Here is a 42,637-nt window from a genome sequence, read left to right on the forward strand (position 1 = left end):
TTTTTCAAAACAAAAAACAAAACCTCATAGACTCTCTTGCCTATGAGGTTTTTTGCTACTCTAACTCTGATTCTGTACTAGCACTTAACTTGCGGGCATATTTTTCATAAAGTCCTTTGCATTTCGCCGCCTCTTCAGGTTTTATCTTTTGCAAATCTTTGGAATATTGATAGAAAATAAACATTTGTTGCCTCATTTTGAAATCGTTGCGAGGGCTGTAATTATCCATAGCGTAATCAATAACTACTTTTGCCTGCTCGGTAATGTGTTTGTAGAGGCTATCGGCGAGGCTATTTTCGCCCACTTCATAGAGCAAAGGCACTAATTGAGCCACATAGAAATCGTAAGGTATGCTTTCTATGGGTATTTTTTTCAGTGAAAACAACATCAATTCTTTGGCTTTTTCCTTTTTTCCTTCCTCAATGAGTGTTTTGGCTACTTCGTAAATATGCTCGCGAGCCTGCGAAATGAAGCCAAAATAGTCTTCATTATGATACACCTTGGGATTATCCAAACCTCGCCAATACATTTTTCTTACAATTTCTTTACCCTTGAAATTGTGTTTTTTCTCTTTCATTATTAGCTCGTAGCTCAAATCGGCATTCACAAAAATCTCTTTATTGGGAGCAAGTAAACCCACAGGTACAGGAAGCAGGCGATAAGCCAATCCTTCAACTTGCATATAATCTTTCAGACCTACATAATCTTCGTCGCTGAGCTTGGGAGCAAAGTAAATAGGTCTTCGCCAATGGTTGTTGGCAATGATATTGAGAATGACAAACTCATCTTTATCTATTCGGTTCTTGTTTTTGGGTAGTTCCCAATACATTCCATATTTGAGCAAAGTATCTGCTCCATTAGGCAAAAAGCCTGCACTCTTGATGTAGTCTATATCTTTGGAAGTATCCAGAATAAGTTTTCGGGAAGGCAAAAAGTTCTCAACATCTTCTTCAGAAGTAGGAATTTGGGTGTATCTGTTATTTTGTACAACCAAGTTCATATATTGTTGAAGTTCTATACCTTGCTCATAAAGTTCTTTGGCTTCTTTATCGGGCATAAAAGGGTGTTTGGTAATGAAAACTACATCATTCATTCCCATTCGGTAATGCTCTTCTTTCAATGAAATGGGGAGTGGGTCAGAATCGTAAGCGGCTTGTTTCATTTGGCTGATGTACCAATCTGTACCCAAAAGACTGGTATTGCATACTCTCACATCGGTTCGGAAACCTTCCACTTCTTGCACATACCAGAGCGGGAAAGTATCGTTATCGCCACCTGTAAAAAGAATGGCATTCGGCTCACAAGAGCTTAATAAGTTTCGTGCTGAATCTACGGAATAGTAACGATGAGAGCGATTGTGGTCGTCCCAGCCTTGCCAAGCCATAAGCCCTACGCAAAGTACGCCCAAAATACTCGCTACCCCCCAAGAGGTAGGGTTTTGGTAAGAGGGCGAAGTTTGCGTTTTTTTAACAAGTAGCGACTCAATAAGTTCTATGAGTGCAAGCACGCCAAAGCCAATCCATATTGCAAAAACATAAAACGAACCTACATAGATATAATCACGCTCACGAGGCTCAACGGGAGGAGAGTTGAGGTAAATAATTAGAGCAATGCCCGTAAGGAAAAAGAGTAATCCAAGCATTACTGCTGTTTGCTTATTACGAATAATATTGAAGGCAAGTCCCAACATTCCCAAAATAAAAGGGATTCCATAAAATCGGTTACGAGCTTTGTTGTTTTTGATGTAGTCAGGGGCATCTGTATCATTTCCAAAAAGCAAAACGCCTGCGTCCTTAATATCACTTTCTCTGCCTATAAAATTCCACCCAAAATACCGCCAATACATATGCCCCAATTGATAAGAGAAAAAGAAAGCAATATTATGGGCAAAACTTGGGTCTTGACCTTTTTCAAGTCCTAAATATCTTTCGTAAAGCGAAACGTGATAGGGGTCTGAACTGTATATACGAGGGAAAAACATCATTCTCGCACTTTCATCATATTTGGGCTCGCGGTTGTAGCGATAAATCACGTATTTACCTTTTTCCTTATCTTTGGTGTAAATGGGAGAGGTATTGATGTAATCTACGGGTTTTTCAGTGTAGATAGGTCCAAAAAGCAAAGGACGACTGCCATACTGCTCTCGGTTTAGGTAAGAAATAAGCGAAACCAAATCTTCGGGATTGTTTTCATCAATAGGCGGATTGTAAGCAGAGCGTATCAAGATAATTCCATAAGAAGCATACCCTACGAGTACCAAAGAAACACCCAACAAAATTGTATTCAGAAGCGGTTTTTGTTTTTTTATAGCAAACAAAATTCCCCAAGTAAGTCCTGCTACAATCAGTAAAATCAGAAAGATAATTCCCGAATTGAAAGGCAAGCCCAAAACATTTACAAAAAATACTTCAATGCTCTTGGCAAATGTAGGAAGCCCCGGAATAAGCCAAATCAGAAACAGCAAAATACCTGAACCTGCCATAATCGCATATATGATACCCTCGGGGGTAACTTTGAGTGCTTTCTTGAAATAATAAATCATTGCAAGGGCAGGAATGGTAAGCAAATTGAGTGGGTGTACGCCAATAGAAAGCCCAATCAGATAGGCAATAAGCAAGAGCCAACGATACTCACTTTGGGTATCTTGCAGAGTATCCCATTTGAGCATTGCCCAAAAAATAAAGCCTGTCAGAAAAGAGGACATCGCATACACTTCGGCTTCTACGGCAGAAAACCAAAACGAATCTGAAAAGGTATAAGCCAAAGCTCCAACACTGCTGGCAAGCATTATGCTGTGCGTTTGAGCTTTGGTAGGCTCAAAATCTTGTTTTCTTTGATTGAAAAACTTAATTGCCAGCAAACTAATTGACCAAAACAAAAAAAGTATGGTAAAACCGCTACACAATGCCGATGAAACATTCACCATAAAGGCAATTTGAGAAGGTTCAAGGGCAAGCATTGCGAACATTCTATTGACAAGCAAGAAAAAAGGCGTACCCGGAGGGTGGGGTACTTGTAATTTCGCCGAACAGGCAATAAATTCGCCACAATCCCAAAAACTTGCGGTAGGTTCAAGTGTGAGCAAATAAACAGCTGTTGCAATCAAAAAGATAATCCAGCCAAATAAGTTATTGAGTTTCTTGAAATACTGCATTTTTATAGGTTTTAGATACGAAATTTAGACACCAAATATTAGAGTTCAGAAATATGGATTTCACAAAAAACAAAAAGGTCAGACGCTATTGGCAATAGCATCTAAAATGGTCTGATAATCAATTTCACTCAGTCCTTCACCTGCTTTGGAAGGGTACTGAATAGTATTTTCCCAGTGGTTGGCAATATCAGTCCAAGCGTAAGCATCAGGGGAGTATAAAATGAGACGTTTGGCGGCACGATTCATAGTTTGCCCGTCCCAAAGGTCGGTGAGGTCATCAAAATTTTTAGGAATTTGAGTTGTTGGGTAGTTTTGTGGCTTGCTATCCGCTTTAAATTCCAAAGGGTGCGTGCTGGCATCTGTCCATAGTACAATAATTTGCCTGCGTTTATCACCTTCTTTGCTCCAATCAGATTGAATAGCAAGAGCCAGAGCCTCCAAGCCATTTTCGGGTTCATCTCCGCCGCCATCGGCTTGGATACGACTTACAAATGCCTGAAATGATGATTTTTCATCGGGTAAAGTAAAAAAAGGAGAAACCTGCATAGCCATATCGCCATCTACATAATAATCGCGAAAGGTAATAACTTTCACACGCAACTTATCAATATGCTTGGATTTTTGCCTCATTTGTACCGAAAGGTCATCATAAAATTTGAGAGCATTTTCTTTTACTTTGTCAATAATCGGCGACATAGAGCCTGTGGCATCAATACAAAGTACAATATCTACGTGATAGCTTAATCCTTGCATACAAAGCTTTTTGAAATTTTTGCGTAAAAATAGGAAAAAAATATTTGAAAAACCGAACTAAGGAAAGGTTTTGAAAAAAATTACAAAATCGTGGGCAGGTTGTGATGGATTAGTCTTGCTTTATTCTGCCATTTTCGTCATATTCACGAATTTGCACTTCGGTTTCTTCGTCATACCATATTTTGGGATAGTAGGTTTCTTTTTTACGCTTGCCGTTGGGATAATATTCTACCCACAAGCCAATTTTTACATCATTCTGAAATACTCCTTTTTCAGCAAGATTTCCGTTGGGGTGAAAGCGAAGATAAGTGCCTTCTTTTTTGCCATTTTTGATGGGGATAACTTCTTTTAGTTTTTTCTGCATTTCGTCGTGATACGAAATTTTGGACTCTTTCAAGAATCCTCGGTAATATTTAGTTTTTTCCAGTAGCACAAAATCTCTATCAAGAGCATCTTTGCCATATTTTTCCCACCTGCCGTGCTTGACACCAAAGTAAAAAAATCCTTCTTCTACTACTCGGTTATTTTCTGTTTTTTTGTAAGGTCCGTGTAAGATTTTCACTTCGTCCCAAGGCATTTTGTCGTAGGTACTCACGATAATTCTTTTTTTCTGCGGGTGAAAGGCATAAATTTCCTCAATGTATTTATTCACCAGCCCTCGGTCTTGTACTTTAAGATAATGAAAAACCTCAATGGTTACATTAGAGCTTGTTTTTTTAATAAAACTTTTACGAACTTTTTTGCCATAATAGACATTTTTGGGCTCTTTTTTCTCCTTTTGCTCTTTTTTTTCTTTGGGCAGTTTAATCCGCAAATCGGGAATAGTATCTGTTTCCAGAAGGTTATCTTCTTTTTCTTGGGCAAAAGCAGTAAGGAACAAGCCCCAACATAATAAAACGACAAAAGGAATTCTCATTTTTTTCTTTTTCTGATTAGCCCCGCAAAAATTGTGCTATGCTTGTTTGCCTTTCATTCTGAGCTTTATATCAATGTATTCGTACACGTAAGCCACAATAGAAAAGAGCAAGAAAATAAATGCAAGCGTTTCGGAAAAGAATATACAACTTGTAATGAGAATGAAAATGAAAGTGATTACCCCCAAATTTCTAAACAAACTCATATACACAAGTATAGGGCGAGCTTTTTCCATAAGGTCATTGGCTCTATCTACATACTGATTGATTTTCAGGCTCAAACTTTGCAAACGCCTACGCAAGTTGCCTTGAATACTATCATCACCCAAACCCTGCAAAATAAGATTGTGTACTTCCTCTTCTTTTTCGTTGAAATTACGAGCCAAACGCACCAAGTTATCAATCTCTTCGGTCATTTTGGTATAACGCAAACGAGAAGCTATCACGGAAAGGAAAAATAAGGCACAAAAAAGTGTTTCTATGGAAATAAGCATAATTAGGTTAGAAGGTTGTAGCAGTCTGTTCCAACTTCGGCGGGTATCTGCATTGAACTTGAACAAAAGCACATTTTTTAGCAGACTCATCGCCTCCGACCAGAATACACGCATTTCAGTATTTTTTACGATAGGTACAACTTTTTTAGGATTTTTAATATCCAAAAGTGGCTCTACTTGTTTATAGCGATAATCAGCCTCTTCGGCAATGGGTATTGTTTTATCATAGCTCTTGATAATTTCTGTGCCATCAGATTTTTTTTCTGCCTCTTTTACATTTTGAATGATATGCACATTGGTATCTGATAAAAAAATTCTTTCCTGTAATGTAAAGTTAAATCTTTCAGAGGCAATAATAGAAAGAAAGCCCGAAAATGCCAATGCCCCAAACATTACACTTTCCAAAATATAGGCTTCCACACGCGAATGTTCGTTGCGTAATCTGCCTTCTACTTTAATAATTTCAAGGTCGTTGTGGTCTATTTGGTAATCAAAATTATCAATAAAAAGGCTTCTATCTTCCATTTCGGGGGATAAAAGCGGACTTTTATCATCTTTTTTGCCAAGCCTTTTTATCCATTTACCAAAGGGGAAAGGTTCTATAAGAGGAGAGGTAGCTATAAACTCATTTTCGTGTTCTTTGGGTACGCTGATGCTACTAAACGAAAGATATACCATTATCCCCGCATATATCAAAAAAACAATGATATACACAGCCACTTCCGACTCGGGGCGTACCCCTACAAAAGAACGATAAAAGCCTTGCTCCTGAATAGCTCCTGAAAGAATATAGGTTACAGAAAGTACATTAAATATTCGGAAAGCAATGGAAAGTAAAGAAATTTTCTCCTCATAATAACCTGCACGCAGAAACTCGTAATTTCCTTTTAGGTTATGAAAACGTACAAAAACCCAAATAGCAGTAATTGCCGTAATGATAAGTTGTATAATAGCAAAAACAACAAACTCTGATGTATTGTGCTGGTCGCTATCTTCCATACTACGATACACCCCCATAGAAAGCCAACGTAAGAGCATATCTACTATAAAAGGCGGATAATAAAAGTGTACGGTACGAATTTGTTGTTGAGTAGCGGTGCTCATAGCTATTTTTGTTTGGCAGTTTTATGCAAAAATAAATAGAAAGTTTGGAATATGAAAAAGCCTTTGAAAAGTTTTTGTAATTTTGCGAGCTAAAATTACCATTTGAAAATGAAACAAAAGCCTACTCTGCCACGCGGTACTCGCGACTATACACCTGCTATGATGTTGCGTAGAAATTTTATTATCGCACACATCAAAGAAGTTTTTGAAAAATTTGGCTTTTTGCCCCTCGAAACCCCCGCAATGGAAAATCTTTCGGTACTAATGGGTAAATATGGCGAAGAGGGCGACCAACTTCTCTATAAAATCCTCAATCAAGGCGATTTTCTCAAAGATGTTCAGCCCGAAGATTTGCAGAAAGGCTCTAAACTCTTTGCTTTGCAAATTGCTGAAAAAGGCTTACGCTACGATTTGACCGTACCTTTTGCCCGATTTGTTGTGATGAACCAAAATGAACTGGCTTTCCCTTTCAAACGCTATCAAATTCAGCCTGTATGGCGAGGCGATGCTCCCCAAAAAGGACGCTATCGTGAGTTTTATCAATGCGATGCCGATGTGGTAGGCACTAATTCGCTCCTCTGCGAAGCAGAAATTATTTTAATGATGTACGAAGTTTTGGGCAAGCGTTTGGGCATACAAAACTTTGAAATCAAAATCAACCACCGAAAAATTCTTGCAGGTATTTCCGAAAGCATCGGAGCAGAAGGTAAGGAAGCTGATTTGTGTGTAGCCATTGATAAATTAGATAAAATTGGCAAGGAAAAAGTTGAGCAAGAACTTTCCCAAAGGGGCTTTTCGGTGCAAAATATCCAAGATTTACAACCTATTTTTAGCGTGCCTGAAAATAATGAAGAAAAAATAGCATTTTTAGAAAAGTTTTTACAAAAATCTTCTATCGGATTAGAAGGTGTCGCTGATTTGAAGCAAGTTTTTGAATATGTAAAGTATTTTGATAGCCAAACCGCATTTCCTGTTTCTGTGGATATTACCCTTGCAAGAGGACTTTCGTATTATACAGGTGCAATTTTTGAGGTAAAAGTTAGAAATTCGGCAGTGGGAAGCATTAGCGGCGGTGGGCGTTATGATAACCTCACAGGAACTTTCGGCTTGCAAGGAATGGCGGGCGTTGGCTTTTCTTTTGGCTTGGATAGAATCTATGATGTTTTGGAAGAGCAAAACCTGTTTCCTGCTCAAACCCAAAGCACTACACAAATTCTTTTTGCTAATTTTGATAAAGATAGCGAAAAGTTTGTTTTGCCTTTGCTAAAAAAACTGCGTGATGAAGGCTACAAAGCTGAAATTTACCCACAAAGCACCAAGCTAGATAAGCAGTTCAAGTATGCCGACAAAAAGCAAATCCCCTTTGTAATTGCAATAGGTTCGGAAGAAATAAAAAATAGTGAAGTAGCTATCAAAAATATGCGTACAGGCGAGCAAAAACGTATAAGCACCAATAATTTACTCAATTTCCTCAAAGAAACCTTTTAGCCTGATAAAACACTAAAAATATGCTACCTATCAATAAGTACATAGAACACACTTGCCTCAAACCCCTTACGACTTATGCCGATATTGATAAGCTCATTGCCGAAGCAAAAGAGTTTCACTTCTTAGGCGTATGCGTACCGCCTTATTGGGTAGAAAAAGCTCACAGAGATTTAAGAGGCACAGATATAAAAGTAGTTACGGTGATAGGTTTCCCTTTGGGCTATGAAAGAACAGCCACTAAACGCCGAGAAATGGAAGTAGCTATCCAAGACGGAGCCGATGAGCTGGATATGGTAATGACGCTTTCCGCCTTTGCCACAGGAGCTTACGATTGGGTAAAAATTGAAATTGCTCAACTTGCCAAACTTGCCCACGAAAAGGAAAAAATTTTGAAAGTGATTTTAGAGACCGCCTACTGGACAGATGAGCAAATTGCCTTAGCTTGCAGAATTGCCACCGAAGCAGGGGCAGATTTTGTAAAAACTTCCACAGGGTTTGCTTCGGTAGGAGCTACCGTGGAGCATATACGCTTAATGAGAAAAAATTGCCCTGATACCATTGGTATCAAGGCTTCAGGAGGAATTAAAAATCTGCAAACTGCTCTTGCAATGATTCAGGCAGGGGCAGAGCGTATTGGCACTTCCTCAGGGACAAGCATTATGCAAGAATGGCTCGCCCAACACTACTAAATTTTGAATACTGCGTATTTTTGAGCATCTTGCAGGGTGATTTTTTCGCCACTCAAAATAACGAGCCTTTCTACCACATTTCTAAGCTCGCGTACATTACCCGACCACGAAAGTTCTTGCAAAAAGGTTATGGCTTCGGGGGTGATGCTTTTGGGCTTGGTTTTGTGCTCTTCGGCTATATCATTCAAAAATTTATTCACAAGCAGAGGAATATCCTCTTTGCGTTCATCAAGCGAAGGAACTTTGAGAATAATTACGCCCAAGCGATGAAATAAATCTTCTCGGAAATTGCCTTTGCGAATTTCTTCGCGTAAATCCTTATTGGTAGCGGCAATTACCCGCACATCTACCTCTATATCCTTATCACCGCCTACTTTGGTAATTTTCTTTTCTTGCAAAGCTCGAAGCACTTTCGCCTGTGCCGAAAGGCTCATATCGCCGATTTCGTCAAGAAAAAGCGTGCCTTTGTTAGCCAGTTCAAACTTGCCTTTTTTGTCTTTGATAGCTCCTGTAAAAGAGCCTTTTTCGTGCCCGAAAAGTTCGCTTTCAATGAGTTCACTTGGAATAGCGGCACAATTTACCTCAACAAAAGGCTCATCTTTACGAGGACTTTGCTCGTGCAACTGACGAGCAACCAATTCTTTGCCTGCTCCGTTGGGTCCTAAAATCAACACACGGGCATCGGCTTGAGCAACCCGAGTAATTTCAGCTTTTAGCTCTTGCATTACTGCCGATTCGCCCACGATTTCATATTTTTGGCTCACTACCTTGCTGATAGTTTTTTTCAAATTTTTATTCTCTTGCACCAAATCTTTCTTATCCAAAGCATTTCGCAAAGTAACGAGCAGTTGTTGCAAATTAGGTGGTTTTTCAAGAAAATGATAGGCTCCGTATTTGGTGGCTTCCACGGCTATTTCTATATTGCCGTGAGCCGAAAGCATAATAATTTGTGTATTTTTGCCTATTTCACGGAATTTGCGAAGCAGTTCCATTCCGTCCATTTTGGGCATTTTTATATCGCAGAAAGCGACATCAAAATCTTCATTAGAAAGCATATTCAGCCCCTCGTCGCCATTTTTAGCCTCTTTCACTTCGTGCTTTTCATCTTCTAAAATGCCCCTCAAAGCGTTTCGGATAGAGGCTTCATCATCAATTATCAGAATTTTTGCCATACATTTTGTATTTGGCACGAAAAATAAAAACTTTACACAAAAACGCCAAACAATTTTTTTCAAAGAAAGTTTGATACTTACGAAAGCAAATTGTAATTTTGCATAAGCAAAAAAGAAGCAAGGAAAGTCCTATTGGCAGATAGGCATTTGGTTGTACCTTCAAATTCTTTTTTGCTATGAACCCCAAAAAACTGAAAATCGGTCTATTTGGCTTTGGCTGTGTTGGTCAGGGCTTGTACGACATTTTGAACAAAAACGAAAATTTCCCCGCCGAAGTAGTTCGGATTTGCATTAAACACCCCGAAAAGCCTCGCCCCTTAGATTTGAGCTATTTTACTACCCAAGCCCAAGAAATTTTGGAAAATCCCGAAATCAACTTGGTTGTAGAGCTGATAGACAATGCTGATGAGGCTTTTCAAATAGTTTCCCAAGCCCTAAAACGCAAGAAGCCCGTAGTTACTGCCAACAAAAAAATGCTTGCCGAGCATTTGCCCGAACTTTTAGAATTACAAAAGCAGTATCAAACACCTTTACTCTACGAAGCCTCCGCTTGTGGTAGCATTCCCATTATTCGCACTTTGGAAGAATACTACGACAACGAGCATTTGTACGCTATCAGCGGCATTTTTAATGGCTCTACCAACTACATTCTTACAAAAATTGCCCAAGAAAATTTAAGCTATGAAGTAGCCTTGCGAAAGGCTCAGGAATTGGGCTTTGCTGAATCTAATCCTATTTTAGACGTAGGCGGTTTTGACCCCAAATACAAACTTTGTATTTTGGTACTTCACGCCTTTGGCTTGGTGGTCAGTCCTGATGAAGTTTTCAATTATGGAATAGAGCAGTTTTCTTTGCAAGATTTACAATATGCCAAAGAAAAAGGCTTGAAAATCAAACTCATCAATCACGCCGAAAAAGTGAGTAAAAACGAAGTGGTAGTTTTCCTGATGCCCCAACTCATAGATAGCAATCACCCACTATTTCACGTAGAGAACGAAACCAATGGCGTGATTGTAGAAGCGGCTTTTTCGCAGAAACAAATTTTTATAGGCAAAGGAGCAGGCGGACACCCCACAGGTTCAGCGGTACTTTCGGATATTTCGGCTTCGCTTTACAATTACCGCTACGAGTACAAAAAAAGCCATTGGAATAGCCACCTACAATTCACCGAAAAAGTGCTTTTGGAAATTTATTTGCGTTACAATGAAGAAGAAGAGCTACAAAACGTTCCTTTTGAGCATATTTCCGAACTGTATCATTCAGAAAGCTACAAATACGCTATCGGGATAATTTCTTTGCAGAAACTACATCAAATAAAACCCTATCTGCAAGAAAAAGGTATTTTCGTTGCTTATACAGGCAAAAAAATTCAGCCTATTGCCATAAATCAGGCAAAACAAACCCAAAAGCAAGTTTTGTTGGAAACCATCTAATTTTGGAAAGCATAGGGCTTCGTTTTTTCAGCGAAGCCCTCTTTGTTAAGTTATTCTCGCAACTTTCTGATTTGCAGAGAGCTATTAGGTTTTACAAAAAGCAAACCTGTGGTGGCAATGGTATCACCTGCTTGCAAGCCGCTCAAAACTTGTACCTCGCTTTCTTTGCGTAAGCCAGTTTCTATGCTTACAAATTCGGCTTTGCTCTTACGTATTACCACCACTTTTTTGCCTCTGGTTTCAGGAATAACCGCCGCAGTAGGAATCAGCAGGGCATTTTGTTTTTCATTTCCTCCTAATAGCACCCGAGCAAACATTCCTGCCATCAGATTTTTATCCCCATTTTCAATTCTGGCTCTTACTTTCAGGTTGCGAGTGCTGGCATTTACTTGCTGTTCGGTAGCCATTATGCGTGCCTGATACTTCACACTGCTCCCTTCTACAAGCATTTCTACGCTACTTCCTATCTGTATTTTGGTAAGGTACTGCTCAGGTACGTTGAAATCTACCAAAAGTTGGGGACTTTGTAAGGTAGTAATGATTTGATTAGGGCTTACGTAGCTACCCAAACTTACCTGCTTCAAACCTATTTTTCCTGCAAATGGGGCAGAAATGATTGTTTTGCGAATTTGAGCCTGTATGAACTCGGCTTCAGCCTCTAAGGTTTTGATTTGCGTTTGGGCTTGGTCGTAATCTTGCTGATTTACACCTCCTACTTCTAAAAGTTTTTTCAGACGTTCCTCATTTTTTCGTGCCAATTCCAACTGCACTTGCACTTTTTTGAGTTGAGCTTGCAAATCATCACTATACAACCTCCCTAAAATAGTACCTTGTGCCACAAAACCCCCTTCGGGCAAGTACAAATACGCCAATTTGCCCGCTACTTCCGAGCGAATTTCAACTATATCTTGGGCTTGAAGCGTACCACTAACTTCCAAAGGGCTAACCAACTCTCGGCTTTTTACAATCATTGCCTCTACCGAAACAGGTGGCTCGGTTTTGGGCTTATTAGCTACTTCTGTACCTTTGCTATTGCTACAAGCCTGCAAAAAAACAAATCCTACTATGCCATAAATGAAGCTAAATAAACGCATTGTTTTGTGGTTTAACCTTTTTATTATACTGAAAGCAAATAGGTTTTCGGATTTTTTCTAAATCATTGGAAATCAGAAAATAAAACCTTGCAATCTTGAAAATGATTTTCATTTTGGTATAAAACGTAAAAATACTTGCTTTTGGTGCAAAAAAGTTGGCTTTTTTCTTGCCTTTCTGCCGAAATGTGTAAATTTGTAAAATAAGTTTTTCAGGCAAAACTATTTTTAGCTTATGGATTTAATCAATCTGCTGACCCTACTGACGGTACTAATGGCTTCTTTTGCTTTTGTCAATATTCGCTATCTCAAACTACCCGAAACCATTGGTTTGATGATAGTTTCTATTTTCGTTTCTTTTGTTGTAATTGTAGTAGGGCATTTTGAACAAAGAGTCTATGATTACGTCAAGAATATCGTTGATGATATTGATTTCAGCAAGGTGCTATTTGATTTTATGTTGAGTTTTTTGCTTTTTGCAGGCTCTTCGCATACTGATTTTTCTACACTCAAAGAAAACCGCTTTCAGATACTAATGCTCGCCACGGTGGGTGTTGTAATTTCTACGCTACTCATCGGCTCGCTGGCTTATCTTGTTTTTTCACAAATGATGGGCTTGGGCATAGATTATATGTATTGTCTTATTTTTGGTGCTTTAATTTCGCCCACAGACCCTATTGCTGTGCTAGGTATTCTGGCAAGAGCCAATGTTCCCAAAAAAATTGAAATTACCATTGTAGGCGAATCGCTTTTCAATGACGGCGTAGGCGTAGTAATTTTTGTGCTTCTGCTCAATATCATTCACGTAGGCATAGAAAAAATTGAAGCCTCTGATGTAGCTTGGCTTGTGATTAGAGAGGTAGTAGGAGGTTTGGCTTTGGGATTTCTTTTGGGGTGGATTACTTATGAATTGCTTCGCCGCATAGACCACTACCAAACCGAAGTAATGATAACCCTCGCTGTTGTAATGGGAGGCTATTTGCTGGCTCGGAAGTTACACGTTTCGGGACCTTTGGCAATGGTAGTAGCAGGGCTTTTCACAGGGAGCATCGTCAAGAAAGAGGCAATGTCGCAAACCACACGCGATTATGTGCATAAATTTTGGGAAATGATAGATGTATTGCTCAATGCGGTACTTTTCCTGATTATGGGCTTTGAAATTATCATTATTCAATTTGATTGGCACTATTTGTATGCCAGTGTAATGGTGATACCCATAATGCTTTTGGGGCGTTATCTTGCTATTACGCTTCCCAAGCCATTTTTCCGCCGTAGGCTCAATACGGATATTCGTACCGATTTTATCCTGACTTGGGGGGGCTTGCGAGGCGGCATTTCTATCGCAATGGCTCTTTCGCTGGCGGGTATTCCTAACTATCAGTTTATTGTTTTCGTAACTTATGCTTTGGTGATGTTTTCTATTATTGGACAAGGGCTTACCATTGAACGCTTTGTAAGAAAGTATTTTGCTGAAAAAAAGCAAATCAGCGTAGAACAACAAGAAACTTGAAGTTTATACCTACATTTATGGGTTTTGTGGGTTTGTTAGGATTAAAGTGATTTTTCAGAGATAGGGAAACCCAACCTGCAAGTTTTTTTCAAGAATAACAAAGAATGAGAGAGCAAATCAGGATTTTTTGGGTGGCTTTGATGTTTTACACGCGTATTCCTTGCCCCAAAAATACTCCACACGCACCTAAGTATCTCAACAAAGCTACTCGTTTTTTTCCACTTATTGGCTGGATAGTAGGTGGAATTTCTTTTTTGGCTTTTTGGATAAGTAACTGGCTATGGGGAACTTCTATGGGTGTAGTTTTTGCTTTAGCAGTAGGCGTATGGATTACGGGGGCTTTTCACGAAGATGGTTTAGCCGATACTTTTGATGGCTTTGGTGGCGGTTGGAGCAAAGAGAAAATTTTAGAAATTATGAAAGATAGCCGTATCGGCACTTTCGGCGTTCTTGCTCTTATTTTCCTGATGCTCTTCAAAGGGCTGGCTCTACAAAATATTCTAGCTCGTACAGGCAATTCTGCGGAAACTTTATTCATTTTTCTTACTTATCATTCACTTGCTCGCCTGAATGCGGCTAATATCATTTTTAACTCCCAGTATGCTCGCGAAGATGAGCAAAGTAAAGCCAAACCCATTGCCCAAAGTTTTGGAAAAGCAGAAGTGGTTGGAGTGTATGTTTTTGGTCTGCTACCGCTCGGCTTTTTGAGCTATTGGAACATAATGGCTCTATGGGTTGCTATTCCTTTGGGGGTGCTTTTTTTCTTTGCTAAAAGATATTTTGAAAAATGGATAGGCGGCTACACAGGCGACTGCTTGGGGGCAGTTGAGCAACTTTCTGAATGTTGTATCCTTTTGACTTTTGCGGCGATATGGAAGTATATGTAGTGCGTCATACGGCGGTAAAGGTAGAAAAAGACCTTTGTTACGGACAAATGGAAGTCCCCTTAGCCGATACTTTCGCAGAGGAAGCCCGCTATTTGCAAAGCAAACTGCCCGATAGCTTTGATGCCGTTTATTGCAGTCCTTTACAAAGATGCTACAGGCTTGCCCAAGAGTTTCCGTACAAAAATATTTTTTATGAAAAAGCCCTTATGGAAATGAATTTTGGCAAGTGGGAAGGCAAAAAATGGAACGAAATCAACCAAGAGGAACTGCACAAATGGATGGAGGATTTCGTAAATATCTCTGCCCCCAGTGGCGAAAACCTATTGGGGCTTTATGAGCGAGTAAGTGATTTTATGAATAGTTTGCGAACAAAAGATTACCAAAAGGTCTTGCTTATCACACACGCAGGCGTGATACGCTGTTTGTGGGCTTATCTTTTAGAAATTCCCTTGCTCAACATTTTCAAAATCCCCGTAGCCTATGGCGAAGTATTCGCCTTTTCTTTGGGAAAAGTTTCTAAAAATGATTGGATTTTTATGAAAAATTAACTTTTTTCCTTATCTTTGCCCTGCATTTGGTAGCCTGTTTGCAATCGCAAGTAGGCTTTAATAGGGAATACGGTGCAAATCCGTAGCTGTCCCCGCAACTGTGAGTCGCGAAGCAGTTTTGTCAAATCCCCTGCCACTGCCCTTTGGGGTGGGAAGGCTGACAAAATGCGACAAGCCAGGAGACCTGCCAAATGAACCGTCTTTTTCAGAGCCTTCGGGTGAAAGGTGCTGAAATGCAAAATTTTTAGCAAGTAAGTTCTTGCTCATTTTTTTCCATTTCAGAGCTTTTACAAAAGGCTTTTTGCAAAAAAAGTCTTGGAAATGCGTTTTGTGTTTTTCTTATTGAGTTTGTTTTTTTGGCAAATTGCTTTTGCCCAAGATACCATTGCCCCCATTGAAGTAAAAGGCTACCCTTACAAACGCTATGCCGTAGGGGCAAAATCTTGGCAAGCCGATAGTCTGCTTTTAGCTCAAAATGCAGGAAATTTGGCTTCGGAATGGCTTTTGCGTTATAGTGGCGTGTATCTGAAAGAATACGGCAACGCAATGCTTGGCACAACGGCTTTTAGAGGCACTTCCGCAGGGCATACGGCTGTACTTTGGAATGGCATCAATATCAATTCGGCAACACTCGGCGAAAATGATTTGGCTACTTTACCTGTTTTTGCCAATTCTAATATGGCTCTGCAAATGGGTTCAGCATCTTCGCTTTTTGGTTCAGAAGCTATTGGCGGAGCTATCTTGCTTTCTAATTTGCTAAATATTAAGGAAAATTTTTTGCAGTTTAGGCAAGAAATAGGAAGTTTTGGAAGAAACTTTACAGGTTTGCACTTTTTACAAAATGCTACAAAATGGCAGTTACAAAGCAATTTTTACCGCTTTTCTCTGCAAAACAATTACAAAATACCTGCCCTGCTTGGCGAAACTGAAAACAATACCCCCGTAAATTATTTTGGCACTAATCAAGATTTTTCTTTACAAACAACTAACAATCAAAAACTTACTTTTCACAATTGGTTACATTCTAATTTTAGGCGTTTGAGCAATGGAGCTACACTTTTAGAAAAAAATTGGCGTACAGCACTTGCTTGGCATAAAAAGTTTTCAAAAGATTGGCTCTTGGAGGGTAAAATTGCCTACATCAACGATTTTATGCTCTACAACAGGCAAGATACTACCCAAACAAAGCGTTGGGTTGGAATTGCCCAAATGCAAAAAGATTTCGGTAAAGTCAGTTGGCAAGCGGGTTGGCAAAGTCAATACTTTTTGATGAATGTTGATGCCTACGGCGAGGCTAAAACCGAACTGCGAAACGATGCCTTTCTGCTCACTCGCTTGCAAGTTATGCCCGCTTGGGCAGTAGCCCTCAATGCCCGAAAGGTTTGGGTAAGCGGCTATCAAACGCCTTTTACACCTGCTTTGGGCTCGGAATGGTATTTTTGGCAAAAAAATGGCAATACTTTGCTTTGGAAATTGCAAGTGAGCAGAGGCTACCGCTTGCCTACACTAAACAGCCGTTATTGGCAACCCGGAGGCAATCCGAACATTGCCCCTGAACAAAGTTGGAACTACGAAACAGGCTTGGTTTTTGAGCGAAAAACCCTTAAAAGCAGTCTGTTTGCCGAAATCACTGCCTATCAAATGCAAGTAAAGGATTGGATTATTTGGCAACCCACCGACCAAGGTTTCTGGTCGCCGCAGAATTTGCAAGACGTAAGCTCGCAAGGTATTGAGCTATCTTCGCATTTTTGCCAAAAAATTAGTGAGCAATGGAAAGCCCAAGTTTGGTTCAATTACACCTATAATTTGGCTCGCATTGAGCAAATTCGCAACGATGCAAGTAATCGTTTCAGAGGGAAAACTTTGCCCTATGCCCCACAAAATCGTTGGAGTACCACACTGCTTTTAAGCTACAAAACACAAACCCTACTTTTTACAACACACCTTACTGATAAGCGTTTTACAGATTTGGATAATATTCAATTTGTAAAGCCTTTTTGGGTAAGCGATTTGCAATGGAGTAAAAACTGGCAAAGCAAGAAAACACAATGGCAAATAGCTTTGCAGGTCAATAACCTATGGAACCGAAGTTATGAAAATATTTTGAACCAATTTATGCCCAAACGCAACTATCAAGCGAGTATAAATGTAATTTTGAAGTAAATTGCAAATTTCTGCCTGATGCCAAATCACGAAAATAAAATTTGCCCTGCTTGTGGCAAAATGTTTGAATGTAAATTGGGTAGCATTACGATTTGTCATTGTTTTTCGGTGCAACTCAGTAAGGCAGAGGCAAACTATTTACAAGAAAGGTACTCCGATTGCTTGTGTAATACTTGTTTGCAAAAAATTCCTAAACTATACCAAAAAATGCAAGAATACGCCTCACAAATTCAAGCCGCAGAAACACGCATCTTCAAAGTGGTGTTTCCCAATACCACCAACCACTACGATACGCTCTTTGGTGGTACTGCTCTGCAAATAATGGACGAAGTAGCCTTTATTACTGCTACTCGTTTTTGCCGAAAACGAGTGGTTACGGTTTCTTCCAGCAAAATAGATTTCAAAAAACCTATACCTGCCGATACCATTATTGAAGCCGTAGGCAAAGTGGTACGAGTAGGCAGAACAAGCCTTGATGTAGAAGTAGAAATCTACAAAGAAGAAATGTACGAAAACAAACGAGAGCAAGCCATCAAGGGTATTTTTACCTTTGTAGCCATAGATGAACACAAAAAACCAACTCCTATTGTTTAACCTAAAAATCCGATTGTTATGAAAAAAATTTTTCGCTCTTTGCTTTGGGGCTTGGTAGCCAGCAGTTTGCTAACCGCCTGTACTACATCAGACCCTCAACCTTCATCAGGAAAATACGGAAGGGGGACGCTCATCATCAACGAAGGTAACTTTTCGCAAGGCAATGGCTCGGTGAGTTTTATGAAAGAAGATGGCACAGTAGAAAATGGCATCTTTGAAGCCGAAAATGGTGGAAATGGCATCGGCGGTATCATTCAATCTGTACGAGGTTATTCTTTGGGCTTTTTTGCAAGCAACGCTGATAAGCTCGCTATCGTTACCAATGCCCAAGATAAAGTAATTATCTGCGATGCAGATACACTCAAAGCTGTGGCAGTTATTCAGGGAAGCAATGCCATAGAAAACCCACAGGCTTTCGCCGCAGTAGGGGAGAGAGGCTTTGTAACCAATTGGGGACCTATCGCCGATGCTTTCGGACCCAGCCCCAAAGGGTTTCTGACAGAAATCAATTTGCGTACGCGTACTTTTACAAGAAAAATTCCGCTTAATGGAGTTCGCCCACAAGGCATTGTTTCTGCCAATAATAAAATTTATGTTGCCGATAACAACACCAACAGGGTATTAGTTTTTGATGCCTCTGGCAACCAAACAGGTAGCATCACGGTTGCCAACCAACCCGACAAACTCGTAGCCGATGCATTGGGTAAAATTTGGGTTATCTGCAACAGCAACCCCGATTTTGTCAATTTCATTGATAACAAAGGCACTTTGGTAAAAATCAACCCTTCTACCGACCAAATAGAAGCTACTATCAATAATGTGCCTTGCGATGGCTTTAACTCTAAAATAGCCGTTTCGGCAGATAGGGTGTTTATACTTTCAGGAAAAAAGGTCTTTGCAGTAAATACTGATACCAATGCCGTATTTGAATTTATCAATAATACCGATTTTGGCTTGTATGGTTTAGGGGTAAATCCTATTACCCAAGAAGTATTTATCGGGGAAGCCACTTTCACGCAAGCCAGCCGAGTTCGTCAGCTCTCCCCTACAGGCAATTTGAAACGTGAAGTAAGGGCAGGCATCGGCACAAATGGATTTTTGTTTTACAGATAATTACCAAACACAAAGGGCTTCGCAAAAGCGAAGCCCTGATATTTTTTTGATGTATTTTTATCCACTACAAGACTCACAGGCATCGGGATTATCCAAAGAGCAAGCCATATCTTTGAGTTTTTGCTCGTAAGTCATTTCCTTTCCTTGCTGAACTTCCTGCAATACGTTGGTATCCGTAGTAAATTTTATAGCACTTGCGGCGGCTTGAGTACGCATATAATACATTCCTGTTTTCAAGCCCAATTTCCAAGCGTAAAAGTGCATAGAAGTCAGTTTGCCAAAGTTAGGCTCCTTGATAAATACATTTAGGCTCTGACTCTGACAAATAAATGCTCCTCTATCGGCTGCCATTTCCAAGATAGATTTCTGCTTGATTTCCCAAGCCGTTTTGTAAATTTCGCGGATATTTTCAGGAATTTCTTTGATTTCCTGAATAGAGCCGTCGTAGGCTTTAATTTTCTCACGCATTTTTTCGTTCCAAAGTCCAAGGTCTATGAGGTCTTTGAGCAGGTGTTTATTTACCACAATAAATTCTCCCGAAAGCACTCTGCGGTTGTACATATTGCTGGTATAAGGCTCAAAACATTCGTTATTACCCAAAATTTGCGAGGTAGAAGCCGTAGGCATAGGGGCAAGAAGCAGAGAGTTTCTTACGCCATACTTTAAGATTTTTTGTTTCAAACCTTCCCAGTCCCAACGCCCCGAAGTAGGTTTTACGCCCCACATATCAAACTGGAATATTCCCTTTGAAATAGGCGAACCTTCGTAGGTTTCGTAAGGTCCGTATTTTTGGGCAAGTTCCATAGAGGCTTCCAAAGCGGCAAAATAAATGGTTTCAAAAATATCTTTATTCAAACCACGAGCCTCTTCGCTATCAAAAGGCATACGAAGCATAATAAAGACATCTGCCAAACCCTGAACACCAATACCAATAGGGCGATGACGTCTGTTGCTACGTTCTGCTTCGGGGACAGGGTAGTAGTTGATATCTATGATTTTATTCAGGTTACGGGTAACCACTTTGGTAACTTCGTAAAGTTTCTGATGGTCAAATCTGCCATTGACAACATATTTGGGCAAAGCCAACGACGCCAAATTACAGACCGCTACTTCATCAGGCGAAGTATATTCAATGATTTCGGTACAGAGGTTAGAACTTTTAATAGTTCCCAAGTTTTTCTGATTAGATTTCTGATTGGCGGCATCTTTGAAAAGCATATAAGGCGTTCCTGTTTCAATCTGTGATTCTAAGATGTGGAACCACAAATCCTGAGCCTTCACTACTTTTCTTGCCCTTCCTTCCAATTCATATTTTTCGTACAAACGCTCAAACTCCTCGCCATAACATTCGTGTAAGCCCGGAGCTTCGTTGGGGCAGAAAAGCGACCAAGTTTCATTTGCCTCTACGCGTTTCATAAACAAATCGGGTATCCAGAGGGCGTAGAATAAATCTCTTGCACGCAATTCTTCTGCACCTTGGTTGCGTCTTAGCTCCAAAAATTCAAAAATATCGGCGTGCCAGGGTTCCAGATAAATGGCAAAAGCTCCTTTCCGTTTGCCTCCGCCTTGGTCTATGTAGCGTGCCGTATCGTTAAAAACTTTCAGCATAGGAATAATGCCATTGGAATAGCCATTAGTTCCCTTGATATAAGAACCCGTGGCTCTGATATTATGAATGGAAAGCCCTATGCCACCTGCTGATTGAGAAATTTTAGCACATTGTTTGAGTGTATCGTAAATGCCGTCTATGGAATCTTCTTTCATTGTGAGCAAGAAGCAACTGGATAGTTGTGGTTTGGGCGTACCCGCATTGAATAGGGTAGGGGTAGCGTGAATAAACCACTTTTCAGACATTAGGTTGTAGGTTTCGATGGCGGCTTCAATATCGTCTTTGTGTATGCCCACCGCTACACGCATAAACATATGTTGGGGGCGTTCTACGACTTTGCCATTCATTCGCAACAGATAAGATTTTTCAAGCGTTTTGAAGCCGAAATAATCAAAATGATAATCTCTGTCGTAAATAATGGTAGAATCCAGTAAAGCGGCATTTTTACGAATAACCTCATAGACATCTTTGGCGATAAGCCCTGCGTTCTCGCCTGTTTTGGGGTCTATGTATTCGTAAAGCCTTTTCATTGTGTTGGAAAAAGACTTACTGGTTTCTTTGTGCAAGTTAGAAATTGCAATCCGAGCCGCTAAAATGGCATAATCGGGGTGTGTAGTAGCCATTGCGGCGGCGGTTTGTGCCGCAAGCTCATCAAGCACTGTGGTAGGGATTTTATCGTAAATGCCCGAAATTACCCTTTTTGCAATTTCCACAGGCTCTACAAAACGCATATCCAAGCCATAGCATAGCTTTTCAATACGTGCCGTGATTTTATCAAATTTCACGGACTCTAAACGACCATCTCTTTTTTGTACTAACACGAGTATTTAAGTTTTTTACGTTGATTGATGATAATGAGATTTTTCAAAAATTCAAAAAATAAGCATTACAACGTGCTACAATGAACTTCAAAATTAAGTTTTTTCAAGCAAAAATTTTTTTTGATGTAAGGTTTTATTTGCAAGGTACAAGTTTTTTTCAGCCAATATACTGATATTGAAAACTTTACTTTTTCAATCATCACCCAAAAAAGACTTAAACACCAGCACCAACATCAAGAAAATTGCCAAAGAAAAACTAATAATACTCAGGGTTGAAATTTTAGAGGTTTCGGTATTTATCATTAGCGAAGCACTCAGCAGCAAACCCACTATCAGAATACTGATAGCCAAATAACGAATAGCTTTGGTAAGGCTATGAATAGCTGGTTCGTAGCCTGTAAGCTCGGTTTCTATATGCAGTCTGCCTTTACGAAGTTTTCGTAAAATTTCCCGAACTTCACGAGGAAAATCATTCAAAAAACCTACAAAAGAGCGTGCCGTATTGAGAGCCTCTTCGCTCAAATTTTTAGGGGAATATTGGTCTAAAAAAATCTTGATACCATAAGGGCGGAAAAATTCGTAGGGCTGGAATGTTGGGTCAATGGTTTTGCCAATGCCTTCCAAAATAGTCAGGGCTCGTAAAATAATAAATACGCCCCCGGGCACTTGCAAGCGGAAATCACGAATAATTTCTTGCAAGCGAGCCGCCATATCGCTCATACTGGACTGATTGACATCAAGGGTAACAAAATCGTCAATAAGTTCGGCAAGGGCATTTTCAAAAACTTTCTCATCTTCAATTTCGGAATCTATGGCTAAACGCTTGAAATTCCGTGCCATTTCGGTAGGATTTTTTTGAGCCATAGAAATCAGAATACCCGCAAAGGCGAATCGGTCGTTTTTGGAAAGTTTGCCCACCATTCCAAAGTCAATCAAGCATATCGTACCATCTTCTTTGATGAGAATATTGCCTGGGTGGGGGTCGGCGTGAAAGTAGCCGTGTTGAAAAATTTGTGTTAGGTAAATATCCATTCCAATTTCGGCAATGCGTGTGGGGTCGTGTCCCCATTTACGCAACTGATTGACATCTGTAATTTTACAGCCCTTCACAAATTCTAATACCATTACTTTGCGAGTAGTGTATTCCAAAAAGGCTTTGGGAACATAAAAATTCTTGTAATCTTTGTAATAAGTGCGAAACTGGTCTATGTAGCGGGCTTCGTTGGTATAATCCAACTCTTTTTTGATGCTTTTTTCAAACGCTGCCACGATATCCATAATATTGTAGAAGCCCTGAGCCTGAAAAAACTTATTACCACGCTTTACAATATCTTTGATAATGGCAAGGTCTGTCATAACTTTTTGGGCTACATCGGGGCGTTGCACTTTCACCACCACCTCTTGTCCATTAGCAAGTTTTGCCAAATGCACCTGCCCAATAGATGCCGAACCCAAAGGCTTTTCGGCAAACTCTAAAAAAACTTCTTCAAGGGGCTTTTTTAGCTCTCTTTCAATGATTTTTTTGGCTTCTTCTGTGGGGAAAGGAGCTACTTGGCTTTGAAGTTTTTCAAATTCGTGTTGATACTCTTCGGGAATAATATCAGGACGATTGGCAAGAATTTGGGCAAGTTTCACAAAAGTAGGACCCAGTTCTTCTGCCGCCATACGAGCCAGTTCGGGGCGAGAATACTGATGAACAAATTTTTCGCCACGCAAACGAGCCAAACGCTTACTGGCAGGAACTATGGCTTTCAGAGGGGTGTTGGCAACCAAATCCTCAAATCCGTATTTGAGCAGAACGTTGGTTATTTGGCGAATTCTTTTTAAGTTGCGAATGGTTTGCCCCAAAAGCATATTTTTGCAAAATTTGAGTTGTGCAAAATACGTTTAATTTCAAAAAAAGCAAAATTTTATGCTAATTGTTTAGGTATAGTTTGCTATTAGGAAATAGGAAATAGGAAACAGGATTTAGGAAATTGGAGATTTAGAAGAATTAAAACTTGAACCTCAAACTATTGAACCTTTAAACTTTTTTGAACACAAATAATTACATTTTATGAAAACCCTTTTCTTTTTTTTCTTGGGAACTTTGATAGGCTACATCTTGGGGCGAATACAAACACACCGTACCAAAAAGACTCAATCGGCAAACAATGACTTCCAAGTAACCGACGAGATGATTGTACGTTTTGCCAATTTGCGAAAAGGCATCATTTCGGCAAGCGAACTTGCCTCCCAAACCTCTTTAAGCTCCGAAGAAGCCCAAAAAAGACTTGAAAAATTGGTAAGTATGCAAATTGCCGAACTGCGTGTCAGCGAAACAGGGCAAATTTTATACGACTTCACTAAAAATCAGCCTGATTTGCTTGAAAAAATCAAATCGGAAAAAATTTGAAATCCAAAGTTTCAAACCGCTCATATCTAATTTGCCAAAACCTTATGCCAGCATTGAAATTTGAGGAAATACGTAAAGATTTGCAAAATCGCAAATTTGCTTCTGTATATTTTTTGCACGGCGAAGAAAGCTATTACATTGACTACATCACCGATTTTATTGAACAGAATGCCTTACAAGAGTTTGAAAAAGGCTTCAACCAAGTGATAATGTATGGCAAAGACTCACAAGTAGGGCAGATTATCAACAATGCTCGCCGTTTTCCGATGATGGCAGATAGACAAGTAGTAATTGTCAAAGAATTTCAGGATTTACCCGAATTGCGAAACGAAGAAGGACAAAAAAACTTACAAAAATATTTGGAAAACCCTGCTCCAAGCACTATTCTGGTGCTTGCTCACAAACACAAAACCTTTGACAAACGCAAAAGTCTTTACAAAACGCTTGAAAAAAATGCTGTTGTTCTTGAAACTAAAAAGCCTTATGATAACGAAATTCCCAAATGGATTGAGCAGTTTGTAGCAGAAAAAAAATGCAAAATTTCCCCAGTGGCGGTGGCTTTGCTGGTAGAGTTTGTTGGTAATGATTTGAGCCGACTCGCCAAAGAAATTGAAAAAATGACTATCAATTTTGCAGAGGGTGAAAATGAAATTACCGAAGGGCTTGTCAGAAAGTATGTAGGCGAAAGCCGAGAATATACGGTATTTGATTTGCAGAAAGCTCTGCAAGAAAAAGATATTTTCAAAGCAAATAAAATTGTTCATTTTTTTGCCCAAAATCCCAAAGATAATCCGCTTATTCCTATTGTACTGATACTATTTCAGTTTTTTGCTAAGTTGCTGGTTTTGCATCAAAGCACGGATAAAAGTGAAACCCACTTGGCAGAGCTTTTAGGTATCAATCGTTTTTTTGTAAAAGATTATCTCAAAGCCGCTCAAAATTACCCTTTGCCCAAAGTAATTGCCTGCATTCACTACCTTCACGAAGCCGACTTGCGAAGCAAAGGTATTGATGCAGGCAATATGGAAGAAAGTGATATTCTGAAAGAGCTGATTTTTAAGATTTTACACTAAAAAACTCTAAAAAAGAATTTTTGAGGCTATTTTTTGGTATCGGTAGCCGTAGAACCTCCTCCAAGTTTGAATCCAATACCTCCTTGTCCGCCTGCTTCCAGATTTTCGTTAAATTCTTTTACATCAGGCACATCTAACTGATGGATTATCTCTTCGGTGCGTTGTTCTTTGGGCAGAGACGCCATACGCAAATGCTGATTCTTGACGGCTTGTTGTATGACTTTACGCACGGTGCGAGCATTGCCGAAAAACTTATCTCGTTTTTGGTAGAGGTAGTCAAAATATTTTCGCAAATGCTCCAGAGCCTCTTCGGTAGGGGTAAGATTTTCGGCTTTCAGCATATACAAAGCAATTTGCAAAAGTTCATCAACATTGTAATCCTCAAATTTGATAGTAATATCAAAACGTGAGGCGAGCCCAGGATTAGCTTCCAAAAACTGCTTCATATTGTCGGGATAGCCTGCAACAATCACAGCAAACTGCCCGCGTTTATCTTCCATTTGTTTGAGAAGCGTTTCAACAGCTTCCTTGCCAAAATCGTTTTCGTGTCCTTGTGTAAGAGCGTAAGCCTCATCAATGAAAAGTACGCCTCCCATAGCCTGATTGATACGCTCCATAGTTTTGAGAGCAGTCTGCCCTACATAACCTGCTACCAGCCCTTGTCTATCGGTTTCTACACAATGCCCACGCTCCAATACCCCCAAAGCCTTGTAAATCTTGGCAATAATCCGAGCTACGGTAGTTTTACCTGTACCCGGATTGCCCGTAAATACGGTGTGCAAAGAGAATTTACCCAATACATCTCTGCCTGTTTCGCGATAAAAACGAACTAGCTTAACCAGCTCTACAACTTCCTCTTTCACACTATTCATTCCAATCAAGCCGTTCAATTCATCAAGAGCTTCGTGTAGCAACTCTTCATCAACGCTAATATCGGGTAAGGCGGCTTTTTTGGTTTTGAAAATGTTTTTGACATCTTCCAATGTTACGGTTTTGAGCACTTCGGGGCTGATATTATCCAAGTCGGTGTTTTTCATCACACGCAAGCCCAAGTTCATTTTGGCTTCTTCTACCAAAGAAGCTACCAAACGAGCATTGCCAAAAGTACGGTCGCGATTGCGGTAGGCTTCGGTGAGTTGTTTTTTGATATATTCGCGGGCTTCGGGGTCAAATTCAATATTTTTCTTTTTCGCCTTGAGGTCAAGGATTTGCATCAATTCTTGGGGCAGATAGTCGGGGAAGTGGTAAATCATATTGAAGCGAGAACGCAAACCCGGATTAGAATCCAAAAATATTTCCATTTCCGCAGGGTAGCCCGCTACAATAATTGCCAAATCGCCTTTTCCGTCAGACATTTCCTTGATAAGCACTTCTATAACCTCTTTGCCAAAGTCTTGCCCGTCTTGGTCGCCTTTCCGAGCCAGCGAGTAGGCTTCATCTATGAACAAAATACCTCCCCTTGCTTTTTCAATCATTTCTTGCACTTTTGGGGCAGTTTGTCCAATAAATTTACCTACAAGTTCGGGTCTTCCTACTTCCAAAACGGTGCCTTTGGAAAGCAATCCTAATTTATGGTAAATTTTACCCAGCATTTTCGCTACGGTCGTTTTACCAGTACCCGGATTGCCCATAAATACAGAGTGAAGGCTGATTTGGGTGCTTTCTTCAAAACCTTGCTCCTGACGCAATTTCAGGAAGCGAAGGTAGTGCATATAATCCTTGATTTTTTCTTTGACACTATCCAGCCCTATCATTTCTTGGAGTTCTTCCATTATTTCCTCCAAGGTTTGCTCTTGATTTTTGGTAGAGGTAGAAAAGCCAGTAAAAAGTGTTCCCGCTTCGGGCTTGTGTATCATTGGCACACCTTCTACGAAGCTATCAGCGACTTCAAAAGGCACTACGGCAATGAGTTGGTCCATAAAAATCACTTCCAAGCGATATTTATCGGGAAACCAAGTACCTTTGTTAGAAGAACCCCAGCCCGAAGTAAGCGTAAAAGTCTGCTCGTTAGGTCCTACGTACCGCAACTCGGAAGTTTCTCCTTTGAGTTGTCCTGCATCATTATAGAATTTGAAAAACACTTCGGCGTACCAAGATTTTTCTTGCTTGTTTTTTACGGTAAATTCTACAAAAATATATTGCGTTTCTTGGCTATCGAATTGGGTAACATACACTCTTTTATCAGCGGGCAAACCTTCGTAAGGACCATCAAAAAGTTTGATACTGGTGATTTCGAAGTATGGGTTATTTCCTGCCTGCACCAGTCCGCCTTCTTCCACATAAAACCTACGCGTGCTTACCTTTTCGCCATCAATGTAGGCTTCCCATTCATAATCGCCACGCGACCAATACGAACCAGGGTCTTCGTTTCCCCAACTTTCACGGATATAGACGATATTTTCATCTTTCTTGATAACACGTTTGGAAGGCAAATTACAAAGCTCTTTCCTACCCCCATCAGAATTGAGCTTAAAGGCTTTGAGGGTGATATTCGCCTCCCAGTCTTCTTCATCAAAGAGTTTGTTGTAAAACGAAAGTTCTACATAGATATAAGTGGTTTCTTTGTTTTCAAACACACGGCGATACTTCTTTTTGTTGCCTTCAAAACTTTCATTAGAAGCATACACCAGTAAGTCTTTGAATTTATAGTTTTTATCTAAAATTTTCTCTGCCATAGTTGTAGAGGGTTGTATAAATGGGCGTAAAATACATTTTGCGTTTCAAAGTAAAAAATTTTTATTACTTTTTTTACACAAATGCTGTACTTTTCTTACAGAAACAACATTTCTGCTTAAAAAAATGTTTCCTGCGTTGGCAATAAAAAAGAGAAAAACCAAGCCAAAAGCTTATTTTTTTGCATTTTAGTATGTTTTAGCAAAATTTTCTTTGGTTTTTTCAATAAAAAGCGTAACTTTCGGAACTTTTGCAAACACTAAATATTGTAAGTTTATGAAAAAACTTTTACTTGCGGTTTGTTTTTGGGCTTTGGGAATAGGGGCTTTTGCACAAATGCTTGTTGTTGATTTCAATATGAGTTCTACGAGTATATGCGTAGGGCAAAGCGTAACTTTCACAGATGCCTCTACTGCTATCAGTACTCCCGCTATCAACTCTTGGAGTTGGAACTTTGATTTTGGCGTCTTAGGAGGGGCTTCGCCAAGCACAGCAAACACCCAAGGTCCGCATACGGTTACTTTCAACAACTCGGGTGTTTATATAATTCGTTTGGAAGTAAGTAATGGTATTCTTACTAATAGTACCACCAAAGTTCTGAATGTTTCTGTGGGTATCAATCCGCCCATTATGATAGATTTTGAAGGCACTTTCCCACCTGCGGGTTTCAGTGTGAGCAATTCGGGAGGTACAGCCAACTGGGAACAAAACAACAGCGTAGGTTATGGGGGCGGAAAGTGTATGTGGAGAAATCTTTGCTCTTCTAGTATTGGCTCAAATGCCTTGTTTTTCAATACGCCTCGGGTAAACTTGGTAGGCTATATCGCCGCCTTTGTAGAGTTTAAGGTGGCTTATCAGGCTTGGAGTGCAAGTAGCTTTGCCACTCTTACACTGGAAGCCTCTACCAACTGCGGAACAACTTATACGAGTATCTGGACAAAGTCTGGTGAGCCTTTGGCAACGGTTACGCCTTGGTTTTCTACTACTTGCTTTACACCTACTTCTACCTCTCAATGGCGTACTGAACTTATTGATATAAGCACTTACATCGGAAACCCTTCCGTGCAATTCAGATTAAGGCTTACTGATGTTTGGAGCAATCATATTTATATTGATGATTTCAGAATTCTTACAGTGAGTACCCCTCCCACTGCTCCTACGGGACTTACTGCTACTGCTCCCTTTTTCAATCAAGTAAATCTCAGCTGGACTGATAACGCCACCAACGAATGGGGCTATCGTGTAGAACGCTCTCCCGATGGCATTACTTGGACACAAATTGGTGGCGATTTGCCTGCGAATACTACTTCTTACACCGATAATACCGTGGCACCTGCTACGCTTTATTACTATCGTGTGTATGCGTATATCTCTTCGCTCAACTCGTACAGCAATGTGGCTTCCGTAACAACCCCCAACGTAACCCTGAATGCTCCTACAAGTTTGGTAGCAAGTGCCGTATCTGCCACACGTATCAATCTGACTTGGACGGATAACGATATAAACGAAGCAGGCTATAAGGTAGAACGCTCTACTGATGGCATTACTTTTACAGAAATTGCCTCTTCACTTCCTGCCAATACCAACTCTTTCTCGGACAATGGTCTTACCTCAAATACACAATACTGGTACCGTGTAAGGTGCTTTTTAGGTCCTACCAATTCACCTTATAGCAATGTAGCAGATGCTACTACATTTGTAGTGCTTGCCGCACCCACTACACTGGTAGCTACTGCCGCCTCTACTACCCAAATTAACCTTACTTGGGTAGATAATGCTACCAATGAAACAGGCTACAAAGTAGAACGCTCCACCGATGGCATTACTTTTACAGAAATTGCCGCTTCGCTTCCTGCCAATACCAGCACCTACACTGATAATGGCTTGCTATCGGGAACACTGTATTTCTATCGTGTGCGAGCTTTCAATGGTAGTATCAACTCCCCTTATAGCAATATTGCCTCTGCGGCACCTTTGGTGCTTATCAATGCCCCTACCAATTTAGTGGCAACCGCTGTTTCACCTACCCAAATCAATCTTACTTGGGTAGATAACGCCACCAATGAAGCAGGTTACAAAGTAGAACGTTCTACCGATGGTACTACTTTTACAGAAATTAGTGGTTCGGGACTTGCCCCCAATTCTACCACTTTCATAGATGCTCCTGTAAGCAGTAATACCACTTACTACTATCGTGTGAGGGCTTTCAATGGTCCTAACATTCATTCACCATACAGCAATGTAGCTCAAGCTACTACCCCTCTGCCTACTGCTCTGGAAGATGAATGGCAAAGCCATATCAAAGTATATCCCAATCCTGCGGAAAATGTAGTTTGGTTAGATTTTGATAAACTCTCGCAAATGCCTCATAAAGTTTCTCTTTACAATACTTTGGGTGTATTGCAAGACGAAAAAGCAGTGAATTATCAGCGTAAAATCAGTTTTGAAGTAGGCAAATTGCCAAAAGGGGTTTATCATTTGCAAATCGTTGGCGAAAATGCCCGAATACACAAAAAATTAGTGGTAAAATAAAATCTTAACAAACTCTTAAAACCAAAAAACCTATGAGCAAGCAATTTTCTCATAGGTTTTTGAATGTCAAAACTTATGAAAATCATTATACACGGCGGTTTTTTTAGCGAATTTTCACAAACAGAGGCTATCAAGAAAGCCAAACAAGAGGCTTTGCAGAAAATTGTTTTGCAAAGCTATGAGTATCTGAAAAGCCATTCGGCAATGGAAACCGTAGTTTTTGCAACCAAACTTTTGGAAGATGAACCGCTTTTCAATGCAGGTTTAGGCTCTCAAATCCAAAGTGATGGCAAAATACGAATGAGTGCCTCACTTATGGACGGCGTAAGCAAAAAATTTTCAGGGGTTATCAATATTGAAAATATCCAGAACCCTATTTTAGTTGCCGAAAAACTAATGCAATTTGATGATAGAGTTTTGGCGGGTGAAGGAGCAAATATTTTTGCCCAAAAGCAAGGTTTCCCTTACTTCAACCCCGAAACCCCCGAACGCCGAGCCGACTACGAAGCCAAGAAAGCCAGCTTGGGAACAGGCACCGTAGGCTGTGTAGCCTTGGATAATAACGGCAAACTTGCCGCCGCTACTTCCACAGGTGGTAAAGGCTTTGAAATGGTAGGACGCGTTTCGGACTCTGCCACCATTGCAGGCAATTATGCCAATGAATTTTGTGCAGTTTCTTGTACAGGGGTAGGCGAAGATATTGTTAGTGGTGGCATTGCCACCAAAATTGTTACCCGAGTAACCGATGGGCAGTCTATTCAACAAGCCTTTCAAAAAACTTTTCAAGAATTAGCAACTTTTGACGGCTTTGCAGGGGCTATTGCTATTGACTATCAAGGCAATATCTTTCACCAAGATTCGCACCCTACTATGGTATTTGCTTCCTTTGATGGAGCAAAGGTAGAGCTTTTTGGGTGAGTTTGTTCGTGAAAACTCACCCAAAAGTTCTCTATGATTATTTCGTAAAGCTAAATCGGTAATTTACGGCTAATGGTACAGGGAAAGGAATATTCGGCACCGTAACATTTTGCTGAAAGCTACCTTTTAGAATCAGCTCATCACGACTGATTTTTTCAATATCAATACTGCGAGGAATCTGCACCCCAGCGGCGGCGATAGCGGCTTGCATATCAGGCGGAAGCAAAGGAATAGGATTGGTAAATTCAATTTTTTTCTCATCGCTACTCAAAGAATAACCCTGTCTTGAAACTTCGGTCAGTGAGCCATTGGTGGGGTTTCGCTGATAAAAAATGGCTGTTCCCTCTCGCTTAAATTCCAAAGCCAGGGAATCAGTCTGTCTATTTTCGGCAAATGCAGGCGTACCCGCAAGTGTCGCATTCAGTTCAATTTGCTTGCTTATCCAAACGTGGGCAGTAAGCAAATCCAACGTAGTAGGTTCGGGCTGTTTCTTTTTGCAAGCCAGTAAGGCAAAACCCAAATAGCAAAATACGAGTAGATGTTTTTTCATAAGGCAAAAATTTCCTAACTTTACGCAAATGTAGCAAAATCTGATGAAAAAGAAAATCATTTTTTTCGTTTTAGCAATTGGTATTTTAGGTGCTTGTAAAAAGAAAGACCCAGCCGCTCCATACCATTTGGTATTTAAGTTCAAATTTAATCCTAATCAAGAGCGTTTGGATAATTTCGGTAATCCTACCACTATACCCATAGGAAATGCAGGGCAATCGCCTCGTTTCAATATGCTTACGGCTCATTATTTTGAGCTTTCGCCCAATGCCCTTACCCAATTAGGCAATGGTACTATTTTATACCACGCTCCCGAAACTACTTTGGGCGGTGAAACAGCCATTGAATTTGATAAAAGCATTTTCAAGAAAGAAGATGAAATCTATCTTTCTGTGCCTTTGAATAAAATTACACCCCAAACCTACGAGTATTTGCGTATTTCTTTTGCTTATCAAAACTATGACATTACTTTCCGTGTGAATGGAACAGATTATACAGGTACGGTCGCTTCTTTTGTAGGGTATAATACCTACATCAAAGATGTAAAAGTGAAAAATCAGACTATCAGCATAAATGCCAACAAAAAGCAGGGCTTTTGGGCATTTGAAACACTTACAGGGGTATTGCAAGGACAAGCCCCAGGCACCACCGTTCCCAATCCTATTGCGGCAACTTCGCCCATTCCACCCGGCTCTTGTGTGGTTACTGCCAAGTTTGATACTCCTTTGCAAATCACGGGCAGAGAAAACAAAGACATTGTTATCACGGTATCTGTTTCCAATAATAAAAGTTTTGAATGGAAAGATGACAATGGTAACGGACATTTTGAACCAACCCTCGGTGAAACCGTTGTAGATATGGGTATTCGGGGTATGAAAATGATTGTTGAGTAATACAACAAGCGGCTTAATAACAATTTCTTTGTTACACAAATACAACTTACATCAGAATATCAATAAAACGCAATCAAGGCAAATATGGTAGATTTGACAAAAGTCAGTTTTGAAAGTCTTTGGCAAAATGTTTCTGAACAAAACTTTCAGCCTACTAAAACTTGGAAAACACCCGAACACATCGAAATAAAAGATATTTACGCACCAGCAGATTTGCAAGCACCGGAACACTTGCATTTTGGGGCGGGCATACCACCTTTTTTGCGAGGTCCGTATAGTACAATGTACTTGCAACGCCCTTGGACTATCCGCCAATACGCTGGTTTTTCTACTGCAAAAGAATCCAATGCTTTTTACCGACGCAATCTTGCCGCAGGACAAAAAGGGCTATCGGTTGCCTTCGATTTAGCCACGCATCGCGGCTACGACTCCGACCACCCACGCGTAGTAGGTGATGTAGGAAAAGCAGGCGTTGCCATTGATAGCGTTGAGGATATGAAAATTCTCTTTGAGGGTATTCCTCTCGGCGAAATGTCTGTTTCTATGACAATGAATGGGGCAGTAATTCCAGTAATGGCTTTCTACATTGTTGCCGCCGAAGAGCAAGGTGTGCCTGCTTCCCAACTTTCAGGTACTATCCAAAACGATATTCTCAAAGAATTTATGGTACGCAATACCTACATTTACCCACCCGAACCCAGTATGCGTATCATTGGCGATATTTTTGCCTATACGTCCCAGAATATGCCCAAGTTTAATAGCATTAGTATTTCGGGCTATCATATGCAAGAAGCAGGAGCTACCGCCGACTTGGAATTAGCCTACACACTTGCCGATGGTTTGGAGTATATTCGTACAGGACTGAAAGCAGGACTTGATATTGATGATTTTGCTCCTCGTCTTTCGTTTTTTTGGGCTATCGGAATGAACTATTTTATGGAAATTGCCAAAATGCGTGCAGGCAGAATGCTTTGGGCTAAAATTGTAAAGCAATTTAATCCCAAAAAGCCTATTTCTATGGCTCTACGCACACATTGCCAGACTTCGGGCTATAGCCTTACAGCACAAGCCCCCTTCAATAATGTAGCTCGTACGGCTATTGAAGCCCTTGCCGCCGCTTTGGGGCATACACAATCTTTACATACCAATTCGCTTGATGAAGCCATAGCCCTACCTACTGATTTTTCGGCTCGCATCGCTCGCAATACACAGCTTATTTTGCAAGAGGAAACCGCCATTTGCCAGACCGTAGACCCTTGGGCGGGTTCTTACTATGTAGAAAAACTCACCCACGACCTTGCTCATAGGGCTTGGGAACTTATCCAAGAAGTAGAAAGTTTGGGGGGAATGGCAAAAGCCATTGAAACAGGCTTACCCAAAATGCGTATTGAAGAAGCCGCCGCCAAAAAACAAGCCCGTATTGATTCAGGCAAAGAAATTGTAGTAGGGGTAAATGCCTTTGAATGGGAAAAAGAAACAGATATTGAGGTCTTAGAGATTGATAACACTGCTGTTCGGAACGAACAAATTGAAAGATTGCAAAAAATAAAAGCAGAAAGAAACAACGAGGCTGTTCAGCAAGCCCTGAATGCCATTACAGAGTGTGCCAAATCGGGGAAAGGCAATTTGTTGGATTTAGCCGTAAAAGCCGCAAGACTGCGAGCTACACTCGGCGAAATTTCCGATGCTATGGAAAAGGCTTTTGGCAGATACAAAGCCACCATTCGCTCTATTTCGGGAGTTTATGCTTCTGAAATTTCTGATGATGAACATTTCAGAGAAGCACAAGCTATGGCTGACCGATTTGCTGAAATAGAAGGCAGACGCCCCCGCATTATGATTGCTAAAATGGGACAGGACGGACACGACCGAGGTGCCAAAGTCATTGCTACCAGCTTTGCAGATTTAGGCTTTGATGTTGATATTGGCTCGTTATTCCAAACCCCTGATGAAGTTGCCCGACAAGCCGCCGAAAATGATGTGCATATCATTGGTGTAAGTTCTCTTGCCGCAGGACACAAAACCCTGGTACCACAACTTATCGCTGAACTCCAAAAAATTGGCAGAGAAGATATTTTGGTTATTGTGGGCGGCGTTATTCCCCCGCAAGACTATCAATTTTTGTACGATGCAGGTGTAGCAGGCGTTTTCGGTCCAGGCACTATTATTGCCGTAGCGGCACAAGAAATTCTAAAAAAATTGATGAGTGGAGAAGAAAGTGAATAGCTGAAAGCATAATTATTTTCCTTTCAGCCACTCTGCCAGCACGTACAAAGCAAACAATTCGCTTGTGTAATCTGCTTTACCATTTTGATGATTGTAAAGTAAAAACTTCACCCTTTCCTGTGATACAAATTCAAAGAGAGGGTTTGGGCTCTGCTCTGCAAAAGCCCACAGAAACTTTTTTTCATTTTTTCTAAGCCAATTTCCAAAAGGTATTCCCAAACCTTCTTTTGAGCGAGTGGTAAAAATTTTCCCTTTATTTTTTCGTAAAATTTCTTTCAAAATCCACTTTTTGCCGTATTTTAAGCGTATTTCGGCGGGTATCTGACGAGCAAAATCACTTAAATTTTTATCTAAATACGGCACACGTATTTCAAGGGTGTTTCGCATACCCCAAAAATCATTGATTTTGAGCAAATCAGCTGGTAAGTAATATTTCATTTCCCAATCCAAAGCCTCTTGCAAATTTGTAATTTCTGTAAAATAGTGGTGCTTTTTAGGCTGAAAAATATCCAAAGAAGCAAAGTTCAGGAAAGTTTGCGTTGTAGAAATATCAAGATTTTGAAAAAACTTTCTTTGCAGACGATTTTTAGGCAAAAAATCAAAGATTTTTTGAGCATTTAGCCATTTTTTAGGCATCATCAAATACCAATAAAAAGCCCAATGCCTATGATAACCCACAAAGAGTTCGTCTGCTCCTGCTCCGCTCCAAAGCACCCGAAAACCTTGCTCGTGGGCTTTTCTGCTCAAAAGAAATGTTGCCAGAAAAGCACTATCTGCCACAGGGTAATCCATTTGGCAAACTAATTCGGACAATAGTTCTGCATCTTTGTCACTGATACAAATTTTTTCCGTTTTTACCTCATAAATTTCTTGTGCTTTTTGAATGTAGAAGGCATCTTGGGTAAAATTTTTTTCATTCGTACAAAAGCTAAATGCAGGCAACTGATAGCCTAATTTTTGAGCCAAAGCCAAAAGAAGTGTAGAATCCACACCTCCACTCAAAAGCAAAGCAGGAGGATAAGTTCCTTGTACCTGATTGTGAATAGCTTGTTCTAAAAGTTCTTCGCTTCGTTTGAGAATAAAATTTTTGTTCCAATTTGTTTGAAAACCTTCCTTTTTAAGCAGATATGCAATTTCTGTTTTTTGATTAGATTGAAGCGAATGAATACACAAAGCAGTGGGGTGGGCGTGAATTTGCTTAAAAAAAGTATGGGGGGGCAAAGCAAATTTGTAGAGCAGATATTCAGTAATAGCCTCCTGACGGATTTGGGCAGTAAGCAGACCGCTTGCCCAAAAACTTTGTACCTCGGAAGCAAAAAGCCACTTTTGGCTATCTTGGTACATATAAAGCGGTTTTACGCCCCACTCATCACGAGCCGTAAGCAAGATTTCCCTTTGGCTATCGTAAAAAATAAATGCAAAAATTCCCTCTAATTCACCCCACAAAGAAGGATTTTCTGAAACTTTTTGCAAATAGTGCCACAAGGTTTCAGTATCGGACTTACTTTTATTTTCAAAGCAAAATTTTTTATCAATTTCCCTGAAATTGTAAATTTCACCATTGAAAATAAGCCAACAAGATTGTTTTTCATCTGAAAAAGGTTGAAAAGCAAGAGGGCTATTGGTGTTGATTTGCAAAAGATTATGCCCTAAAAAAATTTGAAATTTATTTTCCTGCAAAGTTTGATATTGTGTATTATCCTTACCTCTGTGCGTAGTAGATTGAAGCATTTTTTGAATGCTCTCTGCTGAAACTTGGCAAGTAAAATCAACTATACAATGTAGCCCACACATTCAAAAAACTGAATTTTTGCAACCTAAAAAGAAACAAATGCAAGGTGTTCTTGTACCTTGCACTTGTTCAGAATAAAATTTTGTAACTTAAACGATAGTTCCTTTTTCCAAGCCAATTTTAATGTTTTTAAGCATTACTTCGGTCATTTTATCAAGGTCGTATTCGGGTTTCCAGCCCCAATCGTTACGAGCAAAGGAATCGTCTATACTTTGAGGCCAGCTTTCGGCAATTGCCTGACGAAAATCGGGCTTATAGCTAATGCTAAAATCGGGAATATGCTTTTGAATGGATTGTGCAATTTCTTTGGGTGAAAAACTCATTGCCGAAATGTTGTAAGAAGTTCGTATGCTAATTTTATGACTATCGGCGTGCATAAGTTCCAGGGTTCCACGAATGGCATCGTCCATATACATCATTGGCAAATAGGTATTTTCGGTAAGGAAACACTCGTAGTGCTTGGCATACAAGGCTTTGTGATAAATATCCACGGCGTAGTCGGTAGTGCCTCCACCGGGCATAGACTTGTAGCCAATCAGCCCCGGATAACGCAAACTGCGTACATCTACACCGTGCTTGCGAAAATAATAATTACACCAACCTTCGCCCGCTTGTTTGCTAATACCATACACCGTAGTAGGCTCCATAGAGCAAAATTGCGGCGTATTGATTTTGGGAGTAGTAGGTCCGAATACTGCAATCGTGCTTGGAAAATAAATTTTATGGAGTTTTTTCTCAACAGCCAAGTCCAGCACATTCAGAAGCCCTTGAATGTTTAACTGCCAAGCGTGCTTAGGGTGCTTTTCGCCTGTGGCAGAAAGCATTGCCGCCAAATGATAAATTTGTGTAATTTTATGTTTTTCAACTACTTCTGTAAGCCGAGAAACACTCAAAACATCTAACTTTTCAAAAAGTCCTAAATCCTCTTTGCGGATTTGAGCAGGTTCGCGTACATCGGCAGAAATAACATTCGTCTCTCCATATACCCCTTTCAGAGCCACTACCAGTTCAGTTCCTAACTGCCCCGCCGAACCAATCACTAAAATTTTATCTTGTGCCATACTAATAACAGATTGCAAAAAATGAAAGAGTTTAGCTACAAAAATAAAAACCTAACTCGTAAAAGACAAATAAAAATGTGAGATATACACTGATTTTTGTGTAAATTTGTCTTGACGCTTACTACAATTCCTCTTATGTTTAAGATAGTTCTCTATGCCCCTTTTCTCAGAAATATACAAGGCATCACCTTGTACCCTTTTATCTTGCTCAAAAACAAACACTTACGTAAAGATAAATTTCTGATGAACCACGAGGAAATTCATCTTCAACAGCAAAAAGAGCTTTTGGTTTTTCCGTTTTATGTTTTATATTTGAGCAATTATGCTTTCAATCTGCTTCGCTATCGCAACCATTACAAAGCCTACTTGAATATCTGTTTTGAACGAGAAGCCTACGAAAATGAATATAATCTCCATTATTTGAAAGAGCGAAAAATTTGGGCTTTTTGGAAGTATTGGTGAAGTAGCTCTTTTAAGTTGCCTTCAGCTACGCTCAGGCAACTTGCAATGCAACCCAACTTGGTAGCTGTACAAAGCCCAACCAAAGCAAGACAAAAACATTATCTATATGCAAATTTCTAATTTCAAGCAATTTGGAATAGCTCTGATGCTTTTCCTATTTCATTTTCTTGCTTTTGCACAAACATACCCCCGCAAAGAAATAGACATTAGGCAATTTGTGGAGGAGCTATTCCCTGTCCAAGACCAAGATAGCGATACCAATTATGAAGACCTCTACGAAGCCCTCTATCAGCTTTATCTTGAGCCTCTTGACCTCAATCGGGCTTCCCGTGAAGAACTTACCTCTCTTTTTATCCTGAATGAAGTGCAGATTACTAACCTTTTGGAGCATATCCAAAAAAATGGCAAACTCCTCTCCATTTATGAGTTGCAGTCGGTAGAAGGCTTTGATTTAGCCACTATTTACAAAATTTTACCTTTTGTAGAGGTTGATGTTGCCGAAAATGCTGATACTCGCAGTATTTGGCGTAGAATTTTAGAGGAAGACAATAACTATCTGCTTTTGCGTTATGGTTTGCAACTGCAAAAAGAACGCGGCTTCACAGCCCCTGAAGGTAGTAGTGTGCGTTATTTGGGAACAAGACCACGTCTGTACTCTCGTTTTCGTACCAGCCACACCAAAGATTTCAGTCTTGGTTTTACATTGGAAAAAGATGAGGGTGAGCCTATGATGTGGTCGCCCGCAGAACGATACTACGGTGTAGATTTCATTTCTTACCACGCTTATTTTGAAAACAAAGGTCGTTTCAAACAACTTGTCTTTGGCGACTATCAGCTACAAATTGGACAAAGCATACTACTAGCGGCGGGTTTTAATATCGGCAAAGGAGCAGAAACAGTGCTGGGTATTCGGAGAGCCAATATCGGGATACGTCCTTTCACTTCGCTTTTGGAAGCAGGTTATTTTCGGGGCTTTGCGGCTACTTACAACTTAATGAAAAATAAAAAAGGTGAAATTGATGTAATGCCTTTTGTATCTTTCACTCGCCGTAGTGGAAACATCATAGCACGCGATACTTTGGATAACGACGACACAGGTTCTGAGATTTTTGTAAGCAGTTTGCAAGAAACAGGTTTGCATCGCACCCAAAGAGAATTTGATAGTCGTGGGCAAATTGGCGAAAGAGTTTTGGGAGTGAATACCAGCTACAAAAATCTTTCTCAAACTTTACAAGTAGGTACTACTTTCTTGCATACGCGTTTTAGCGTACCTCTCCAACGCAATCCTACTACTTACAATCAGTTTGAGTTCAACGGACAAAGCAATTGGAATGTAGGTTTCAACTACAACTATGTTTTTCAGAATTTCAATTTTTTCGGGGAATGGGCTATTTCCAAAAGTGGTGGAATGGGCTATAATGCAGGAGTTTTAGCTGTGCTTTCACCGCAACTTTCTTTTGCCTTTCAATATCGTAACTTTGATAAAAATTTTCATAGCTTTTTCGGTTCGGCACTAAGCGAAGGCAGCCGAAATATCAATGAACAAGGATTTTATTGGGGCGTAAAATTCCAACCTAATAAAAAGTTTGCTTTGGCAGCGTATTACGATAGATTTAAGTTTCCTTGGCTTCGTTTTCGTGTAGATGCTCCTTCGGAAGGATACGAGTATCTTTTGCGAGCCAGTTATGCCTTCACCAAGAAAATCAGTGCTTTTGCACAAGTCAGACAAGAAGTAAAAGGACAAAACGACCCCAACAACGCCACCCCCATAGATTTTATCACTGACCGCAACCGCCGAAACTATGTTTTTAATGTTGAATATAAAGCCGAGAAAATTATTGCTTTTCGCTCTCGCCTGCAATTCAGTGATTTGCGTTTTGGCGGGCAATATTCACAAGGCTACACCCTAATGCAAGATGTAGATTTAAGCTTTGAGAAATGGAAAATAAAAACGCGTTGGGCGTTGTTTGATACCGATAACTATGATAACCGCCAATACGCCTACGAAGATGATGTTTTGTATAGCTTTTCATTCCCCGCCTATAATGGCAGAGGCGTAAGACAATATGCAGTTTTAGAATACAAATTCAGTAAAAAATACACCCTTTGGTTTCGGTATGCCCGCACACGCTTGCTCAATGTAGATGAGATTGGTTCAGGCAGTTCGGAGGTGCAAGGCAACGTACTTTCCGATTTCAGAGTACAGGCAAGAGTGAAATTTTGAATTTTTATGGCAATTGTTTAACTCTGCTTTTTCAAAATAGACACATTGTTTTTCCAATTTTCTGTTTATCAAATATTTAATTCCAATACTCACATTACTAAAATCTATACACAAACCTTGATAAAAAAGCGATAGCATCACAAAGAGCGATGCTACCGCGAAATGAGGTGCTTTCTACACTTTTATCGGTTTAGTACTATTTGCTTTCTTTCAATATTTCCATCAGGGTAATGTAAGTGCAAGAAATACACATCTTGTGGTAAATGTTTAAGTGAAAGGGTTTGTCTGTTTTCAAATTCGCCTTCAGCTACTTTCTGATTGAATTTGTTGTAAAGCGTAAATTTGATGTTACCCAAATTTTCAGCTTGCAAGTGCAACTTTTCATCGGTTGGGTTAGGATAAATAAACACTCTTTGCGATGCACTCATCGGGAGAATATGAATAATAACCGTAGTTTGTGGTGCAGTAGTTGCAAAAGGAGTATTACAGTTGTTTTGTCCCATTACGGTATAGGTGATAGTGCCTACCTCCATTCGGTTGAGATTAACCTGAATATCTCCCACTCCATTTATGGGTGAAAGAGAAGTTAGCACCGCCCAATCAGAAGGTAAATCCGAAGGACCATTACTAGGTGGATTAGGACTGCGGGTATACACCAATCTCTCTGCTCCCAAACTCCTGAGCCTTATGGTTTCAGTCGTTGCCCAAGGACTCTGATAGAAAGTAAATTCATAGGTATCGGGGGCAATAGGCGTAGCACCTGCGGGCTGAGTAACTACGGGTGCGGTAGGTAAACCTACCCATACCTTTTTCCTGAACCAGCGGCTTTCTGTATGGCAGAAGCTACTTACGCTCACATCGACGCGTATCCAACCTTCGCCAGGAGATGTGCCAGTGGCACTTACTCTATTAGGAGCAAGATTTGTAAGCGTGATATTGGCACTGCTAGTCCAAGTATAGCTAGCCCCCACAAAATCCTCTATTTCGTAAATATTGCTTCCTGTGGAGCATATTGCATTATTCCCTTGTATGCCTTCTATACGCGATAGGCTATTGAAATACTTGCGTACTTTTTGCCCGCAAGGCTGCAACGTAAATTCTATCCAAGCCTCTCCTGTACCTATACTGGAAACCGTTGCGGTGGTGCCTGTACCTGAGGAGGGCGATACATTGGGCGAGGTTTCCCAAGTTACAGCTATATCCGAAGGCACATTTCCGAGCGAAAATGTCGCAGGAGTGCCACAAACACTGGCAGGACCAGTTATATCAGAATTACTTACTTTTACTGCCATCACATCTTTTCTTGCCGCAAGATTTCCATTTACATAAAACTCTATGAAAGCACTACCAGGAAACCGAGCAGATACTCTCAGAACACCCGGTTGTATCATAGTCGCACTTAAATTAAAAGAAACACTATACGAAATTTGAGCATTAGGCGGGAAGCAAGTAAGAGTGTATTGAGTAGGTATTGAGCAGACAATATTTGGTCCAGAGATTGCACTAACAACTGTTCCGAATGGAATATTGGTATTTTGTCGTATCCATTCAGCATAATTAATGACACGCGTATAAATGGTAGGATATTGGTCTTTTGGAAAATACCCCCAACTTGAAGCACCAATTAGAATGGGAGTTGTACCATTGAATACAACCGCAGGACCTCCGCTATCACCTGGTGCCGCCCCTGAACCCGGTTGATAGAATGCTATCATATTATCTGTAACTGTTAGGGTGCTACCCGGTCTGGTGCTTATGATTTGATTAGCATTGGCATTAGATATAATCGGCATGTCAACCCTTCGTAAAACATTAGATGCAGTACAGTTGTTACAACTTCTTCCCCAACCTGTAAGCATAGCTATGTCAAATTCTTCAACCAACTCGGGAGGCAAATTACAGGGATTGGCGTACTGAATAGGTTGTACTCCCTCATTAAAAATTAGAGGTGTTTGTAGCCTTATTAAAGCAATATCATTCTCAAAAGAATTGGCATTGTAATTAGGATGAATGATGACTTGAGCGATTTGAACAGGTTGTTGACTGGGCAAAGTCTGATTGGTCATACCAACTTTGATTGATAGTTCATTCAATGAAATATTCTGAACACAATGTGCAGCAGTGAGTATCCATACATTGTTAATGATAGAACCACCACACCATTGTCCTTGTTGTATTCTCTGAATTGATATTTGCCAAGGAGCATCTGTAATATCTATCTCTACTCCACCAATTATATTTCCCTGAGCATAAACCGCTTGATTAAGTAGAATAGAGTAGAATAGAATAGAATAGAATAGAA

General features: G+C 40.2%; 30 protein-coding genes, 1 pseudogene and 1 riboswitch. Of the genes and pseudogenes, 18 read left to right on the forward strand and 13 right to left on the reverse strand.

Going from position 1 to position 42,637, the window contains the following annotated elements:
* Positions 1-55 precede the first annotated feature (55 nt).
* The 4 genes from ACWITO_RS03720 to ACWITO_RS03735 form a co-directional block, all read right to left on the reverse strand.
* Entirely contained in the window at positions 56-3,154 is a 3,099-nt protein-coding gene (locus tag ACWITO_RS03720) for a glycosyltransferase family 117 protein (RefSeq protein WP_448528665.1), read from the reverse strand.
* Positions 3,155-3,232: 78 nt separating this feature from the next.
* On the reverse strand, positions 3,233-3,907 hold the full coding sequence (locus ACWITO_RS03725) for a vWA domain-containing protein (protein WP_448528666.1): 675 nt from the start codon (positions 3,905-3,907) through the stop codon (positions 3,233-3,235).
* A 109-nt stretch (positions 3,908-4,016) separates the two neighbouring features.
* On the reverse strand, positions 4,017-4,823 hold the full coding sequence (locus ACWITO_RS03730) for a toxin-antitoxin system YwqK family antitoxin (RefSeq protein WP_448528667.1): 807 nt from the start codon (positions 4,821-4,823) through the stop codon (positions 4,017-4,019).
* Between the two features lie 36 nt (positions 4,824-4,859).
* Positions 4,860-6,419 carry a hypothetical protein gene (locus ACWITO_RS03735; RefSeq protein ID WP_448528668.1) on the reverse strand — a complete coding sequence of 520 codons (1,560 nt, stop codon included), beginning with the start codon at positions 6,417-6,419 and terminating at the stop codon, positions 4,860-4,862.
* Between the two features lie 108 nt (positions 6,420-6,527).
* Between ACWITO_RS03735 and hisS the strand changes: the two genes are divergently transcribed.
* Both hisS and deoC read left to right on the forward strand, forming a co-directional pair.
* The gene (gene hisS / locus ACWITO_RS03740) at positions 6,528-7,907 is read left to right on the forward strand and encodes a histidine--tRNA ligase (RefSeq protein ID WP_448528669.1); all 1,380 of its coding nucleotides are present in this window, start codon (positions 6,528-6,530) and stop codon (positions 7,905-7,907) included.
* A gap of 20 nt (positions 7,908-7,927) precedes the next feature.
* On the forward strand, positions 7,928-8,596 hold the full coding sequence (gene deoC, locus ACWITO_RS03745) for a deoxyribose-phosphate aldolase (RefSeq protein ID WP_448528670.1): 669 nt from the start codon (positions 7,928-7,930) through the stop codon (positions 8,594-8,596).
* Here deoC and ACWITO_RS03750 read toward each other — a convergent pair.
* Positions 8,593-9,768, reverse strand: coding sequence for a sigma-54-dependent transcriptional regulator (locus ACWITO_RS03750; RefSeq protein WP_448528671.1), 1,176 nt, complete (start codon positions 9,766-9,768; stop codon positions 8,593-8,595). The genes deoC and ACWITO_RS03750 overlap by 4 nt on opposite strands.
* A gap of 176 nt (positions 9,769-9,944) precedes the next feature.
* Between ACWITO_RS03750 and ACWITO_RS03755 the strand changes: the two genes are divergently transcribed.
* Positions 9,945-11,201, forward strand: a complete 1,257-nt coding sequence (locus ACWITO_RS03755; RefSeq protein ID WP_448528672.1) for a homoserine dehydrogenase — start codon at positions 9,945-9,947, stop codon at positions 11,199-11,201.
* A gap of 50 nt (positions 11,202-11,251) precedes the next feature.
* Here ACWITO_RS03755 and ACWITO_RS03760 read toward each other — a convergent pair whose 3' ends face one another.
* Positions 11,252-12,295, reverse strand: a complete 1,044-nt coding sequence (locus tag ACWITO_RS03760; RefSeq protein WP_448528673.1) for an efflux RND transporter periplasmic adaptor subunit — start codon at positions 12,293-12,295, stop codon at positions 11,252-11,254.
* A gap of 232 nt (positions 12,296-12,527) precedes the next feature.
* Here ACWITO_RS03760 and ACWITO_RS03765 point away from each other — a divergent pair, with 232 nt between their 5' ends.
* The 7 genes and pseudogenes from ACWITO_RS03765 (at position 12,528) to ACWITO_RS03795 (ending at position 19,107) form a co-directional block, all read left to right on the forward strand.
* Positions 12,528-13,802 carry a cation:proton antiporter gene (locus ACWITO_RS03765; protein WP_448528674.1) on the forward strand — a complete coding sequence of 425 codons (1,275 nt, stop codon included), beginning with the start codon at positions 12,528-12,530 and terminating at the stop codon, positions 13,800-13,802.
* Between the two features lie 104 nt (positions 13,803-13,906).
* A complete protein-coding gene (locus ACWITO_RS03770; protein ID WP_448528675.1) occupies positions 13,907-14,689 on the forward strand; it encodes an adenosylcobinamide-GDP ribazoletransferase in 783 nt (260 codons plus the stop codon).
* Entirely contained in the window at positions 14,644-15,237 is a 594-nt protein-coding gene (cobC, locus tag ACWITO_RS03775; protein WP_448528676.1) for an alpha-ribazole phosphatase, read from the forward strand. Before ACWITO_RS03770 ends, cobC begins: the two co-directional genes overlap by 46 nt.
* A gap of 10 nt (positions 15,238-15,247) precedes the next feature.
* A riboswitch (cobalamin riboswitch) is annotated at positions 15,248-15,443 on the forward strand.
* Between the two features lie 115 nt (positions 15,444-15,558).
* Positions 15,559-17,400, forward strand: a complete 1,842-nt coding sequence (locus ACWITO_RS03780; RefSeq protein ID WP_448528677.1) for a TonB-dependent receptor — start codon at positions 15,559-15,561, stop codon at positions 17,398-17,400.
* Positions 17,401-17,418: 18 nt separating this feature from the next.
* A pseudogene (locus ACWITO_RS03785) lies at positions 17,419-17,571 on the forward strand (cysteine-rich CWC family protein); the annotation flags it as partial.
* 36 nt (positions 17,572-17,607) lie between these two features.
* On the forward strand, positions 17,608-17,994 hold the full coding sequence (locus tag ACWITO_RS03790; protein WP_448528694.1) for an acyl-CoA thioesterase: 387 nt from the start codon (positions 17,608-17,610) through the stop codon (positions 17,992-17,994).
* 18 nt (positions 17,995-18,012) lie between these two features.
* Positions 18,013-19,107 (forward strand): YncE family protein, encoded by a 1,095-nt coding sequence (locus tag ACWITO_RS03795; RefSeq protein ID WP_448528678.1) that lies wholly within the window; start codon positions 18,013-18,015, stop codon positions 19,105-19,107.
* Positions 19,108-19,164: 57 nt separating this feature from the next.
* Here ACWITO_RS03795 and ACWITO_RS03800 read toward each other — a convergent pair whose 3' ends face one another.
* Both ACWITO_RS03800 and ACWITO_RS03805 read right to left on the reverse strand, forming a co-directional pair.
* Positions 19,165-21,537, reverse strand: coding sequence for a ribonucleoside-diphosphate reductase subunit alpha (locus ACWITO_RS03800; protein ID WP_448528679.1), 2,373 nt, complete (start codon positions 21,535-21,537; stop codon positions 19,165-19,167).
* 192 nt (positions 21,538-21,729) lie between these two features.
* Positions 21,730-23,391: an ABC1 kinase family protein gene (locus tag ACWITO_RS03805; protein ID WP_448528680.1), complete on the reverse strand. Its 1,662-nt coding sequence runs from the start codon at positions 23,389-23,391 to the stop codon at positions 21,730-21,732.
* Positions 23,392-23,593: 202 nt separating this feature from the next.
* On the opposite strand from ACWITO_RS03805, the gene ACWITO_RS03810 reads away from it, so the two are divergent.
* Together ACWITO_RS03810 and holA are read left to right on the forward strand one after the other, a co-directional pair.
* Complete coding sequence (locus tag ACWITO_RS03810) at positions 23,594-23,932, forward strand: hypothetical protein (RefSeq protein WP_448528681.1); 339 nt, start codon at positions 23,594-23,596, stop codon at positions 23,930-23,932.
* A gap of 44 nt (positions 23,933-23,976) precedes the next feature.
* A complete protein-coding gene (holA, locus tag ACWITO_RS03815; RefSeq protein ID WP_448528682.1) occupies positions 23,977-25,005 on the forward strand; it encodes a DNA polymerase III subunit delta in 1,029 nt (342 codons plus the stop codon).
* A gap of 26 nt (positions 25,006-25,031) precedes the next feature.
* On the opposite strand, the gene ACWITO_RS03820 is transcribed toward holA, so the two are convergent.
* Entirely contained in the window at positions 25,032-27,680 is a 2,649-nt protein-coding gene (locus ACWITO_RS03820; RefSeq protein WP_448528683.1) for an AAA family ATPase, read from the reverse strand.
* Between the two features lie 274 nt (positions 27,681-27,954).
* On the opposite strand from ACWITO_RS03820, the gene ACWITO_RS03825 reads away from it, so the two are divergent.
* Complete coding sequence (locus ACWITO_RS03825; RefSeq protein ID WP_448528684.1) at positions 27,955-30,210, forward strand: fibronectin type III domain-containing protein; 2,256 nt, start codon at positions 27,955-27,957, stop codon at positions 30,208-30,210.
* A 75-nt stretch (positions 30,211-30,285) separates the two neighbouring features.
* Positions 30,286-31,128: an isoaspartyl peptidase/L-asparaginase gene (locus ACWITO_RS03830; protein WP_448528685.1), complete on the forward strand. Its 843-nt coding sequence runs from the start codon at positions 30,286-30,288 to the stop codon at positions 31,126-31,128.
* Between the two features lie 37 nt (positions 31,129-31,165).
* Here ACWITO_RS03830 and ACWITO_RS03835 read toward each other — a convergent pair whose 3' ends face one another.
* Positions 31,166-31,678: a hypothetical protein gene (locus ACWITO_RS03835; protein ID WP_448528686.1), complete on the reverse strand. Its 513-nt coding sequence runs from the start codon at positions 31,676-31,678 to the stop codon at positions 31,166-31,168.
* A 43-nt stretch (positions 31,679-31,721) separates the two neighbouring features.
* Between ACWITO_RS03835 and ACWITO_RS03840 the strand changes: the two genes are divergently transcribed.
* Both ACWITO_RS03840 and scpA read left to right on the forward strand, forming a co-directional pair.
* Positions 31,722-32,570, forward strand: coding sequence for a hypothetical protein (locus ACWITO_RS03840; protein ID WP_448528687.1), 849 nt, complete (start codon positions 31,722-31,724; stop codon positions 32,568-32,570).
* Positions 32,571-32,654: 84 nt separating this feature from the next.
* Positions 32,655-34,796, forward strand: coding sequence for a methylmalonyl-CoA mutase (gene scpA / locus ACWITO_RS03845; RefSeq protein WP_448528688.1), 2,142 nt, complete (start codon positions 32,655-32,657; stop codon positions 34,794-34,796).
* 12 nt (positions 34,797-34,808) lie between these two features.
* On the opposite strand, the gene asnB is transcribed toward scpA, so the two are convergent.
* Positions 34,809-36,590 carry an asparagine synthase (glutamine-hydrolyzing) gene (gene asnB / locus ACWITO_RS03850; protein ID WP_448528689.1) on the reverse strand — a complete coding sequence of 594 codons (1,782 nt, stop codon included), beginning with the start codon at positions 36,588-36,590 and terminating at the stop codon, positions 34,809-34,811.
* An 87-nt stretch (positions 36,591-36,677) separates the two neighbouring features.
* A complete protein-coding gene (locus ACWITO_RS03855; RefSeq protein WP_448528695.1) occupies positions 36,678-37,649 on the reverse strand; it encodes an NAD-dependent epimerase/dehydratase family protein in 972 nt (323 codons plus the stop codon).
* 135 nt (positions 37,650-37,784) lie between these two features.
* On the opposite strand from ACWITO_RS03855, the gene ACWITO_RS03860 reads away from it, so the two are divergent.
* Positions 37,785-38,111 (forward strand): hypothetical protein, encoded by a 327-nt coding sequence (locus ACWITO_RS03860; RefSeq protein WP_448528690.1) that lies wholly within the window; start codon positions 37,785-37,787, stop codon positions 38,109-38,111.
* Positions 38,112-38,217: 106 nt separating this feature from the next.
* Positions 38,218-40,335, forward strand: a complete 2,118-nt coding sequence (locus tag ACWITO_RS03865; protein WP_448528691.1) for a ComEA family DNA-binding protein — start codon at positions 38,218-38,220, stop codon at positions 40,333-40,335.
* A gap of 182 nt (positions 40,336-40,517) precedes the next feature.
* Here ACWITO_RS03865 and ACWITO_RS03870 read toward each other — a convergent pair.
* A partial coding sequence (locus tag ACWITO_RS03870; protein ID WP_448528692.1) for a trypsin-like serine protease occupies positions 40,518-42,637 on the reverse strand: 2,120 nt, incomplete at its 5' end.

It is taken from the genome of Raineya sp. (assembly GCF_053497555.1).

Excerpts from the sequence above, each read along its gene's own strand:
- ACWITO_RS03720 (WP_448528665.1), bottom strand. The coding sequence starts at position 3,154 with ATGCAGTATTTCAAGAAACTCAATAACTTATTTGGCTGGATTATCTTT.
- ACWITO_RS03725 (WP_448528666.1), bottom strand. The coding sequence starts at position 3,907 with ATGCAAGGATTAAGCTATCACGTAGATATTGTACTTTGTATTGATGCC.
- ACWITO_RS03730 (WP_448528667.1), bottom strand. The coding sequence starts at position 4,823 with ATGAGAATTCCTTTTGTCGTTTTATTATGTTGGGGCTTGTTCCTTACT.
- ACWITO_RS03735 (WP_448528668.1), bottom strand. The coding sequence starts at position 6,419 with ATGAGCACCGCTACTCAACAACAAATTCGTACCGTACACTTTTATTAT.
- hisS (WP_448528669.1), top strand. The coding sequence starts at position 6,528 with ATGAAACAAAAGCCTACTCTGCCACGCGGTACTCGCGACTATACACCT.
- deoC (WP_448528670.1), top strand. The coding sequence starts at position 7,928 with ATGCTACCTATCAATAAGTACATAGAACACACTTGCCTCAAACCCCTT.
- ACWITO_RS03750 (WP_448528671.1), bottom strand. The coding sequence starts at position 9,768 with ATGGCAAAAATTCTGATAATTGATGATGAAGCCTCTATCCGAAACGCT.
- ACWITO_RS03755 (WP_448528672.1), top strand. The coding sequence starts at position 9,945 with ATGAACCCCAAAAAACTGAAAATCGGTCTATTTGGCTTTGGCTGTGTT.
- ACWITO_RS03760 (WP_448528673.1), bottom strand. The coding sequence starts at position 12,295 with ATGCGTTTATTTAGCTTCATTTATGGCATAGTAGGATTTGTTTTTTTG.
- ACWITO_RS03765 (WP_448528674.1), top strand. The coding sequence starts at position 12,528 with ATGGATTTAATCAATCTGCTGACCCTACTGACGGTACTAATGGCTTCT.
- ACWITO_RS03770 (WP_448528675.1), top strand. The coding sequence starts at position 13,907 with ATGAGAGAGCAAATCAGGATTTTTTGGGTGGCTTTGATGTTTTACACG.
- cobC (WP_448528676.1), top strand. The coding sequence starts at position 14,644 with ATGTTGTATCCTTTTGACTTTTGCGGCGATATGGAAGTATATGTAGTG.
- ACWITO_RS03780 (WP_448528677.1), top strand. The coding sequence starts at position 15,559 with ATGCGTTTTGTGTTTTTCTTATTGAGTTTGTTTTTTTGGCAAATTGCT.
- ACWITO_RS03790 (WP_448528694.1), top strand. The coding sequence starts at position 17,608 with ATGCAAGAATACGCCTCACAAATTCAAGCCGCAGAAACACGCATCTTC.
- ACWITO_RS03795 (WP_448528678.1), top strand. The coding sequence starts at position 18,013 with ATGAAAAAAATTTTTCGCTCTTTGCTTTGGGGCTTGGTAGCCAGCAGT.
- ACWITO_RS03805 (WP_448528680.1), bottom strand. The coding sequence starts at position 23,391 with ATGCTTTTGGGGCAAACCATTCGCAACTTAAAAAGAATTCGCCAAATA.
- ACWITO_RS03810 (WP_448528681.1), top strand. The coding sequence starts at position 23,594 with ATGAAAACCCTTTTCTTTTTTTTCTTGGGAACTTTGATAGGCTACATC.
- holA (WP_448528682.1), top strand. The coding sequence starts at position 23,977 with ATGCCAGCATTGAAATTTGAGGAAATACGTAAAGATTTGCAAAATCGC.
- ACWITO_RS03820 (WP_448528683.1), bottom strand. The coding sequence starts at position 27,680 with ATGGCAGAGAAAATTTTAGATAAAAACTATAAATTCAAAGACTTACTG.
- ACWITO_RS03825 (WP_448528684.1), top strand. The coding sequence starts at position 27,955 with ATGAAAAAACTTTTACTTGCGGTTTGTTTTTGGGCTTTGGGAATAGGG.
- ACWITO_RS03830 (WP_448528685.1), top strand. The coding sequence starts at position 30,286 with ATGAAAATCATTATACACGGCGGTTTTTTTAGCGAATTTTCACAAACA.
- ACWITO_RS03835 (WP_448528686.1), bottom strand. The coding sequence starts at position 31,678 with ATGAAAAAACATCTACTCGTATTTTGCTATTTGGGTTTTGCCTTACTG.
- ACWITO_RS03840 (WP_448528687.1), top strand. The coding sequence starts at position 31,722 with ATGAAAAAGAAAATCATTTTTTTCGTTTTAGCAATTGGTATTTTAGGT.
- scpA (WP_448528688.1), top strand. The coding sequence starts at position 32,655 with ATGGTAGATTTGACAAAAGTCAGTTTTGAAAGTCTTTGGCAAAATGTT.
- asnB (WP_448528689.1), bottom strand. The coding sequence starts at position 36,590 with ATGTGTGGGCTACATTGTATAGTTGATTTTACTTGCCAAGTTTCAGCA.
- ACWITO_RS03855 (WP_448528695.1), bottom strand. The coding sequence starts at position 37,649 with ATGGCACAAGATAAAATTTTAGTGATTGGTTCGGCGGGGCAGTTAGGA.
- ACWITO_RS03860 (WP_448528690.1), top strand. The coding sequence starts at position 37,785 with ATGTTTAAGATAGTTCTCTATGCCCCTTTTCTCAGAAATATACAAGGC.
- ACWITO_RS03865 (WP_448528691.1), top strand. The coding sequence starts at position 38,218 with ATGCAAATTTCTAATTTCAAGCAATTTGGAATAGCTCTGATGCTTTTC.